Origin of the sequence: Salinispora sp. H7-4, assembly GCF_013416675.1 — a bacterium.
Taxonomy (GTDB): Bacteria; Actinomycetota; Actinomycetes; order Mycobacteriales; family Micromonosporaceae; genus Micromonospora; species Micromonospora vitiensis.
In genome coordinates this window covers 335,367-392,699 of record NZ_JABZED010000002.1, presented here as the reverse complement: position 1 = coordinate 392,699, position 57,333 = coordinate 335,367, and the positions used below count along the sequence as shown (strand labels likewise).

Here is a 57,333-nt window from a genome sequence, read left to right as displayed (position 1 = left end):
GTGCGGTTGCTGTGCTGGCAAAATAGCTGATCGCGGAGGGTGGGGCTCGGCCCCGCCGGGCGATCACGCCCCGGCCGGGAACCCTATTCGCTTCTGGCGTGTAGCCGACCCGGCAGTCATAGCGCGACGATAGCATAGGTGAATATCTGGGTCTCACCCAAAGCTGCCAGCTCTGTCGGGACTGCCGGCTCTACCGGTTCGGTCGGCCATACTGGCTCGGTGGGCCACGCGGCCGCTGCGGCCGCTCGCCGCGGAGGTAGCGGGCCGCGGGCGGTGGCCCGAACGTCAGGCCGCTGATCGAGGTGAGGTGCCCGGGGCACCCGAGTCAGGGACCCATGCAACATTTCCAGGGGGATGCGGGTAGTCATAGTGTGAAGGTGCCTGCACTCCCGCCGGACGGGTCCGGGTTCGAGGCGTTCGTGCGACAGAGCGCCGCCGGGCTGCTGCGCTTGGGCAACATTCTGACGCTGGACCGAGCCGCCGCGGAAGATCTCGCCCAGGAGACCCTGATCCGCGTCGGGCTGGCCTGGTCACGGGTGCGCGCGGACGGAAATCCGATCGGCTACGCCCAGCGCACCATGACCAACCTCTTTCTCAACGAACGGCGACGTCGCCGGCCGGTGCCGACCGGCACCCTCCCGGAAGCCGGGTACGAGGACACCGCACTGGCCGCGGTGGAGTCGACCGCCGTAGTTCGGCGGATCCTCGCGAGCCTGCCACCGAAGCAGCGGGCGGCGATCGCCTTACGTTACGTCGCCGACCTGCCGGACGACGAGATCGGTCGCCTCCTGAACTGCACTCCGGCGACGGTGCGGTCGCAACTCTCCCGAGGTTTGTCCCGCCTCCGTACGACGTTGTCAGCAGAGGGGTGAATTCGGTGTTCGAGAATCGTGCCGACGAGCTAGCCGAACTGGATAAAGGAGACTTCACGCTCCCGGTCACGGACGCTTTCGTCGCCCGGGTGCATCACGGCGTACGCCGACGTCGAATTCTGCGCGCAGGTGTGGTCGGCGGCGCGGTAGCCGCCATCGCCGTCACTGTCGCGGTTTCCCTGACCGGGATCACCCAATCCGTTCCGCTTCCGAACTCGTCCACCGATCGGTCCGGGGCCGCCGCGCCCACCACCGCCGCGGATCCGATTTACCAGCCGCTGGACGGCTTTCGGGTCACCTTCGTTCCGGAAGGGCTGCGGGTCGGTGTTGCGGGGAGTGGACCTGCTAGCTATGCGGTGTCGAAGAACCACCTGCACAACGACGGCGGGGGCCCCACCTCGCCAGGTGGCGGGGCGGTCGCCGGCTCTGACCATCCGACCGCCGCGACAACGCTTCGCACCTATGTGCGGCCCAACGGGGGGAATTGGCTTTGGATTTCGGTGTTGCGCCCGGAACGGACGACGGCGGAAGTTGATCAGGCGCTGATCACCGAGTGGCTGGTCGGCTGGGCCATCAAAGGCACGGAGGTGATTGACAGCTTCCCGGTTCCGGCCGGCCAGGCCCAGCTCACCAGAACTGTCGGCTCCGAGGTGACCGTCCACGCGGTCGTGATCACGACCCCCAGCGGTACGGTGATCAGCGTTGGCGGGAATGGTGGGGTGCCCGTTGCGGACCTGAGGGCGGTGGCCGCCGGAATCCTGCCGCCGTGACGAGTCGTCGCTCGCCGAGAGTGCGACTGACGACGGAGTGGAGGGCGGATGGTCAACGAGGTGGCGGTACGGATCGCGCGCCCGTGCACGGATCTGGCGGCTGCGGAACGGTTCTACGTCCAGGGTCTCGGCCTGGCCCTGCTGCAGCGGATTGCGGCGAACGGGCCCGGTGAGCACGACCTGCTGATCCTCGGGCGACGGGAGGCGAACTGGCACCTGGAGCTGGTCGGCGGCGCCGACCTTACGGTGCGGCCGGCGCCCACCGCCGAGGACCTACTGGTGCTTTACCTGGGCCAGCCGATCGATGAGGCGATTGTCGATGGCCTGAAGCAGGCCGGCGGTCGGGTGGTCTCCCAGGGGCCCTACTGGGATCGTTGGGGCGTCACTGTCGAGGACCCGGATGGCTACCGGGTGGTCCTGTCCAGCCGATCCTGGTCGAACGCGGGCTGACCCAGCGCGCCCAGCGAGACCAGTTCGCCCGTCGCGCTCGGTTGGACCAGTGCGCCCAGTGCACGTCGACAGTTGACCTAAACCTCACTTCAACTCCTATCGTTCCTGAATGGATCAACTCGACGAGGCCCTGCAACGGATCCGGCGCTTCGGACCGGAACGGGATGGGTGGCTCTCCAACCACGCGCCCATGGCTGTTGAGGCGCTGGCCCGGCACGGCCACGCCGCGGTCGTCCACCGATGGCTGGACGGGTACGCGGACCGGCTGGAGGAGCGACCACGGGGAATCGAGCTGATCACCGCCGACGAGTGGCGAGACCCGCTCGGCGACCCCGTACGCACCGGTGATTGGCTCAACTACTTCGATCGGGAACTGGCCGACGAGCCGTGGCGGCAGGTGCTTGCGCGATGGTGGCCCCGCCTACTGCCCGGCATCGCGGCCGGCGCCACCCACGGGGTGATCCGCGTCGGCCACGCCGTTCGCGCCCTGCTGGACGAGGAGACCGTCCCGCGGGTCGGTGAACTCGGGCAGGGGCTGGCCTACTGGGCGGCACGCTGGCAGCCCCTCGCGCCACCCGGAGCCGGGCCGTACCCCGCCATCGATCCCCGTGCTGCGCTCGACGCGGTGCCCCGCGTACCCGACCAGCGGTTCGGTATCCGGGCCCGGCTCGCCCAACTGGCTGACCTGCCCGGCTGGTCGGCGGTGGCCGGTGCGGTGCCGTGCCGAGGAGCAGACAGCGGGAAGGTCACCGACGGGCCGGAGGCCGTGCCAGCCCGACTGGCCGGCATCGTGCACGCGGCGACTACCCGACACGGCACCCACGGCTACGCCAAGCCGGTCATGCTGGTGCACGCCGCGACCGCCCCGAACGCGGTCCTGCGCACCCTGCCCGCCCTGCACCGGGAGATCTGGCCGGCCAGCCTCGCCGCCGGCTGGGCCGCCACCGCAGCCATCACCGCCGCGTACGCCCCGGCGACCGGAGAACCCCGGCCGCTGCCCGTGGCCGAACGGGATGCAGCGGAGGTCATGCTGCTCGCGGTGGAGTCCGCCGGACCGCACGCCATCAAGTTCGCCGATACCGCCCTCGACGCGTACGCCGGCACCGGAGACGCCGCCCTGCTCGCCGCAGCGGTACGCGCGACAGAACAGATCGGGCCGTGGTGAACCGAAGGGCCCCGGTTCCCGGGTTGTTCGGGGTGAAGTTTCACCGCTGATACCCCGAGGTGTCACGAAGCCTTGGCGGGGCGTACGAGTCGGTTGGGCAGGTTGGGGCGGTGGCTGCGCCGGAAGCGGCGCGAGGCCGTTGATCAGTCTGGTCTCTACCGGGAGTTGCTCGTGCGTACGAAGTGGTTGAGCGGGGTGCTGGCCGTGGTGGCGGCGGGCGCGGTGGTTGGTGTGGTGCCGCGGGTGGCGGGGGCGACGGTCTCGGCGGCGCCGACCTCGGTTGTCGAGTCGGGGCCCGCGCACACCATTGCGCAGGTGCGGAAGCAGTTCCTGCGGCACGGTCCGGGTGCGGAGGTACTGGTGGCGGCGCACCGTGGGCACTGGCGTGCCGCGCCGGAGCTCTCCCTGAAGGCGATCAGGTCCGCGGTGAGGGCGGGCGCGCACGTGGTGGAGATCGATGTCCGGCGTACGGCTGACGGGCATCTGGTGTTGATGCATGACAGCACGGTGGACCGGACCACGGACGGTACCGGTGCGGTGTCGGAGTTGACGCTGGCGGAGGTGAAGCGGCTGCGGTTGAAGGTGGGCCTGGGTGGGAGTCAGGCGCCGTTGACCAAGGAGCGGGTGCCGACCCTGGCCGAGGCGATGGCGCAGGTGAAGGGCCGCGCCCTGGTCAACCTGGACAAGGCGTGGGAGATCCGGGACGAGGTGTATGACGTCCTGGTTGAGACGGACACGCTTGATCACGGCATCTTCAAGGGGCCGGCGACGCTGGCGGACGCGCAGGAGTTTCTCGACTCCGACCCCGGGATTCTCTACATGCACAAGATCAATGACGACAATGTGGGCGAGATCGGTGCGTTCACCGGTCGTGCTCCGCAGGCGTACGAGATCGGCTTCGACCGGCTCACCGATCCGCAGGCGCAGCCGGCGGCATTGGCGGCGGCCCGGTCGCACGCCCGGGTGTGGATGAACACCTTGTGGTACGGCCAGGCCGCCGGCTACACCGACGAGTCGTCGTTGCGGGATCCGGCGCAGGGCTGGGGTGCGGTGGTGGATCGGCACCAGGCGGACATGATCCAGACTGACAACCCGGAGCACCTGATCAGCTGGTTGGCCAGTCGGGACCGGGAGCACGGTGGTCAGGGGGAGTGGCCGTCGTTGCCGAAGGGCGCGGTACGGGTGCAGGCCGAGGACTACTCGCCGGCGGGTAAGGGGATCGGCTACCACGACCTGGATGACGAGAACCGGGGTGGCACGGCGGGCCGCCAGTACGAGGGCGTGGACATCTGCGACAGCAACGGCGCGCTGGTGATGTGTTACATCCGCGGCGGCGAGTGGGTCAGGTACACGGTCGAGGTGCCGAAGTCGGGGAACTACCGGGCGAGCGTGCGGTTGTCGTCGCCGTACTTCCCGGCGGGCCGCCTTACCATCACCTTCGATGACAAGACGGTGTTCGGTCCGATGGAGGCGACCGGTACGACCTCACACAGCGCGCTCGAGTCCCAGGCGATCGCGGAGACCCACTTCCTGCGGAAGGGTACGCACGAGTTCGAGGTGCGGATGGACGACGCGGTGGACCAGAACTTCAACATCGACTACTTCCAGTTCGACCGCGTCAAGCACTGACCAGCCGAACCGCTGATTTCGTGGAGCCGTCGCGCGGCTCCGAGCGGCCACCCTTCCGTAAGGGTGGCCGCTCGCCGTCTTGGGCGAGGAGACTCGGCTGCGCTGGTGGGTCCGACTCGTCCGTCGTAAAACTTGATTCATTCCAGAAGACTGGCTATCGTCGTCGCGTGACGCCCGACTTCGAGACGCAGCTGCGGGCGGTCTCGTTGCGCGTGACCCGACCTCGGATGGCGGTGCTCGCCGCGCTGCGGGACCATCCGCATGTCGACACCGATGAGGTTATCGCCCTGGTTCGGGTGGATAACCCAACCGTGTCGCACCAGACGGTGTATGACGTGCTCCGCGCGCTCACCACCGCCGGCCTGGTGCGACGCATTCAACCCACCGGCGCACCCGCTCGGTATGAGTCCCGGGTGGGGGACAACCATCACCACATCGTGTGCCGGTCCTGCGGAGCGATCGCCGATGTCGACTGCGCGGTTGGCCGCGCTCCCTGCCTCACCGCCTCCGACGACCACGGTTTCGTGGTGGATGAGGCGGAGGTTGTCTACCGGGGCACCTGCCCCAACTGCAAGAAATCGGACGCGCCTTCCGCGCTCCACCACGTGAAGGGAAGTAGATGAGCGACACCCAGGACAACGCCCCCGTCAGCGCGCAGGGCGTGGATCAGAAGGCGGCGGCCGGCTGCCCGGTCGCGCACGACTCCGTCACCGCGCACGGCAGCGAGAGCGAGAGCCCGGCGATCGACTCTCCCACCGCGGTCGTTGGTGGCCGTCCGCGTACCAACCTGGACTGGTGGCCCAACCAGCTTGACCTGTCGGTGCTTTCCACCAACTCGGCGAAGGTCAACCCGTTGGGCGAGGACTTCTCCTACGCCAAGGAGTTCGCCAAGCTCGACATCGAGGCCCTGAAGCGGGACGTCACCGAGGTGCTCACCACCTCGCAGGACTGGTGGCCGGCCGACTTCGGCCACTACGGCGGTCTGATGATCCGGCTGAGCTGGCACGCTGCCGGTACCTACCGCACCCATGACGGCCGCGGTGGCGCCGGTGACGGTGGCCAGCGGTTCGCGCCGCTGAACAGCTGGCCGGACAACGTCAACCTGGACAAGGCCCGGCGGCTGCTGTGGCCGGTCAAGCAGAAGTACGGTCAGAAGATCTCCTGGGCCGACCTGCTCGTGCTCGCCGGCAACGTCGCCCTGGAGTCGATGGGCTTCAAGACGTTCGGGTTCGGTTTCGGCCGGGAGGATGTCTGGGAGCCCGAGGAGATCTTCTGGGGTTCGGAGGACACCTGGGTCGGCGACGAGCGCTATCTCTCCGAGAAGGAGTTCGTGGCCGGCGTCGGGGCGACCGAGATGGGTCTCATCTACGTCAACCCGGAGGGGCCCCGCGGTAACGCGGACCCGGCTGCGGCGGCGCACTTCATCCGGGAGACCTTCCGCCGGATGGCGATGGACGACGAGGAGACCGTGGCCCTCATCGCTGGCGGTCACACCTTCGGCAAGACCCACGGTGCCGGGATCGCCGACGACCACGTGGGGCCCGAGCCGGAGGCCGCGCCCCTGGAAGCGCAGGGGCTTGGCTGGATGAGCAGCCACGCCAGCGGCGTGGGCGCCGACACGATCTCCAGCGGCCTCGAGGTGACCTGGACCGACCGGCCGACGCAGTGGAGTAACCGCTTCTTCGAGATTCTGTTCGGCTACGAGTGGGAACTCACCACCAGCCCCGGTGGCGCGAAGCAGTGGGTCGCCAAGGACGCCGAGGCGATCATCCCCGACGCGTACGACTCGTCCAAGAAGCACAAGCCGACGATGCTCACGACCGACCTGTCGCTGCGCGTCGACCCGACGTACGAGCGGATCTCGCGTCGCTTCCTGGAGAACCCGGACGAGTTCGCGCTGGCCTTCGCCAAGGCCTGGTACAAGTTGCTGCACCGCGACATGGGCCCGGTCAGCCGGTTCCTCGGGCCGTGGGTGGCGCAGCCGCAGCTGTGGCAGGACCCGGTACCCGCCGTTGACCACGAGCTCGTCGGCGCGGCCGACATCGCCGCCCTCAAGGCGAAGGTGCTTGAGTCCGGCCTGACGAGCGCCCAGCTGGTCTCCACCGCGTGGGCTTCCGCGGCCAGCTTCCGCCACACCGACAAGCGCGGTGGCGCCAACGGTGCGCGGATCCGCCTCGAGCCGCAGCGCAGCTGGGAGGTCAACCAGCCCGAGCAGCTCGCCACCGTCCTGGCGGCGCTGGAGGAGATCCAGCGGGAGTTCAACGCCGCCGGTGGCGCCAAGATTTCGCTCGCGGACCTGATCGTGCTGGCCGGCTCGGCCGCGGTCGAGAAGGCGGCGCGGGACGCGGGCGTCGAGGTGACCGTGCCGTTCCGGCCGGGTCGTACCGACGCCACCCAGGAGCAGACCGATGTCGAGGCCTTCCAGGTGCTCGAGCCGCGGGCCGACGGGTTCCGCAACTACCTGCGTCCCGGTGAGAAGATCCAGCCGGAGGCGCTGCTCGTTGACCGCGCCTACCTGCTCAACCTGACCGCACCCGAGATGACCGTCCTCATCGGCGGCCTGCGGGCGCTCGAGGCCAACGCCGGCGGCAGCCGGCAGGGCGTTCTCACCGACCGTCCCGGTGTGCTCACCAACGACTTCTTCACCAATCTGCTCGCCTCGGGCGCGCGGTGGAAGGCATCGGAGTCCGCTGAGCACGGGTACGAGATTCGGGACCTCGCCGCCGACAAGGTGAAGTGGACCGCCAGCGCGGTCGACCTCATCTTCGGCTCCAACTCGCAGCTGCGGGCCCTCGCCGAGGTGTACGCCAGCGAGGACGCGCGGGAGAAGTTCGTGCAGGACTTCGTCGCGGCCTGGACCAAGGTCATGGAGCTCGACCGGTTCGACCTCGCCTGATCAAACCCCACGACGAGCCCGGTCGACCCGACGAGGGTCGACCGGGCTCGTCGCTGTCCGGCCCAGCGTCGGCAGCGGTGTCTGACCAGGCGACCGGCGGCTGTGGCAGGTGTCAGCCATCCCGCCTGGCCGGCATGATCCGTGGCCGGTCGAACACCGTGTTGTCGATGATCACGTCAACCAGCCGCAGGGGACTCACCTCGGCTAGATACAGCTGCATAGCCACCAGGTAGCGCTCGCGGTGTATCGCTTCAGCTTCCGCGCCGGCCCAGGTCTGGTCCCGGTGGGTGCCGCGATGCACGGAAGTCTGCTCGTCGACGTCCAGCCAGATCCGATAGTCCCAGTAGTCGTTGATCTCCGGGCGAAACGCGAACACGCCGTCGACGATCAGTACCGCATCCGCCGCCGCTTGGTTGACCACCTCACGGTGGTCACGTTGAGTTAGTGGGTCGATGCTGCACAACACGCATGCACCAGATCCCTCGGGGGCGACCGGCCGCAGCAACAGCCGCGCGACGGCGTCGTAGTCGTACGCGTTGCGGTAGTAACCGGGACCCGATTCCCGGTCATAACGGTGCCGGTCCCGCCACGGCCTCTTGAAGTCGTCCAGAGTGGCCCGTAACACGGGTCGGCCCCGGGCGCTGATCTGCTGCGCCAGTTCGTGGCCGAAGCTGGTCTTACCTGCAGCGGTCAAGCCGTCGATGCCCACCCGCAGCCGTCCGTCGCCGCACGCCAACACCCGCTCGGCGATTTCGGTGACCAACGCCGAGCGCACCGCCGACCCGGCGGCCGGTAGCGGCTGCTGCCACGTCGACACCGACATCTGTACCGCACCACGAACACCCGCCATGACCGGAATCTAACCCAGCGGTCACCCCGGACGACAGGCGCTAGCAGCGGAGCTGACCCACCGCCATATTTTTATTGTCATCGAAGCCACAGTCGTCACTCTCTGGTGGCGGCGATGCCCGTCTGCGTAGGCTCACCGGTGAGAGTGGAACGAGTTCTCCCACGTTTCTGACTCAGGGTGGTCCCGCGCAACGGAGTGTGGAGGTGGCTGATCCGATGGACCAAAACACGTACGATGTCGTGATTGTCGGAGCCGGACCAACCGGGCTGCTGCTCGCCGGTGATCTCGCGGCGGCCGGGGTGCGGGTCGCTGTTCTGGAGAAGCGCCGCGACGAGTCGAACCTGACCCGAGCATTCGGGGTGCACGCCCGGACGCTCGAACAGTTCGACGCCCGTGGGCTCGCCGACCAACTGGTCGGCACCGGCAAGGCGTTGGGCCGGCTCCGGCTGTTCGGCTCGGTGTCGGTGTCCCTCGCGTCGCTGCCGACCCGCTTTCCGTTCCTGCTCGTCACCCCCCAGTACCAGGTGGAGCGACTGTTGCTGGAGCGCGCTCTCGCGGGTGGGGTCGAGCTGATCCGTGGTGCCCGGGTAATCAAGATCGAGTCAGGTCAGGATGAGGTGCAGCTGACCGTTGACCGCGATGGGGACGTCCACACGTTGACGGGCCGGTACGTCGTCGGCACCGACGGACGCCACTCCACGGTGCGGGAACAACTCGGCCTGGACTTCCCGGGCCACGCCGTACTCCGTTCGTTGATCTTGGCTGACGTCCAGCTCACCGAGTCGCCGCCAGAGGTGTTGACGGTCCTGGGAAACCAGCACGGCTTCTGCCTGATCGTCCCGTTCGGTGACGGTTGGTACCGGGTGATGGCGCGGGACCCGAACTGGGAGCCGCCCGACAGCACGCCGGTCACCCTCGACGAGATCGCGACGCTGGTGCGCCGGATCGCCGGAACGGACTACGGCATGCACGGTCCCCGCTGGATGTCCCGGTTCCACAGCGACGAGCGACAGGCCACCGCCTACCGGCAGGGGCGGGTGCTGCTCGCCGGTGACGCCGCCCACGTCCACTCGCCGGCTGGTGGCATGGGCATGAACACCGGTCTGCAGGACGCCGCCAATCTGGGGTGGAAGCTCGCTGCCGTGGTGCAGGGTCGGGCTGGTGACAGTCTGCTCGACACGTACGAGGCGGAGCGCCGGCCGGTCGGTCGGATGGTGCTGCGTACCAGTGGCGGGCTGATCCGGGCGGTGATCCTCCGTTCCTCGCTCGCGCGGGCGGCCCGCAACGGACTCTTCCGCGCCGGCATCGCCGTGCGTCCCCTGGGTGACCAGCTGCGAATGCGGCTCAGCGGGATCGGCGTATGCTATCCGGCCGCCCGTGGCGCGCATCCGCTGGTCGGCCAGCGCGCCCCCGACCTCGCCGCCCAGGACGGGAGTCGGCTGTACACGGCGCTGCGGGGTGGCGGCTTCGTCCTGGTAGATCCGGATCCGAGCGGCCCCGGCTACGACCACCTGGTGACGTTCCGGCCGGCGGAGCCGACGACACCCATGTTGGTGCGGCCCGACGGGTATGTCGCCTGGGCCGGTTCCACCGGGCCCGACCTGGACCGGGCCCTGTCCGCCTGGGGCGCCGCCCGGCCCGCGTCGTGATTTGGTCCGGGTAGTCCCACCCCGCTCAGTCTCCCCAGACCAGGTAGGCCGGGGCCGGCCGACCGGGCAGTAGCCGCAGCGGCGCGTGATCCAGCCCGAGCACCTCCCGTACGGCGACGTTCTCGCCGGGCCACTTCGGGTTGTCCACCTCGTCGAAGGCGACGATGCTGCCCCTGGTCAGGCGCGGCAGAATGGCCTCCAGGACCGCCCTCGTCGGTTCGTACAGATCCAGGTCGAGGTAGGCCAGGGCAATGACGGTCTGCGGGTTCTCCTCCAGGTAGCGCGGCACGGTTTCCCGTACGTCGCCCTGGACCAGCACGCTGCGCTGGGTGACGTGACCGAAGAATTCACTCTGTTCGTGTGCTTCCAGGATTTCCCGCAGGTACGTCGGGTAGCCCTGCGGGGTGGCGAAGCGACCCTCGTACGCGGTCGGGCCCACCCGGTCGACGTCGTTGAGGTCGGGGAAGCCGGTGAAGGTGTCGAAGCCGACGACGCGTCGCAGCGGGTTGTACGGCTCGTAGACGCCGCGAAGGGCGGCGAAGGTGGCGAGGTGGCGGCCGTACCGGACCCCGAACTCCATGATCACCCCGGGGACGTCGAGGACCTGCCGGTACAGCGCGTCCATGGAGAGTAGGTCGGTCAGCTGATGTCGGCGCAGGAAGAGCGGCAGGTTGTTGATCATCTCCTCGGGTGGAATCGGCGCGGTGGCCAGGAGTTTGGTCAGCCGTAGCGCCGTCTCCGTCTCGGTAGGTGAGTCGTGTGCGAATGAGCGCAGATCCTGACTGTCAACCTTGTCCATTATCGACCTCCCGCCATGAGGGGGTGACATGATGGGCGAAAGCGTAGGGGAGGGCTGTCGGTGGCACAACGGCACCGGTGCCAGCATCGATCTGGAAAAGGGATGGGTTGGCGCTGCCCCAGCGGCACTTCCCGAGGTGAGCCCGCATGCGGATGGTGAATTTGCGGGTGCACGGGCTCCCCGCTCTGTTCAACTGCAGCACTTCCGGGTCAGTTGGCCGTTGCCTTCTCGCATGAGGGCAAATCATGCGCTGGCCATCCTGGTGGGCGTGGTGGGCAGTGGGGGCGAGTCCGGCCACTGTGGCAATCCGGAGAGGCAGGCAAACGTCTCGATGATTCGGCCGACCGGGCCGATCGCCAGCACCGGTGGATCGGTGGGCCGTCGCGGTCCGATCAGGATCCGGCCGACTGTCGCGCCGCGCTGGGTCAGCTCCACCTCGGCGGCGCCGACCAGGTAGCTCGCCGGATCTTCGTCGACCAGGGTGCTGATCAGCGTGCGGTGTGCCCGTGCCAGCACGATCTGGGCGTGGTAGGAGCTGGGTCGGGCGACGACCGGAATGGCCGAACCGCCGGCGGCCACCGTCCACGCGGTCGGTACCTCGGCGCTCCGTCCCTTCCCGCGCAGGCCCACCAGCACCAGATCGCCGGGTCCGCTGTCGGGCACGAGCAGGGTCAGTCGGGGGCGGGTGACCACTGCGGTCGTGCGGTGGAGTCGGTCCGCCAGGATGTGGCAGCAGTGACCATCGAGCAGCCGGGCCACCTGCCGGAAGTACCCCGGCGTGGTGCCGGCCAGCCGGGAGAACTGGGTGGTGAAGGTGGCGGTGCTGGTGTAGCCGACGCACCGGCTGATCGCGGTGACGGTCCGATCCGTGTGCAGCAGCAACCGCCGTGCCTCCGCCATGCGTAGGGCGGCGAGGAAACGGGCCGGCGTCATCGTGGTCACGTCTCGGAACAGTCGATGGAAGTAGAAGGGGCTGAACGGCGCTACCCGAGCCAGGTCGGCCAGCTGTAGCGGCTCCGCCAGGTGCCGGCGCATGTAGTCGATCGCCTGTGCCGCGGCTGCCTTTCGGGCCTGGTCCGCCAGGTAGGGCGAGACGCCTGAGGTTGAATTCATGTGCGCCCCCGGTAAGGTTGTTCGGGCACCCACCGAAATTCTGCTGAAACCTCCTTGAACATTTCTTGAAGCCGCTACCAGGCATCGCCGAGTGTGGGCGCAGGTGGCGTCGCTCCGCTCGGGAAAATGGCCGGCAGGGTGGCGGACCCTGGTTCCGGGGGATTTACGTCTGTCCCGGAATCAATCGCCGAGGTGGCAGCGGCAGGTGCACCGCGCCGAGGGCGGTGCCCCCGCGTAGCCACCCTCCTGAAACAGCTGCCGCGCCAATGCGTGCACCGTGCCGAGCATGTGGTAACTCCGGCCGGCGGGACCGTGTCGAACCTCCAGCACCGACTTGTCGACCAATCGATCCAGGAGCACCTGCACGGCGCGGAGTTCGCCGATCAGCGCCGCGCCGGCATCCGTGCCCGCGCCGACACCCGTGCCCGCGCCGACACCCGTGCCCGCGCCGACACCCGTGCCCGTGCCCGCGCCGGCCGCCAGGTTGAAGCCGGCGGGCATCGCCCCGAGCCCGGTGAAGCAGCGCAGCTCCGCCGGGTCGAGCAACTCGACGCTGCGGTGCACCGCAGCGTATAGCGACCGATGATGACTCGGTACCCCTCGCCGCGGCGGCCGGAGCCAATGCAGTGGATCGGCGACGACCTCCACCAGGGCGTCCAGCCGTTGCGTCCGCAGACACGCTGCGGCCAGCTCGATGGCGAGCGGGAGGCCGTCCAGGGCCTGGCACACCGAGGTGACCCCCGGCATGGTGGACCCGTCGAGTCGGAATCTCGGGAGCACCTGCATGGCCCGCCGGGCGAACAACTGTTGCGCGGGTGGGGGTGCCGACGACCCTGGTTCCGGATCGGTGCGCAGCGGCCGGACCGGATACACCGCCTCGTACCGCGTCCCGAGCAACTCGCGCGAGGTCAACAGGACGGTGAGGCCGGGACAACCCCGGAGCAGTTCGTCCGCCAGGTCGGCCGTCGCATCGGTAACCAACTCGGCGTTGTCGATCACGAGCAGCAGCCGTCGGTCGTTCAGCTGACGTACCAGGGGCGCGGGTGGTCCCGTCGACGGCCGTGGTGGAGAGGCGACTACGGCGATCACCGCCCGCGCGAGCGCGGGACCGGTGCGGACATTCGTCAGGTCGACCACCGCCACCCCGTCGGCGTGCCGTGCCCGTTGTTGCTCGGCGACGGCCAGGCCGAGTGCGGATTTGCCCACCCCGGCCGGACCGGTGAGGCTCACCAGGCGATATCCGTCGAGCAGGTCGTTGACTGCCGCAAGATCGGCTGATCGTCCGGTCAGCTCGTCGATCAGGGGCGCCGCCCCGCGCCACGGTGGGGCGTGCGCCGGTCTCGGGTGGTGGGTGGACGACGAGGTCAGCCTGGCGTCCAACACCTCGCGGTACGCCGCGGACAGTTCGGGCCCCGGGTCCACCCCGAGGTCACGCCGAAGCCGCCCGCGGACCTCGGCGTGGCGCTCGATGGCGCGAGCCCGCTGGCCGATGCGGGCCAGCGTCTGCAACAGCCGGGCCTGCACCCGCTCGTTGAGTGGCTCGGTCAGGGCCAGTTGTTCGGCAACGGGCAGGACTGCCTCCGGCCGGTCCAACTCCAGCCCGAGGCCGACATAGTTGAGCGCCGAGGCCAGGAACTCCTGCCGCAGCGGACGGATGTCGTCCTGCTCGATCAGGAGCGCGGCCAGCTCGCTGACCTGGGGATCTCGCCACCAGCCCAGGCTCTCGCCGAAGCGGGCGAAGGCGCCGGTCGGCTGGCCGCGCTCGCGGAGGGACGCCGCCTCCCGGACTTCGGAACGAAACGCGTGTAGGTCGAGTTGCCCGACGCCGACGGCCAGTCGGTATCCGCCGGGTACCGAGGCGATGACGTTGGTTCGTCGACGGCGTGGTGTGTCCGGTTCCAGCACCTGGCGCAGCCGGGCGACGTAGGTGTGTACGAGGTTGGCGGCCCGGGCCGGTGACGGTCTCGGCCAGAGCGTGGCGATGACCTCATCGAGTGGTACGTGTCGTCCGGCCCGGAGCGCCAGCAGGGCGAGAATTGCTCGCTGTTTCGGGGGTCCCAGGTCGATCTCAATACCGCAGCTCGTCGCTTGGATGGGACCGAGGATCTGAATCTGGGGGTCGATCTCGATCCGCCTCATGTTTCCCCCGAAGCTGTGGTGTCGCCGCGCTCGGTTCGTGTCTATTTTAAGTTAGGTTTCGGGGCGCCTGAAGTGGCTGTTCGGTGCCTATCTTCAGTTTTGGCTTCTCTGGACTGATCGATTTTGGATCTGCGCCGGTGGCATAGTTGCGAATTTCGATGTTGTTCACGATGGGGATTCCACGAGGAGGACGATCTTTCCCCGCCCGTGCCGGGTCTCGATCGAGCGGTGTGCCGCAGCGGCCTGCGCGAGCCCGAGCGCCTGTCGGAGGTGCAGCGTGAGCGTGCCCTGTGCGTGGAGCTCGGCCAGCTCGGTGAGCTGAGCCTTGGACCGTTTCGGTGCCACAGTCGGAACGCCGAGCTCTGCGGCGAGTTCGTCGGAGACCATGGTGCGGACGCGGTTCTTGTCCTTGACCAGTTCCACCGAGGCACGCAGCGCGTGGTCGCCGGCGATGTCCAGGGCGGCGTCCACCCCGTCGGGTGCCAGGGCGCGTACCCGCTCGACCAGTCCATCGCCGTAGGTCACCGGAATCGCGCCCATCGACCGTAGGTAAGCATGGTTGGCCTCACTCGCCGTACCGATGACGGTGCTTGCTCCCCAGGCCCGGGCCAGCTGGACCGCGAAGGTGCCCAGGGCACCCGCCGCAGCGTGGATCAGGACCGTGTCGCCGGATCCGACCTTCAACTCGCGCAGGCACATGTGCGCGCCGAGGCCGTTGGCGGAGAAACCGCCCGCGATGTCCCAGGGCATGCTCCCCGGCTTGGCCGTCACCTGCTCGGGGGAGACCACCACGTACTCGGCGTAGGCGCCCAGCGTGCAGTAGCCGAGGACGTTGTCCCCCACCGAGTGTCCGGTGACGCCTTCGCCCACCTGGTCCACGACGCCCGCGTACTCGTTGCCGGGTACGACCGGGAATGAGTTGTCCACCGTCGGCGGTGCCCACCCCTTCCTGATGGCGGTGTCGAAGTGGTTGACCCCGGCCGACCGGATGCGGACGCGCAGTTGGCCGGGGCCGGCCTGCGGGCTGGCGACCTCGGTCAGCGTCAGAACGTCCGGCCCACCGAAGGAGGTCAGGGCGGCAGCTTTCACAAGGGATCACTTCTCTCGTCTCGGTGTCCTGGAAGTATCAAACCTCAAGTCCGCTACAGGTCAAGACTGACCCCGACGCGGTACGCGCTGTCGCCCACTCCACGGCCCTGGCGATTCAGGTGGGCAACGGCGGGATACGTGAATTCTATTAATTTAACCTTATTGCTGCCGGTGTTGGCCCGCTGACATGCTGACATGCTGGCGGGCATGGCTGACATGCGTGATCCGAAGGGCGTGCTGCACCACTACCTGCAGGCAGCTCGTGACGATCTGATCTGGAAGCTCGACGGGCTGGGCGAACGCGAGGCGAGATGGCCGCGTACGTCAACCGGCAACAACCTGCTGGGAATCCTCAAACACTGCCTCAATGTTGAAGCTGGCTACTTTGGTCCTACCTTCGGGCGTGAGTTCCCCACGCCGGAGGAACTGGTTTCAGTGGAGATGCATGAAAAGGATCCACAGGCGGACTGGTATGCGGAGGTAGACGAGACGAAGGATGGGTTGATCGAGCTGTATCGTCGGGTGGCCGCCTTTGCGGATCAGACGATCGAGCAGCTTCCACTCGATGCCCCCGGGCGGGTCAGCTGGTGGCGACCAGACCGGCAGGATGTGACCCTGCAACGAATCATCGTTCACGTCACCGGTGACCTGACCCGTCACGTGGGCCAGGCTGACATCCTGCGTGAGCAGCACGATGGAGCGATCGGTTGGCATGCGGGCAACACCAGCGTTCCCGACTACGACTGGTCGGGCTATGTCGTGCGGCTGACCGATCTCGCCCAGCGGTTCGGATAGCGCACGGTCTGCGCGACCACGTGGGTGGCGCTCACGGGTTGCCTTCCTGAGGACCTGCGCCGCGACCGCAGCCATCTCCCACTCACTGAGCTACGCTCTTCGGGCGAGGCGTTGATGGGGACGAGTACCTCCGTACGCAGCCGTTAGCGACCCGGGGATGGTGGAAGCCCGGGGGGCTGCACGGCGGGGAAGATCACCCCGGAGCCGTCGGAAGAAAGGCCGCGAGGCCGAGTAGAACCGACCGCACCCTGAAGTGAGCGGGCCGTACGCGGCCAAGGAGGGTGGTACCGCGGGACCTCGGGGTCTCGTCCCTCCGCCGGAGCTTGCCATCCGTGTTCCGTCGGAGGAGATGTGCGTGTACCACAGCGTTCCCACCCAGATCGACCTGCCCACCCTGGACCACGAGGTCCTGCGCTTCTGGCGGGAAGGTGACATCTTCGCCCGGAGCCTGAAGCAGTCGCAGGGTCGCCCGGAGTGGGTGTTCTACGAGGGGCCGCCGACCGCCAACGGTATGCCCGGTGCCCACCACATCGAGGCGCGGGTCTTCAAGGACGTCTTCCCCCGCTATCGGACGATGAAGGGCTTCCACGTCAACCGCAAGGCGGGCTGGGACTGCCACGGACTCCCGGTCGAGCTGGCCGTCGAGCGAGAGCTGGGCTTCTCCGGCAAGCAGGACATCGAGGCCTTCGGCATCGCCGAGTTCAACGCCCGTTGTCGGGAGTCGGTCACCCGGCACACCGACGCTTTCGCGGAACTCACCGAGCGGATGGGCTACTGGGTCGACCTGGCCGACGCCTACCGGACGATGGATCCGCCGTACATCGAGTCGGTCTGGTGGTCACTCAAACAGATCTTCGACCGGGGCCTGCTGGTGGAGGATTTCCGGGTCGCGCCGTGGTGCCCACGGGACGAGACCGGGCTGTCCGACCACGAGGTGGGCCAGGGGTACGAAACGGTGGTCGACCCGTCGGTACTCGTCCGCTTCCCGTTGACCACCGGCCCGCTGGCCGGCCGCGCGGCGCTGCTGGTCTGGACCACGACTCCGTGGACGCTGCCGGCGAACGTCGCGGTTGCGGTGCACCCGGACGTCCGGTACGTGGTGGTGACCGATGGTGAGGAGCAGCTCGTCGTCGCCGAGCCGCTCCTCGCCTCCGCACTCGGCGACGGGTGGGACCTCACCGGGGAGTCGTTCCGCGGCAAGGAACTGGAACGATGGACCTACCGGCCGCCGTTCGCGCTGGTTGACGTCGAGGGCGCGCACATCGTGGTGCTGGCGTCGTTCGTGACCACGGACAGTGGTACCGGACTGGTGCACCAGGCGCCGGCTTTCGGCGCCGACGACCTGGCCACCAGCCGCGCGTACGACCTGCCGATGGTCAACCCGGTCCGGTCCGACGGTCGCTTCGAGCTGGACCTGCCGCTCGTCGGCGGGGTCTTCTTCAAGGCAGCGGACCGGCCGCTGATTGAGGATCTCGCGGCCCGAGGTCTGCTGTTCCGTGAGTTCCCGTACGAGCACAGCTACCCACACTGCTGGCGTTGCCACACGGCGTTGATCTACTACGCCCAGCCGTCCTGGTACATCCGCACCACGGCTGTTCGGGACGCCTTGTTGCGGGAGAACGAACGGACCACCTGGCATCCGGCGACCGTGCAGCACGGCCGGTACGGCGACTGGCTGGCCAACAACGTCGACTGGGCGCTGTCCCGGCGGCGCTACTGGGGTACTCCGTTGCCGATCTGGCGGTGCCCCGCGGGGCATCTGACCTGCGTGGGCTCGTTGGCCGAGCTGAGCGAGTTGACCGGAACCGACCACAGCGAGCTTGACCCGCACCGACCTTTCGTGGACGAGGTGACCCTCGCCTGCGGGTGCGGCGCGACGGCTCGGCGAGTCGAAGAGGTTATTGACGCCTGGTACGACTCGGGAGCTATGCCGTTCGCACAGTTCGGGTACCCGAATCGCGGCGCGGACGAGCTCGCCGCACAGTACCCGGCGCAGTTCATCTCGGAGGCCATCGACCAGACCCGCGGTTGGTTCTACACCCTGATGACGGTGGGCACGCTGGTGTTCGACCAGTCGCCGTACGAGACGGTGGTCTGCCTCGGGCACATCCTGGCCGAGGACGGGCGAAAGATGTCCAAGCACCTCGGCAACACCCTGGAGCCGATCCCGCTGCTGGACCGGCACGGTGCCGACGCCGTCCGATGGTTCATGGCCGCGGTCGGTTCTCCCTGGTCAGCTCGTCGGATCGGGCATACTGCGCTCCAGGAGGTGGTCCGCAAGGTCCTGCTGACCTACTGGAACACCGTCGCCTTCCAGGCCCGGTACGGCCGTACCGCGGGTTGGTCGCCGTCGCCCGCCGACCCGTCGCCCGCAGACCGGCCCGTGCTGGACCGGTGGCTTCTCTCCGAGCTGCACCTCCTGGTGGGGCGGGTTGACGCCGCTCTGGCCGACTTCGACACGCACCAGGCGGGTCGGCTGCTGTCGGCGTTCATCGACGAGTTGTCCAACTGGTACGTACGGCGCAGCCGGCGGCGGTTCTGGCAGGGCGAGGGGGCGGCCCTGGCGACCCTGCACGAGACGCTCTCCACTCTCACGCTCCTGCTTGCGCCGATCACCCCGTTCATCGCCGAGCGGGTCTGGCAGGATCTGGTAGCACCGGTCACCCTGGACGCCGCACCCTCGGTGCACCTGGCCGCCTACCCGGTGGCAGACCCAGCGCTGGTGGACCCGGGGCTGTCCGAACAGATGGCCCTTGCCCGGCGCCTGGTGGAGTTGGGGCGCACCGCGCGGGCCGAGTCGGGGATGAAGGTCCGCCAACCGCTGTCCCGAGCTCTCGCCGCCGGTCCCGGCTTCGCGACGCTCCCGCCGGAGCTCCTCGCCGAAGTCGCGGCGGAGCTGAATGTGGGCTCGGTCGCCGCGCTCGGTGCCGCCGGTGGCTCCCTGGTGGACACCACCGCGAAGGCGAACTTCCGTTCTCTGGGACGGCGGCTTGGCAAGGCGGTCCAGCAGGTGGCCGTTGCCATCGCCGCAGCCGACGCGGCAGCACTTCGGGACGCCCTGCGCGAGAGCGGAACGGCCACGATCTCCGTGGCCGGTGAGCCGGTAATGCTCCGGCCGGACGACATCGTGATCACCGAGACTCCCCGGGCAGGCTGGGCGGTGGCCAGCGAGGCGGGAGCGACGCTTGCCCTGGACCTGGATCTCACGCCAGAGCTGCGTCGGGCCGGGCTGGCCCGGGACGCGATCCGACTGATTCAGGAGGCCCGTAAGAACAGCGGCCTTGAGGTCACCGACCGGATCAGGTTGCGCTACCAGCCCCACCGGGAGGAAACCGCCCGGGCTTTTGCGGAGCACTGGACCCTCGTCGCCGACGAGGTACTTGCGACTGACTGTGCTGAGGGCACGCCCACCTGGCCGGACGCGGAGTCGTTCACCGACGAGTCACTCGGCCTGACCTTCTGGCTCCGCCGCGCCTGAGGTGTCGGCACTCGGGCCAGGAAGGCGCTCCCGATGATCCGGGCCCGCCTGCCTGGCCCGGATCATCCGGGGCGACGCCGTAGTGGCGACGCCCCGGATGGCTGCTTCGCCGGCCGCTGACCGTGCGGTTGCCGTGCGGTCAGCCGGCGGTGGGCACCTTGTCGAGGAAGCCGTACACCGCGGAGAGTCGTCCCTCGTCGTCGGCGGTGACCATGTCGAAGCCAACGACCACCGGCTCGGCTGCCCCGGCTGGGGCGAGGTGCCAGGTGAAGCGGGCAATGTCGTGGTGGACGTCAACCGGCCCGGCCAGGGTGAAGGTCATTCCCGTGAACTGCTCCTGGGCGCTCCCGATCAGGGCGTTGATTGCCTCGTGGCCACGGACGTGTGCCATCGGGTCCGTGTACGTCGCATTTTCGGCGCAGATACTGCGAATCTTTTCGACCCGGCGTGTTGGGTCTGCCTCGTTCCACATGTCGATGTAGCGCCCGATGGTATTGGCGAGGTCACTCATGACGGCGGCTCCTCTGGTCTCGGAAGCCACGTGCTGTTCCCGTGGCCCCTGGAGATTCCCACCCCCGGGCGCGGAGTGTCGATTATGTGCCGGGTAACAACCGGCCCTCGCTGACCTGTGGTGATGCTCGTCGCGCGACGGACCCGCCTCATCCCGGGTCTGGACCTCCTATCGGTCGTGGCGGCATCCCGGTAGTCCCACGGTCGGCTACTGCTCGTCGAGGAGGGCGTGCAGCTCACGCAACGCCTCGCGGAGCCGGTCGGTGAACGTGTGCATCATCGCGGCGACCGGGCGTGGAGTGCTGAGATACAGCTGGAAGCGGTCCGGCAGCAGCACGTAGGCGATTCCGATGCAACGGCTGCTGGTGGCCCCGAATCCGAAGTAGCGGATGTTCGTTGACGGCGCCGAGCTGGTGCTCAGGTAGTCGTCGCGCATCGTGCGCCACCCCGGCGTTTCGTAGAGTCGGGGCGACGCCGGCACGCCGAGTTCGGCCCCCCGCCGCTGCTGGATGAGCTGTAGCTCCCAGAGGTGCTGCTCCGGTGCGGCACCGGCCTGGCACTGCTTCGCCCGTTCGACATGTTTGTCGGCCGCGGCACGAAACGCCGCCCGGCGCTCCTCCCGGGCTGCGGCGGGATCGTTCATGACCGCGACGAACCGCAGCACCTCCGGTGTGACGACGCGCATCGCCTCAGTTCGTCCCCGCGAGTACTGGCGGGTGGCGATGGACTCGTACGTGGCACCGGTGAACCCCTTGGCGCGCTTGTGTGCGAGCTGGTACCCCAGCTGCACGAAGGCGTCCGGTGACATCCGGAGCCGCTTGACCTCGTCCACCCCGAACTCGTCGATGGGTAGGGTCACGGTGGCGGTGTCCGCGCCGAATTGGGCGAAGGACTGTGCCGCGGTGCCGATCTCGGCGTGTAGCCCGTCGTCGAGCACGAAGGTGACCGGCTCGATCGCTGGCACGCCCTGTGCCACCGCACCGGACTGCGCGGCGTGCTCCTCCGGCGTTCCGGCGAGGATGGTGTCGACGAAGCTGAGGATGGTGGTGCCGTCCAGCTCGCAGTGTTCGACATTGATGCCGGCCGTGCCGTCCGCGAAGACGATCAGCGACACCGCCTTGTCGAACCACCGGTTGCCGCTGTCGCCGTGCAGCAGTTGGTCGCAGGCCGTCAGGTCGTCGGCGGGGGCCAGGTCCTCCAGGCAGACGCAGAACAGCGCCGTCTCGATGGTCTCCAGCGCCGCGGCGTTGCCGGGGTCGAGCGCGACCAGTCGCTGTCGGGTGGACGCCCACTCGGCACGGGCCATGGTGGTGAGGTGGCCGGTCGCGGTGGTCATCGCCGCCGGCACGAGGCCGGCCTTCTGCAGCTCCCGCAGCCCCGCGGTCAGGTCATCCAGGGAGTATGGGCGCCCGTCCGGACCGAGTACGTCCATCCGGAAGGCGTTGCCGTGGTAGAACACCACGATGTGCCGTGCGGTTGCGGGCCCCGGCATCTCGGCGCTGTACGGTGCGCGGACGCTGTCCTGCACCGGCCCCGGGATGCGAGTGGTGGAGAAGAGAAATTTGTTCTGCTCCATCGACAGCGGCTGCCCGCGGGTCACGGCAGGTGGGATGCGCTCCGCGTCGAGCTGGACCTTGTAGTTGACGGTGGCGGCGATGAGCCGCACCGCGCGCTCCACCTGCGGGTCGGTGAAACCGCGCAGCGGCGTGTCGCGGAACAGGAAGAAGAAGTTGGCGTTCAACGCGATGCGGTCGCGTCGGCCGAGGTAGCGGGCCGGCCAGAAATCGTCCAGCCAGCTGTGGGTAGCGGTGTCCTCGTTGTACCGCACCAGGTCGGCGTGGAGCTTCGGACCCGGACCGTCGGCCCGCGTGAACTCCCGCACCGCGGCCTCGGTGTCGGCGAACTCCGGCGCTGTCAGCAGCGGCCCGGACCATTCGAGGAACCGGGCACCGGTCTCCTCCAGCGTGGGTAGCGGTACCGAGGGCAGCTGGTCCTCGTTTTCGAACGTACTCACTCGGCCTCCTGGAATGTGTTGCTCGTCGGGCCGCCTTCTGGGCCAGTGGTTGAGGTGAAAGGGTATGCCGTCGGAAGTCCTCCGGGCTGGTGGAAACGCATTGGGTTACTTTCGTGAGCCCTAATCCAGCAGCTGGTCGACGCGAATGGCATGACGTTCGGCATCGCGGTGCGTGGGTAGGACCCGGCCGAAGAGCTGCTGCGTACGGGTGACACTGCCCATCACGCCGGGGCGCTGGGAGTAGGCGAAGATCGCTGTGTGCCGGGCGGTGTCCCCGTGCACGGCGCTGACCCGGTGTAGCGCGTACCGCCCCTTGAACAGTTGGAGGTCACCGGGGCGCAGAGTCTGGGCTCGTACCGGTGCTCGATCGGCGCCGGTGAGCACCGCACGGACCGCGTCGAAGTTCTCCGCACCCGCCGAACGGATGTTCGGGCAGTACTCGAACACGCCCCCGTCCTCCGGCTCCTGGGTCAGCAGGCTGACGGTGAACTCGTTGAGGTCAAAGTGCCACGGATGGTCCATGCCGGGCTGCACGACGTTGAGTACCAGGCCGGAGAGTGGGTCGGCGAGCTCGTGGAGCGCGGGGAGCTCGAAGCAGGCGGCGACGAAGCGTACGAATGAGGGGTCGCGGTAGAGCCGGTGGATGACACTGTCGGCGGGGATCAGATCGCGCGGGACGAACGCGTTGCCGCGGCGCATGATGATGCGACCAGGGTGCTCCGCCGGCAGATCGGTATCGAGTTTCGTATTGTAGACGTTGGTTTCCGTAACGTCGTAGTGTGCCGACGGGGCAACGGTGGCGCCTTCCCGTCGTAGCGTCTCCCAGCTGGTCGGCCGAATGAACTCCGGCAGCACACTGCAACCGTGGTCGCGCAGGTCGGCACGGGTTTTTGTGACGACGCGTTCCCATGCGTCGCTTCCTGGAGCGGCCAGTGGATAACGCACGGTGTCCACGTCCTGCATTCAGATGGTTCCCTTCTTCAATGGCGGTGACATGAAGAATTGCGGAATCCTAACAGGATTTACCGGCGTGCAGCGTCATGTAGGTTACCTTTTTCACAGCCGCATGTGCAGACTTCGACTTGGCGGAGGTCGGCCAGGTTTCTGCCGCCTCCCGCGACGGACTTCGTGGTGTGGTGCTGGCTGTCGAGCTGCCCCGCCGGTGACCCCGGTGGCCCGGTGCCGCCCGGGCCTCGGCGGGCTTCACCGGACCCCGGATCCTGGTGCGCCGACGGTCATGAGTTCGTTGCTGGGGCGGGCGAAGGCGCCCGCGCGGGCGGCGATGCTCACCTGGTGGGCCGAGCGTGTGGCGAGGCCGCTGTCGGCGGGAGACCGGAGTAGGACGAGGGTGTGGTAGAGCGGTGCGGTCGCCGCGATGATCACGGCGTGCGGGTCGGTGTCGGCGGGGACCTCACCGCGGTCAATGGCGCGTCGCACGATGGCAGCACAGCGCGCGTAACGGTCGGCCCAGAAGGTCTGCAGCGCCTCCGCTGCCTGGGGGGAGCGAAACGAGGCGGCGATCAGCGCGGTGCTGACCGACGGGTCGGCGGTCAGTGCCGCGTGGACCTCACGGTTGACTGCGGCGAGGTCTGTCTCCAGTGAACCGGTCTGTGGCGGGCGCCAGTCGTCGCCGGTCGCGTCGGCCAGGACATCAGCCAGTAGGCCGCCGACGTCCCGCCAGCGCCGGTAGACCGTGGTCCGGTGTACGCCGGAGCGATCGGCCACGGTGTCCATGGTCAGTAGGTCGAAGCCGCCGTCGACCAGCTGCGCGCGGACGGCGTCGAGCACCTGGCGGCGGACGCGCGCACTGCGTCCGTTGGGGCGGCGGGGGGATTTATCGGTTGTCGGCGGGGGCTGGACCATGTCAGCATTTTATCGCTACATCCATAGCTTTAGGGAGGCGTGATGCTCCGCTGAGTGTTTCCGTGTCCGACCTTCCGCCCCGGCGGGTTCCCGACCATGACACTTCGGAGTATCCACATGCCTACCCAGATCAGCGTCCATGACGTGACCAAAGCCTACGGCGATCGACTTCTGCTCGACGGCGTCACCTTCGCCGTCAGCCCGAACCGGCGTACGGGGATCATCGGCGAGAACGGCTCCGGCAAGTCGACGCTGCTGCGCCTGCTCGCCGGCCGAGAGAAGCCGGACGGTGGGCAGGTGACCGTCACCGCGGACGGCGGTGTCGGGTACCTCGCCCAGGACATGTACCTGCCGGGGGAGTTGACCGTTCAGCAGGCGATCGATGCCGCCCTGGCCGACCTTCGGGCCATGGAGGCGCGGTTACGGGAACTGGAGCCACGGCTCGCCGGCGGCAACCAGAACGACCTGACCGAGTACGGGAACCTGGCGACCACCTTCGAGCTGCGGGGAGGGTACGAGGCCGACGCCCGGGTCGAGCAGGCGTTGCACGGGCTGGGGCTGACCGCGGTGGAGCGGAACCGTCCGCTTGGTGGCCTCTCCGGCGGGGAGCAGGCGCGCGTGCACCTGGCCTCGGTACTGGCCGCCAACAGCGAGGTGCTGCTGCTCGACGAACCGACCAATCACCTCGACGACGCCGCGTTGAGCTGGCTGGAGGGGTACCTCCGCTCCCGGCGTGGTACCACGGTCGTGGTCTCCCATGACCGGGTCTTCCTGGAGCAGGTCGCCACCGGTTTGATCGAGGTGGACGCGGATCGGCGTACCCTGGTCCGCTACGGCACGGGGTACGCCGGCTACCTGGTCGAGCGGGCGGCGGCCCGGCAACGCTGGCAGCAGGCGTACGAACAGTGGCAGGCGGAGTCGGACCGGCTGCGGGAGGTCGTGGCGACCACGGCCCGACGGGTGGCGCCCGGCCGGGCGATGAAGGATCGCAACAAGATCGCCTATGACCGCAACGCTGGCCGGGTGCAGCAGTCGGTCGCGAGTCGGGTCCGCAACGCGGAGCTACGACTGCGCCGCCTCCAGGAGGATCCGGTGCCGCCGCCGCCCGACCCGCTTCGGTTCGATCCGCCCAGGCAAACGGCGGCCACCGCCGGGGTGCTACTGGCCGCCCAGGAGGTGACGTTCGCCGGTCGGCTCAAGCCCACCACGCTGACCGTCGCGACGGGACAACGCCTGCTGATCCGGGGGCCGAACGGCGCCGGGAAGAGCACGCTGCTGCGGATCCTCGCCGGTGACCTCGCCCCGGAAGGTGGTCAGCTGACCCGTTCTGGCCGGATCGGGTACCTCCCGCAGGAGGTTTCCACCGCCGCATCGGAGCGGACCCTGCTGGCCGCCTTCGCGCACGGACGGCCCGGTCCCGCCGAGGAGTACATCTCCAGTCTGCTCTCGCTCGGGCTGTTCACCCCGGAGAGCCTCACCGTGCCGATCGGTCGGCTCTCCACCGGGCAACGCCAGCGGCTGGCGGTGGCCCGGCTGTTCAGCGAGCCCGTCGACCTACTGCTGCTGGACGAGCCCACCAACCATCTCTCGCTGGGCCTGGTCGAGGAGTTGGAGGCCGCTCTCGAGGAATACCAGGGCGCCGTGGTGGTGGTCAGCCACGACCGCCGGCTGTGCCGGCGCTGGTCCGGCGAGACCCGGGAGGTGGCCTGAGGGCATCCCCGGCTGGTAGGGCGAACGCCACGACGGCGACGAGGGCCAAGATGAGGGCGGTGAACGCGAACGCCTGCGCGTAGCCGTTGACGAGCTCGGCTTTGGTGGACGAATGCTGGCTGGTCAGCGCGATCAGTGCGGCCAGGCCGAGGGCGCCGCCAAACTGTTTGGCGGCGTTCGCCAGCCCGGAGACCGCCCCGGCGTCGGGGCCGGAGACACCGGAGGTCACCACGGCGGTCAGTGGCACGATGAGCAGCCCGCCGCCGATCGACATCACGACGGCCGGGCCGAGTACGCCGGACAGGTAGGTGCTGTGGACCGTGATCTGACTCTGCCACCAGAACCCGGCCGCGGCGATGGCGGTGCCGACGACGACCAGACCCCGCGCGGCAACGTGCCGCATCAACCATGGGGTCACCCGCATTCCGACCAGCATCATCAGCAGGGTGTGTGGTAGGAACCCGGCCCCGGCCTGCAGTGGGGTGAGTTCGAGGACCTGCTGCAGGTACAGGGTCAGGAAATACCACAGCGGAATCTGGAAGCCCGCCCCGACCAGCAGCATCAGCAGGTTGCCCAGCCAGACTGCCCTGGTTCGCAGCAGCCGCAGCGGCAGGAGTCGTGGTTCGGCGCCGCGTGCCTCGACCACGACGAAGGCGGCCAGGCAGACCAGGCCGACGACCAGCGCCGCTGCGGCGGTCGGCCCTGGCTGGCTGTGCGGGTAGCTGACCGTGACGGCGTAGGTCACCGCGAGCAGGGCGGTGGTGATCAGGGCAGCACCCTTGACGTCGAGCTGGACCAGCCGGTCACGTGGCCGCCCTCCGGCCAGCGTGACAGCTGCCAGGGCGATGCAGAACGTCCCGATCGGTACGTTGATCAGCAAGGTTGACCGCCAGGTCAGGTACGCGGTGAGGGCGCCGCTGAGGAGGTTGCCGGCCGCGCCGCCAGCCAGGCTGACCGCGGTCCAGACGGCCAGTGCGCGGTTGCGCGCGGAACCAGGTGAAAATGTCGTGGTGAGGATCGTCAGCGTGGCGGGTGCCAGCGTGGCGGCACCCAGACCCTGGAACGCGCGGGCGCCGACCAGCGCACCGGCGGTGGTGGCGAGCCCGCCGACGAGGCTCGCGGCCGTGAACAGCCCCAGCCCAGAGATCAAGACCAGCTTGCGGCCATACACATCGGCCAGCCGGCCACCCAGGAGGAGGAAGCCGCCGAACACCAGCGCGTAGGCGTTGACCACCCAGAGTAGGCCGGACGGGGAAAGGGAGAGGGCCCGTTGGATGGACGGAAGGGCGACGTTGACCACGGATACGTCGAGCACCACCAGGAACTGTGCGGTGCAGGCCAGCAGGAGCACAGCCCGGCCAGAGGGCGCGTCCGAGGTGCGGCGCCGGACGCGCTGCGTGCCCGGCTTGTCCCTGTCCCACCACCTCACGAGTCCCCTCATTAAATCAGTGTAATCACATTGCTATACTGCAGACCGTAGTCACGATGTAGCGTCTGGGCAACCTGGATGGGGAAGGGGAAGGGTTGGCGACCGGTCGAACCCGCGGAGTGGGCTCCGAGCATGAGCAGCGGCGCAACGAGATCGCCGATGCGGTACTGGCAGTTGTCGCCGAACGCGGACTGGCGGCCGTGTCCCTGGTCGCGGTGGCCGCGCAGGCCGGCGTGTCGCCCGGCCGGGTACAGCACTACTTTCCCACCAAGCGAGAACTGGTCGAGGCCGCCTTCGAACGGGGCAACGCCCGGTCCAGCGAGCGGATCGCCGCCAAGACCAGCGCTAATGACCAGGACGTCAGCCGACGGCGCCTCCTTACCGTGGTGCTCACCGAGCTGATTCCGTACGACGCCGTCACCCGTGCCCACCTGCGGGTACGCCAGTCATTCACCGCGGTGGCGTTGGCCGACGAGGTCATCGCCGCCCGCCTCCGTGGCGACTACGCCACCCTCCACGGCCAACTCGCCGATCTGCTCCGCTGCGACCAGGCCGCGGGCCACCTCCGTGCCGGGACCGATCCCGCGGAGGTGGCCGTAACCCTGGTGGCGCTCGCGGAGGGGCTGGCCTACTACGTGCTTATCGGCGTCAGTCCGGCCGCGGCCGCCCGGGACCAGGTGCTCGCTGCGATCTCCGCGGTCTACGCCGTGGGATGAGGCGCGGGCGCCAGGTCAGTCCGACTCGGGGTGAATGGAACGTGCGACGCGGAAACCCACGTCGTCCACGCGAAACGTCGGATGACTCCGGCGCCGTACGGAGGCCCGGCAACTCCAGTGCTCGTCGAACCAGCCGCCGCCACGGAGGACCCGGTAGCTGCCGTAGACCTCCGGGTCGTACTGATCCCAGCACCAGTCCCAGACGTTGCCCAGCATGTCGTGTAGGCCCCAGGCGTTCGGTTGCCGGCCGCCCACCGCGTGGATTCGTTCCCGCGAGTTGCCGCGGTACCAGGCGATCTCGTCCAGCGGTCCGTAGCGGGGGCCGGTCGTACCGGCACGGCACGCGTGCTCCCACTCGGCTTCGGTCGGCAACCGGTACCCGTCGGCGGAGGGGTCCCACTCGATTTCCTCGTCGCTGGAGATCCGATAGGCCGGCAGCAACCCGTCCCGTCGAGACCAGGCATTGCAGCACCGGACGGCATCCCACCAGGACACCCCCTCGACCGGCAGTTGATCTCCGCGAGCCGTGCTCGGGTTGGTGCCGGTGATCGCGGCGTACTGGGTCTGCGTGACCGGTAGACGGGCGAGCTCGTACGGCTTCAGGTCGACTGACCATCGGCGCTGTGTCCGGCGGTCGGAGAGCGTTACCTGCCCCGCCGGGACAGCGATCATCAGTTCCTGCTGGTTCCCGTCCACAAGGCGCCGATCGTACCCGTGGTCGAGGCTTTTGCCGTCGGTGTTTCCGGCGCGGCCGGGGCCGATCCCGCTGACGTCGGGTCCCGTCCCGGTGGCAGGGACGCTAGGCTGGGCGGCGCGTGGGACCCATCCGCGGGTTGCGCGCTTTGGTTGTTGGTGGTTGGTCTTTGTTGGGGGATTGTGGTGGAAAAAGGGACAATTGTTCGGTTCGATGACGTTCGCGGCTACGGGTTTATCGCACCGTTCAGTGGCGGCGATGACGTCTTTGTGCACGCGAATGACTTCGGCGATCAGCGGCACCAGGTCGCCGCCGGCATGCGGGTGAGCTATGAGGTTGTGCAGTCCGAGCGGGGCCTGAAGGTCGCGAGCGTGGTGCTGGAGGCGGCCCCACCGGCGTCGAGCCGTACTGTGCCGAGCCGCCCGCAGCCCCTGTCCGACGAGGACGGTGAGTGTGATGTGTTGGCGGTCGAGCAGTTCGACAGCGCCGTGACCGAGCTACTGCTGGCGAACGTGCCCACGATGACCGGTGGGCAGATCGTCGAGGCGCGTCGGGCGCTGGTCGCCATGGCCCGCCAGTACGGCTGGGTCGAGGACTGACCGCTGCGCGCGCGGCGGCCCGGGGCCCGCACCCTCCGACCTTGAGGGCGGGCCCCGGGAGGTCGCTGCGCTCTCCGGGGATGGGTCGCGGGAGGTCGCCGCGCTCTCCGGGGGCGGGCAACGGCTCGCCGCGCGCGGCGAGGTAGTCGTCTGGTGATCGATCGGCTGCGACAATCCGGGGATGGATGACAGCGATCAGGGCATCGATCGTGCCGTTGCGGGCGCTGACTTCGTAGAGTGGAACTTTTCGATCATGGCGGATGGTTCGCCGTGGCGCATCGAGGAGGGGATGACGCAGCTGCTCGCCCATCAGGGCGCGGAGGGGATCGGGCCAGCCCTGGCTGTCGCCGCGCGCGAGGATGCCCGGGTCATCCAGGAGTTGGGTCGGCGGGAGACGCCGACGGCGGTGGCGGCGCTGCGGGCGTTCCAGGCGATGAGTCCGGTCGACACGCAGCGGGAACTGGCCGGGTTGCACGCCGACCGGCTCATCCGGCAGGGCGTCCCCGACGCCCCCTGGGCGGCCACGATCGGCCGGGTGCGGGTGGAGGGCTGCTGGTGGGCGCACGACCCCTTCGACGAGACTGCCTTCCTGCTGTGCGTCTTCTCCTACGACGGAGACGATGAGCACGGCATCCTGGCCATGATCGACCTTGCCGTCGATGGTGGCCTGTTTCGGGAGCTGACCCTGGGCATGGACGTGGAGGTGCTGCAGGATGTCCTGCGCCGTGCCGACGGACTCGATGGTCTGGTCACCGAGCCGGTCGACCCGGCTTACGCCCGGCGGCTGTTCGAGGACGCGGTCGTCACCTCGGACGAGGTGCTGGAAGACCGGGACTACCAGCCGAATCCGGCGCCGGCTGCGTACCGGAAGATGCGGGCGCTGACCCTGGCCCGGGCCCGGGCCCTGAGTGTCGCCGCCGCACCGCCGGACCCGCTGCCCGACAGCGTGGATGTCGAACTCATGAAGCGGGCGTTCCTCGCCTCCAGCATCGGCTCCAAGCTACCCGGGGGCGGCGCGACGAGCCAGGCGGTGGACCTCTTCGTCGAGCAGCTCACCGAGCGGGCCTGCTGCCATCCGATGCGAATCGGCCCGCGTCGGGTGATGGCTGCCCTGGGGCTGCCAGGTCTGACCCGGGACGCCATCGGTGATCCGGAGGTGAGTGACGTTCTTCCGGACGTTGTCCATGCCTGGGCGTCCTGGACCGCAGCCGAACGTGGTCTGTCCCGCGACGCCACGGAACGACTTGAACGGGCGTGCGCGCAGGCGTGTGCGCGCCTGCGCTCCACCGATGCGGGGGGTCCGCCGCCCACCTGACCTGTGCTGGCCGCAACCGCCGTTCAGCGCTGACGTACGCCGAGGCTACGCGCTGCCGTCGCGAAGATCGCGAGGGCGAGCAGGAGCGACGAGTACAGCAGCACAGTCGGGACGGCACCGAGCCACTGCACCAGTACGCCGGCGAGCGCGGGGCCTATCGGTAGCAGGCTCCCGCCGAGGAGGTGCACGGCGGCACTCACCCGTCCCTGGAGGGCAGGCTCGGCGTGGGTGAGGATGTGGCCGATGATCGCGGCGTTGGCTGCGGGTGCGAGGAAGAAGACCAGCGCGCCGAGGACACCGATGAGATACGCGGAGTGAGCCACCGCCAACAGCGGAGTCACCATCGCCGCAACCCACCCGAACGCCGTGATCAGCGTCCGGGGCGAGAAGCGCGCGACCAGCCGGGGTGCCGCCAACGCGCCCACCAATCCGCCGGTGCTGGTAATCGAGAACAGCAGCCCCGTGGCAACCGGCCCGGCGCCGTGGCGCTCGGCCAGGAGGACGCAGACCAGCCCGATCGACTGAAAGACGAAGGTGACGCCGGCGAACCAGAGCACCGCGCCTCGGGCGAACTGCTCCTGCCACAACCACCGCAGACCCGCGTTGACGAAACCGCGGCCCCGGTGTGGCGGGTGATCCCGAGTGTGGTGTTGCAGGGGGCGTCGGATCAGGGCCAGGCCCATCGCGGAGACGAGGTAGGAGACGGCATCCACCAGGAACGGCACCATCCGGCCGGCGCTGAAGAGTATCCCGCCGAGGGCGGGTCCGACCAGCGTCGCGAGCTGCGTACGGGACTCGTTTCGGGCGGCGGCCCGGGTCACCTGCGCGCGCGCCACGACAAACCGGAGGGCGGCGGTCTCCGCGGGGTGGAAGCAACTGGCCAGGGCTGCCTCCGTGGCCACCACGACAGCAATGTGGACCAAGGTGGTCCGGTCGACGGTGATGGCGATGACCAGGCTGCTCAGTGCCAGTGCGCGTCCCAGGTCTGCCGCGATCATGAGACGTCGTCGGTCGTGCCGATCCGCCAGGGACCCTGCCGGGAGTCGACACACCACAGTGGTGATGGCGGCGATTGACGCGACGGCTCCCGCATGTGCTGCCGATCCGGTGATGGCCAGAGTCAGCAGGACGAAGCCAACCGAGGAGGCGGCGCTGCCCAGCGCGGAAATCGACTGGCTCACCCAGAGGATGACGAAGTCCCGGTTCTGGGAGAGTGGGCGCACCGGCGGCCCAGAGGTCGGCGGTTCTTGATTCTCGATCGACGGATCAACCACGTCCCCCGACGCTAGGCATGGTCCTGATGGGAAGCATGCGTGATCTGCGTCACCGGACCCGCAAGCTTGTCCGATGTGGAGCTGCCATAGACTGCGCGCGATGATCAAGACGAGACGATTGGCGGCAGCCCTCGTCGGGCTGCTGGCGACGAGCGTGATGATTGGTCCGGCACCGGCCCTCGCGGATCGGGATACCCCGGTCGAGCCACCGAAGGTCGAGCTGGTCCTAGATGTCAGCGGGTCGATGCGGGCCACCGATATCGACGGGCGAAGCCGAATCTCGGTCGCCCAACAGGCGTTCAACGAGGTGGTGGACGCGCTCCCGGACGAGACCGAACTGGGCATCCGGGTCCTCGGCGCCACCTATCCCGGTGATGACAAGGAGCAGGGCTGCCAGGACACCCAGCAGATCGTGCCGGTCGGACCGGTCGACCGGGTGCAGGCCAAGGCGGCGGTGGCGACGCTCCGACCGACCGGATACACCCCGGTCGGGCTGGCGTTGCGCTCGGCCGCCGAGGATCTCGGCACCGGTAGCACCGCCCGGCGGATCGTGCTGATCACCGACGGTGAGGACACCTGTGCCCCGCCGGACCCCTGTGAGGTGGCCCGAGAGCTGGCTGCGCAGGGGACGAAGCTGGTCGTGGACACCCTCGGTCTGGCGCCGGACGAGAAGGTACGCCAGCAGCTACTCTGCATCGCCGCGGCGACCGGCGGCACGTACACCGCGGCGCAGAGCGCGGACGAGCTGACTGGGCGGATCAAGCAACTGGTCGACCGGGCGCAGGATACGCACACGGTCACGCCGGCCGTGGTCGCCGGCACCTCGGTCTGCGCCGACGCCCCGCTGCTCGGCGCCGGCGTCTACAGCGACCGGGAGAAGTTCTCGGAGCACCGCTGGTATCGGGTGCCGGTGTATCCCGGGCAGGAGCTGCGTGCCTCTGTCAGCGTGGCGTTGGATCGGCCGGTCAACCCCGACCATGCGGTCCTGTTGCGGGCGGTGGCCACCGACGGTCGGGAACTGGTACGTGGCGTGGACGCCGGTCGTGGTCGGACCGACGTCGTCTCCGCCGGTCTGCGCTGGTCGGCCGGGGAGGAGCCGGAGGATGGGCCCTCCCCAACCCCGTCCACCACGACCGCGGCCGACGCCACCATCGTCTGTCTCGTGGTGAGCAACGCCTTCGCACCCCAGCCGGGGACCCAGGCCTCGCCGGGGATGCCGGTTGAGTTGACCGTCGACATGGTCGCGTCCTCGCCCGCTCCGGCTGCCCCGGATCTCGGTCGGGGCGTGGTGCTGCTCGTCCTGCTGACGGTGACCGGTCTGCTGGCCGGACTGGTGTCCGGGGTGCTCACCCGGTGGTGGGTAGTGACCTGGAGGGAGAAGTGATGCGGGTCCGGTCAATGCGGGGTGGAGCCGTCCTGGCCGCTGTCGGTCTGACCCTGCTGGTCTCACCCGGTGCGGCCCGGGCCGCACCGACACCCTCACCGGGGGCGACCCCGGTCACCCGAGCGGGGACCTCCTTCTTGACCGCCACCGATATCACCGCCGGGCAGCCGGTGCAGGTGGACGCCGCTACCGGCGACTACCTGTACTGGTCGTTCCCGGCGGCGGCCGGCGAGCGCCACGAGATCACCGCGACCGTGTCGTTCCCCAAGCAGCGCAGTGGCGAGTCGACGTGGACCGTGGAGGTCTTCGACGGGCTGCGGCGGCGACAGGCCTGCACCGCCGGTGCCCAGACACCGACGGCCACCGCCGAGGCCGAGAGCGTCTCGCTCGGGTGCACCCTGCGGCAGGTGCGCTCCTGGGCGGAGCCGTGGTCAGCCGACCCGCTGCCGGGGACCTACTACGTCCGGCTCTCCGTGGCCGAACTGCCGGAGGAGGACCTTGGCCTGCCGATCGAGGTTGACCTCCTGGTCGGTGCGCTGGGTGAGGGCTCTCGCGACGACGGCGTGCTGGCGGAGCCGTTGGTGCTACCCACCGAGGCCGGCACCATACTCGACGCCGCACCGACGGAGCCGGCCGAGGGCGACGACGACGGCTTCTTCGGTTGGCTGCCCGAGCTCGGTTCGCGCTGGGCCTGGAGCACGGTCGGCGGCATCCTCGCTGCGGTCGCTGGAGTCATCGGCTTCGGTCTGACCCGGCGCCCCCGTCGTCGGTGACGATGCCGGTGTAGCTCGGGAGGGCGCCCGCATCCGCGGGCGCCCTCCCGACCGGTTGGTCACATCAGTCCCGCGGCAGCAGCTCGTTGATCCGCGCGCGGGGTGGGAAGGCCAGCGCCAGGGTCAGGTCGAGCACGGTGGCGGGGTCGGTGAGCCGCTCCCCGTACAGCTGGCGCAGCTGGCCCATTCGGTAGCGCACGGTCTGCGGGTGCACGAAGAGGTCGGCGGCGACATCGTCGCGGCGGCCGTGGTGCAGCAGCCAGGAGCGCAGCGTCTCGGTCAACCGTTCGGCGGTGGTGGGCGGCAGCGCCGCCAGCGGCGCCAGCACCCGTGCCCGCAGGTCCGCCAGGCCTTCCGGGTCGTGGCTGAGTAGCAACTCGGCCAGGTGCGCCTCGGTGTCCAGGGGCGCGCCGGCATCGTCCGGGCGCAGACCCAGGGTGAGCGCCCGGGTGGTCCGCTGCCAGGAGTAGGTGACCTGGGTCCACGGCCGGGACGGGCCGAGCACCGCCCGCCGGTCGCGCAGCAGCCGGGCAAGCTGCCGTCGCCGGTCGCCGTGGGCATCCGGGACGAGCAGTCCGGCGGTCTCGTCGCCGGGCGCACCGCCGGGCAGGTCGTCGGCGCTCTCCAGCGTCTGTCCGGGTAGCAGCTTGAGCACCGGGCGTAGGTTCGACCGGGGTAGCAGCACAGCGGTGAGGGTCTGCGGCGGTGGCCAGTCGGCCCGCTCCGCGCTGCGCAGCAGTACTTCTTCGTCGGCTCCGGTGACCAGTTGCTGGGTGAGCCGTTCCAGGTTTCGGCGGCGGATGAGGCCAGTGCTGGCCAACTCGTCGGCGTGCCCGGCGACGCTGGCGGCGGAGAGCTCGTCGATGTAGGCGAACATCAGCTCGGCGAACTCGGCCACCGTGGCGGCCGGCAGCTGTCCGCGTACGGCGATGGCGGACATCTCCCGCCAGGAAACCCGGGCGCCCACCCGGTACGCGGCGAGTAGCGCGTCCACGCTGCGGCCGGAGCGGGCCTCTCCGCTGCCGAGCGCGTACGCGGCCTCGACGGCGGGGACGAGTGGGGTGCTGGCCCCGTAGGAGCGTTCGACGAGTTGCAGGAAGGTGCCGAGGGCGATCCGTACGGCATTTTCGATCTTGTCCCGCATCTGCCCGGTGAGGGTGCCGGAGTAGCTGGGTACCTCGGCGGTGATCGCGGTGACGGTGTGCTCCGCGAGCAGGGCGAGCCGGTTGCGGAGCTCCGCGGCGACCCGATCATCAAGGTCCAGCCGGGCCGCCCGCCGGGTTGCCTCGGACCGTTCGGCCACCACTTGTTCCCTTCGTATAAGTTTCCGGGTCGGGTTCACCTTCCCAGGTCAAGATTTTATGCCAGTGTGCCGCCACCATCGGGAGATGGCCACCACCGTCCAGCGCCCGTCCGCGCCGGCGTCCCTGCGTCGCGGGCTGCTGCGGCTCGCCGCGGCGGTCACCACCCCGCTGCTGCCCGACGACTACCTTGACCTGGTCGCCCCGCTGCGTGCCGGCGCCGACCTACGGGGTCGGATCGTCGAGGTGCGTCCGGAGACCCCGGACGCCGCCACCGTCGTGATCCAGCCGGGGCGAGACTGGAAGGGGCACCGCCCCGGGCAGTACGTCCGGCTCGGAGTGGATGTCAACGGCGTGCGACAGTGGCGGGCCTACTCGGTGACCTCTGCTCCCGGCGACCGCCACGACCCGATCACGATCACCGTCAAGGCGATTCCGGACGGCCTGGTCAGTAACCATCTGGTGCGGCACGCTCAACCCGGCACGATTGTGCAGCTTGACCAGGCGCAGGGCGACTTCGTGCCACCGGCCACCCCGCCGGCGCGGGTGCTGCTGGTGACCGCGGGCAGCGGAATCACCCCCGTCATGGGGATGCTGCGCAGCGGGGCCCTCACCGGGGCGGACGTCACGTTGGTGCACTCGGCGCCCACCGCAGCAGACGTGATCTTCGGTGCGGTGCTGCGGGACCTCGCCGCCACCGGCTCGCTCCGGCTGGTGGAGCGGCACACCCGGGATGCCGGCCAGCTCAGCCTCGCCGACCTGGCCGCGCTGGTGCCGGACCATCTCGAGCGGGAGACGTGGGCGTGCGGCCCGGCCGGGCTCCTCGACGCCCTGACCGCGCACTGGACCGCCGCCGGCCTCGGCGAACGACTGCACACCGAGCAGTTCCGCCCGACCATCATCGCGCCGGGCGAGGGCGGCACCGTCACCTTCGGTCGCAGCGGGGTGACCGTCGCCGCCGACGGCCGCACCCCGCTGCTGGAGGCGGGGGAGGCGGCCGGTGTGCTGATGCCGTCCGGCTGCCGCATGGGCATCTGCTACGGCTGCGTCCTGCCGCTGCGCCAGGGCGCCGTCCGTGACCTGCGCAACGGGTCGCTCACCACGGCGGTTCCCGGTGACGGTGTCCTCGTCCAAACCTGCGTGTCGGCCGCCGCCGGCCCCTGCGATCTCGATCACTGATTCCGGAGTACCGACGTGACCGTCATGCAACGCAAGCCCGCCAACCCGATCGCTCACCTCAGCGCGGAGGACATTGAGGTGATCGGAAAGGAACTGGATGCGATCCGGGACCGGGTGCTGGCCGACCTGGGGGAACGGGACGCCCGCTACATCCGCCGGCTGATCCGGACGCAGCGGCGCCTGGAGTTGGGCAGTCGGGCGGTGCTGCTCTTCTCGCTGTTCCCGCCGGCGTGGATCATCGGGACGGCCGGTCTGTCGATCGCCAAGATCCTGGAGAACATGGAAATCGGGCACAACATCCTGCACGGCCAGTGGGACTGGATGCGGGACCCGAAGATCCATTCCACGACCTGGGAGTGGGACCACGTCTCTCCGGCCGAGCAGTGGAAGCACTCCCACAACGAGCTGCACCACCGCTACACCAACGTGATCGGCAAGGACAACGACCTCGGGTACGGCATCATGCGCGTTGACGAGGACCAGCGGTGGCACCCGCTCTACCTGGGGCAGCCGTTGTGGAACCTGATCAACGCCTGCTTCTTCGAGTACGGCATCGCCGCGTACGACCTGGAACTGGGGCGCAACCTGAAGAAGGGCCGGCACCGGGATCCGGCGTTCCGAGCCCGGGCCCGGGCGGTCGGCCGTAAGATCCGCCGTCAGGTCCTGAAGGACTACGTGCTGCACCCGCTGCTGTCCGGGCCATCGTTTCTGAGCACGCTCGCCGCGACCTTCACCGCGAACCTGGTCCGGAACCTGTGGAGCCACTCCGTGATCATGTGCGGGCACTTCCCGGAGGGCGTGGAGACCTTCGAGAAGACCTCGATCGAGGGGGAGACCCGCGGCGAGTGGTACCTGCGGCAGATGCTCGGCTCGGCGAACATCAGCGGTAGCCGGTTGCTGCACATCATGTCCGGCAACCTCTCCCACCAGATCGAGCACCACCTCTTCCCGGACCTGCCGAGCAACCGCTACCGGGAGGTCGTCCCGGAGGTCCGGGCGCTGTTCGACCGGTACGGCCTGAAGTACACCACCGGATCGCTGCCCCGGCAGGTCTTCTCCGCCTGGAAGAAGGTCATCCGGCTGTCGCTGCCCAACCGCCGGCCCCGCGACCGGGCCAACAACCGGTCGGCACCGGCGCTGGGCACCTCTGGTGCCTGAGCTGGCGTAGGTCAGTCCGCACGGGCCGGCTCGGCGGCCCGTGCGGATCCTTTCCCAGCTGGCCCGGGTGTCCCGCTGGCCGACGGTCACGGGGGCCGGACGAACTCCCGTGACCCGGGCGTAGCGCAGCCCGGCCTCCGGTCAGGTGGCGAGCAGTCGGTCGCGGACCTCCCGGCGCAGTACCTTGCCGATCTGGGAGCGGGGCAGGTCGTCAACCACCACCACCCGGCGTGGCACCTTGTACGCGGTCAACTGTTCCCGGCACCTGGCCCGGATGCCCGCCTCGTCGGTGGTGCAGTCGGCGTGCAGCACCACTACGGCGACAACCTCCTCGCCGCCGGCGGCGCCGGGCAGGCCGACCGCCGCGGCGTCGCGGATCCCGGGGATCTGCCGCAGCGCCTCCTCCACCTCGGACGGGTAGACGTTGAACCCACCAGTAATGATCAGTTCTTTGATCCGGTCAACGACCCGTACGAAGCCGTCCGAGTTCATCTCCACGATGTCCCCGGTTCGGAGCCAACCACCGGGCAGCAGCACCGCCGCTGTCTCCTCAGGCCGGCACCAGTAGCCGGCGAAGACCTGCGGCCCGTTGATCAGCAACTCGCCTGCCTCGCCGGGCGCGCGGTCCCGGGTCGGGTCCTCCGGGTCAACGATGCGGATGTTGGTGGCGGGGAACGGAATGCCCACGGTGCCGGGCTGCCGGGCCGTGGACACCGGATTCCCCAACGCCACCGGGGAGGTCTCGGTCATCCCGTACCCCTCGACCAGCAGCCCGCCGGTCACCGACTCCCACAGGCCCACGGTGGCCGGGGGCAGCGACATCGCCCCGGAGATGGCGTACCGGATGGAGGTCAGGTCGACCCCGCGTTCCCGGGCGGCGACGGCGAGCTTCTCGTAGATCGGCGGCACTGCCGGCAGGAACGTCGGCGGGCGGCGACGCATCGCCTGGAGGGTCTCGCCCACGTCGAAGCGGGGCAGCAGGACCAGGGTCGCGCCGATGCTGACCGAGAAGGTCAGGCAGAGCGTCAGCCCGTAGGCGTGGAACAGCGGTAGTACGCCGTACACGGTCTCGGCGCCGTCGCGGAGTCCCGGCACCCATGCGCGGCCCTGCGCCGCGTTGACCCGCAGGTTGCGGTGGGTGAGGATTGCTCCCTTCGGGGTGCCGGTGGTGCCGCCGGTGTACTGCAACAACGCGGTGTCGTCCGGCTTCGGCGCGGGATGGTCGGCGGCCAGCGGCCCGCTGCCGGCCAGCAGGCGTTCCCAGGCCAGGGTGCCCGGTGCGGGGGCGGTGATCGCGGCGCGGGCGGTGCGGGCTCGGGGCACCGGTAGCCGCAGCGCCCAGCGCTTGAGCGGGGGTAGGGCCGCGCTGAGATCGACTGCGATGACCGTTTCGACCTTGGTGGTGCCGGCGGTGCGTTGCACCAGCGGCGCGACCTTGTTCCAGACCACGGCGACCCGGGCGCCGTGGTCGGCGAGTTGGTGGGCGAGTTCCTGCTCGGTGTAGAGCGGGTTGTGCTCGACCACGACGGCACCGAGTCTCAGCACCGCGTAGAAGGCCACCACGTGTTGCGGGCAGTTCGGCAGGACCAGTGCGACCCGGTCGCCTTGGCCGACGCCGAGGCGGCGTAGTGCCTCAGCTGCCCGGTCCACCTGGGCCGCCAGCTCACGGTAGCTGGTGGTGGCGCCGAAGAAGTCCAGTGCGGTCCGGTCGCCGAACCGGTGAACGGCCACCCGCAGCAGGTCGACCAGGGACTCGTCGGTCGGGGTGATGGTTGTCGGCACCCCCGGTGCGTAGCTACGAAGCCACGGCCGCTCGGCGCTCAGGTTCATGGTGCCATCCTCCCCACGTTCGTCTACCGGACCGTAACCTACGGTCTGGTAGAAAACCCGGCGAGGTGCCTGTCGCCGCACCGCCGATCGCGTGCCCCGTGGTCAGTGCCGTCGTTGCGATTGCCGGGTCATCTGGCGCACCTTGACCACCGCCATGATGATCACGACCACCAGCGCGATCGCACCGATAACCATCAGCCATTGGGCCGCCTGCCAGAGCAGTCCCAGCAGGATGAGTGCGGCCGCGACGATGCCGATGACCCACAGTACTACCCGCATCTCGACCTCCGTCCCGCCCCCGTCGGCGGGGGACGCTCTGCCGCCTTCCCGGCCTGGTCGACAACATGCCGGGCCGAAGCCGGCGAGTTCCTGCCCGTACGGTCAGCGCTCCGCCTGGTGATCCGGTGCGGCGCGGTGCGCTGGCCCGGTCGTCCCGGCGGATCTGCGGCGGCGGCCGGCGACCAGCAGTGCCCCCGCCGCGAGGGCGCTGGCGAGGGCGGCAACCAGGATCGTGCCCCGGCCATCTCCGGGCACCTGCTGGACCAGTATGAACACGCCCGCGACCAGCACGAATCCGCCGAAGGTCCGGCGGAGCACCACTTCCGGTACCCGGCCGGCCAGTCGGGCGCCGGCGAGGCTGCCGGCGACCGCGGCGGTGGTGACCGCGGCGGCCAGGCCCCAGTCGATGCTGACGCTGGACAGGAACCCGGCCAGACCCGCGAACGACTTCATCGCTATGACGACCAGTGAGGTGCCGGCGGCGACCGACATCGGCAGGCCACCGAGCAGCGCTAGTGCGGGCACCACCAGGAAGCCGCCACCCGCGCCGACGATGCCGGTGACCAGGCCGACCACGACGCCGTCCAGGAGGACCCGCCGCACCGGGAGCTCTCGTGGCATCCTCGACCCGTTGGTGCCACGGCGACCACGGATCATCGCGGTCGCGGTGGCGAGCATCATCACCCCGAAGCCGGTGAGCAGGACCCCCGCCGGGACGAATGCGGCCAGCCGGCCGCCGACGTAGGCCCCGGCCATGCCGGCGGCCCCGAAGAGCAGGCCGGTACGCCAGCGGATCCGTCCGGCGCGGGCGTGCGGTAGTACGCCGACCGCGCTGGTCACGCCGACCACCAGCAGCGAGGTGGCGATCGCCTCCTTCGCGGGCAGGTCGGCGACGTAGACCAACAGTGGTACGGCGAGGATGGAGCCGCCCCCGCCGAGTAGGCCGAGGCTGAGCCCGATCAGGACGGCCAGCCCGACGGTCAGGATGAGGCTGACGGTCACGACCGCCGACCGGTTGGTGCGGCGTCGTGGGGGGTGCGGGTGGCTTCCGTGCCGTCCAGGGTGATTCCGGCCGCCTCGGCCGCTGCGAAACGGTCGTCGATGACGACCACGTCACGGCCGGCGTTCGCCAACAGCGACCCGGCGGCGGTGGCCCGGTAGCCGGAGCCGCAGTGCACCCAGACCGCACCGGTGGGCAGGTCGGCGAGACGCCGGGGAAGCTCGGGTAGGGGCAGGTGTACGGCGCCGGCGATGTGCCCTGCGGTCCACTCGTTGGCCATTCGCACGTCGAGTACCACGTCGGGGGTGGGCAGCCCGGTGGGGAGCCGCCCGGCACGGGCGGCGGCCAGCGCGGCGAAGTCGGCCAGCGGTAGCTTCCGTAGCTGTTCGCGGTCGGCGGCCCACCGCTCGGCCTCACCGGTGGCCTGGCCGGCCGGTCGGTCGATGCCGATGCGTACCAGTTCGCGCTGTGCCTCGGCGATCTGTGCGGCGGTCTCGGCGAGCAGGGTGACCGGTGTGCCCCAGCTGATGAGCCAGCCGAGCCAGGTGGACATCGCTCCGTCCAGTCCGAGGCTGACCGTACCGACCAGATGGGCGGCGGCATACGCCCTGCGGTGTCGTAGGTCAACCACCCACTCCCCGGCTCTGACCCGCCGACGTAGCTCGGCGGCGTCGATGCGGGCGACCGGGGTGAGGTGCACGGGTGCTGGACCGTTGCGGTTGGTAGCGCCCGTGTGGGCGTAGTAGGCCGGGTAGGCGTCCAACCCGGAGAGGGTTTCCGCGATGAAGTCGTCGGCGGCCAGCCGGAGCACCGGGTTAACCTCCTTCTCCCGGCCGATGGTCGATTCCGGGGCGTCGGTCTGGCTGGCGGAGCAGAAGCTGCCGAACCCGTGGGTCGGCCACACCTCGGCGCCGTCGGGCAGCAGGTCTGCCAGCCGTCGGGCGGAGGTGTGCTGGTGGTGGGCCAGTTCGTGGGTGTGTTGCTGGCCGAGCAGGTCGGTGCGGCCGGTGGTGCCGAAGAGGAGTGAGCCGCCGGTGAAGACTCCCACTGGTTGCCAGTCGCCATCGTTCGCGTGGTCCAGGATGTAGGACAGGTGGTGGAAGGTGTGGCCGGGGGTGGCGGTAGCCCGTAGGCGCATCGTGTCGGAGACCGTCAGGGTGTCGCCGTCGGTGACCGGCAGGCGTTCGAATTCGACCTGCTCGGCCGCGGCGACCAGGTAGTGGGCACCGGTGACCCGAGCCAGATCGAGCCCGCCGGAGACGTAGTCGTTGTGAATGTGCGTCTCGACCACATGGGTGATGCGGACCCCTGCCGCTCCGGCGAGGTACAGGATTCGGTCGATGTCACGCTGTGGGTCAACGACGACCGCCACCTGACCGTCGGTGGCCAGGTAGCTGCGGTCGCCCAGTGATGAGGTCGCGAGGACCGACACGTTGAACGTCACCGTCGTGCTCCTTCCGGGGCAAAACCTATACCCCCCGGGGTATACAGTGGGCAGGTGGGGTGTCTTTCGGTTGGCGTGCGGTTACCCCCTCCGGTCGCCGGGATGCGGTCGGAGGGTTGGTTCTTCGGTTGACTCAGGCCAGGGCGAGGAAGAGCTTCTCCAGCTCCTCCTCGGTCATCTCGGGTTCCTCGCCCTGTTTCCGAGCGGTGGTGCAGTGCCGCATGCCCGAGGCGATGATTTTGTAGCCAGCCCGGTCGACGGCCTTCGACACCGCGGCGAGCTGGGTCAGCACCTCCCGGCAGTCCTGACCGTCCTCCATCATGTCGATCACAGCGTTGAGTTGGCCTCGGGCTCGCTTGAGCCGGGTCAGCGCATCACCGGTCATCTCGGGTCGAAGCTTCACCTGGCACCTCCATCGCCCACAATACCCCGGGGGGTATGTGTGTGCGGTGGTCCCCGTCAAGCTGCCCCACCCGGTACGGAAACCATCCTGATCGCCACCTCCCATCTCTTCAAAGGGCTGTGAGCAAGACAAGATCACGGTCAGATCCCCAGATTTCGGGTGGGATGCTGCTCCTCGTCGCATGATGGCTCCATGGCGACCGTGCCCGGCTGGACCGTGATCACCGCCCTCCTGGCCCCGCTGCTGTTGATCGGCGGCGCGGCGTTCGCGGCCACCCTCCAGCCGTGCGGATTCGACCAGGTCAGCTGCTCGATCAGTCAACTCGCCGCGCACGGTGCCAGCCATCGTTGGGTGATGACCCTGTTTGTTGTCGGCTCCGGCCTCTGTGTCGTGCTGACCGCCGTTGGCCTGCGTACGGTGCGGATGGCGGGCCGCCTGATGCTCGCCTTCTCCGGCGTCGCCACCATTGCGGTGGCCGCCTTTCCCGACCGGTGGGTGGACGGGCGTCCGGCCCCCATGGCGGTGGTCAACGCCCACACGGTCGCCGGCTGGCTGGTGTTTCTCGCGGCGGCGCTGTGGCCGACCTTCGCCGCCAACCGCACCGGACCACTGCGTCTTCGGTGGGGCCTGCTGCTCAGCGCCGTGCAGCTGGCGCCGGCGGGATGGCGGATCATGTACGACATCTCGAGGGGCCAACTCGGTCCGGCCGACTACCTGGGGTTGGCCCAGCGGGTGCTGGTCGGATTCGAGGGGCTCATCTTGTTGGCCGTCGTGTTGCTGGCCCGTCGCCAGGCCACCCGTCGCCAGGCCACCTGACGACCGGTCGCCGGACGACCACCGGGCAGGGTGGCCAGTTGGTCAGCGGTCGCCGCTGCTCGCACTGTCGAGGAGTTGGCGGAGGTGGGGCGAGTCGATGCTCTTCGCGCGGTACATCGCGGCGTCGGCCCGGTCCAACGCCTCGGAGAGCTGGGCGGGGCAGGTGACCGGCGCCAACCCGACGGAGGCGGTCACCCGCACGCTCGCGGAGTGCAGCCGGATTGGTGCGGCGAGGACATCGTGCAGCCGGCGGGTGGCGTGTTCGAGCCACCGCCGCTCGACCTCGGGGGCGGTGAGCAGCCCGGCGAATTCATCCCCGCCGAGTCGGGCGACCGGGTCGTCCCCCGCGAAGTCGGCGAGCCGCTGGGCGACGTTGACCAGTACCTGGTCCCCGGCGGCGTGTCCGTACCGATCGTTGATCTGTTTGAAGTCGTCGAGATCGAGGACGACGGCGATCAGCGGTCGCCCGTCGGCTCGGGTCAGCAGGGCGGCAGCCAGCCGATGAAAGGCTCGTCGGTTGGGCAGGCCGGTGAGCGGGTCGTGGCTGGCCGCGTGGCGCTCGGCGGCGAGCTCGGCCTGGAGGACGGCGATCTCCGTTTCGGCCTGCACCGCCCGGCGGTGCAGCTGCCAGGAGGAGATGAGGGCGCCCGCGGCGCAGACGCCGGACGCGATCGTCAGCGGATCCGGCATGAGTCCTCCCGTCATGCCGGTGCCCCGGCATTGCCGACGGTCACCGACCCCGTGTCTGCCCTGCTAGTCGCCCAGTAAAGGTGACTTACGGTAAGCGGATCGACACCACTCCCATCGGCTATCATGCTCGCTGTCCGATGCAGATGCAATAGCAGATGCACGTGCAGGAGCCTCTCTGTCCACACGCACCCATCTGGGCTGCGGTGTGGACGGATGCATGACGAGAAGGGCGCACATGCAGCCGCTATCGAATGGCGTTCCCGCTCCCGAGCTGCCGCCGCTGCGGTGGCAGAAGAGCCGCCGCAGTAACCCCAGTGGCAACTGCGTCGAGCTGGCCGAACTTCCGGATGGTGCGGGCATCGCGGTGCGCAACTCGCGGCATCCCGACGGCCCCGCTCTGATCTACACCGTGGACGAGATCGCAGCCTTCGTGCTTGGGGTCAGAGATGGTGACTTCGATCACTTAATCCACTGATCCACTGATCCGCGCCGCGCCGGCGGCACCGATTCCCCTCACCGCCGGGCCATGACATGCTGACCCGGCGACCGGGTCAGGTCCGGCCCGGGCGCGTCCAGCAAACGGAGGGGCGACAGTGGCGACGGTACCCGTTGAGGGGGGGTCATCGGCTGGCCCAACCGTCCTACGGATGATGCTCGGCGCGCAGCTGCGCCGACTCCGCGAGTCCTGCGGGGTTACCCGGGAGGGCGCGGGCTGGGAGATTCGGGCCTCCGAGTCGAAGATCAGCAGAATGGAGCTGGGACGGGTCGGTTTCAAGGAACGCGACGTCGCGGATCTGCTGACCCTCTACGGCATCACCGACCCAACGGAGCGGGACGCCCTGCTCCGCCTGGCCCGGGACGCGAACAGCCCCGGTTGGTGGCACCGGTACGGGGACGTACTGCCGTCCTGGTTCCAGGCTTACCTCGGGTTGGAGGCAGCGGCTACCCGGATCCGCACGTACGAGCTCCAGTTCGTGCCCGGCCTGCTCCAGACCCAGGAGTACGCCCGGGCGGTCGTGCTCCTGGGGCACAGCCGTGCCGCTTCGGCGGAGATTGACCGTCGGGTCACGCTGCGGATGCGGCGACAGCAGGTGCTGCACGGCGCGGATCCGCCACAGCTGTGGGCCGTGGTGGACGAGGCGGCGCTGCGCCGGCCGATCGGCGGCGTGGCGGTCATGCGGCAGCAGGTTTCGGCGCTGATCGAGGCGACCCGGTTGCCGAACGTGCGGCTCCAGGTCGTACCGTTCGCCGCCGGCGGGCACGCCGCCGCAGGTGGTGCCTTCACCATCCTGCGCTTCCGTGACCAGGAACTGCCCGACGTGGTCTACATTGAGCAGCTCACCAGCGCCCTCTATCTCGACAAGCGGGAAGATCTGGAGTTCTACGCGTTGGCGATGGAGCGGCTCTGTGTGGAGGCGGAGCCGCCAGAGCGTACGCCGGAACTGCTCGACCGGATCCTGGCCGAACTACCCTCGGGCTGACTCGGCGCGGGCCTGCTCTCGTCGTCTGGTTGGGCGCCGACCGGCTGGGTGCGCTCTCAGGCGGAGTTCGTACCGTATAGCGCATGCCTCGAACCGTGCACGCCCTCCTCGCCGCCAGTACCACCGCCAGCCCGGCCGAACCCCCTCAGGACGGCCTGGTTGGGCACGTGATCGGTCTGGTGGAGCGGCTGGGAGGGCCCGGCGCCGGCCTCGCCGTGGCGCTGGAGAACCTGTTCCCGCCGATTCCCAGCGAGGTGATCCTGCCCCTGGCCGGGTTCGTTGCCGGCCAGGGACGGATGAGCGTCATCAGCGCGATCTTCTGGACCACGTTGGGCTCGCTGGTAGGTGCGCTCGCGCTGTACTACATCGGTGCGGCATTGGGGCGGGACCGGATGCGCGCCATCGCTGCCCGGCTTCCGCTGGTGAAGCTGAGCGACGTCGACAAGACCGAAGAGTGGTTTCTCCGGCACGGTGTCAAAGCGGTGTTCTTCGGCCGGATGATTCCGATCTTCCGAAGCATGATCTCGATCCCGGCCGGGGTGGAGCGGATGCCGGTGTGGACCTTCGTCGTCTACACCACCATGGGCAGTCTGATCTGGAACACCACCTTCGTCATGGCCGGTTACCTGCTCGGTGACAACTGGCATCTGGTCGAGGAGTACGCCGGGGTGCTTCAGAACATCGTCATCGTGGCCTGCGTGGCGGGGCTCGGCTGGTTCGTCGTCACCCGGCTCCGCCGGTCCCGGACGACCGGGGGAGTGCAGCCCAACGGGCCGGAGGACGAGTTCCCCGCGTCGCTGCCGCCCGTCGATGGTGTCCCCGACCCGCAGGGCCGGGGAACTCTCTACCGGAGTAGCTGGTCCGAGGACACCACCGTGCGCTGACACCTCCGATCGAGGCGCCGGCGGGCTAGCCGAGGTCGATGGCGGGATAGAGGGGGAAACCGGTGAGCAGGTCGCTGGCCTGCTTGCCGACCCGGTCGGCGACGTCCGGGTCCAGCACGTACTTCGCCTTCGACGGGGTGCCGTCGGCGTTCGTCCCGGGTGCGGTCCGGCTCAGGACGGTGTGGATCAGCTCGGCAGTGGCGTCCAGCTCGGCGGTGCCGAAGCCGCGGGTGGTCAACGCCGGCGTACCAACCCGGATCCCGGAGGTGTACCAGGCGCCGTTCGGGTCCTGCGGGATCGCGTTGCGGTTGGTGACGATGCCCGAGTCGAGGAGCGCCTGCTCGGCCTGCCGGCCGGTGAGCCCGTACCCGGTCACGTCGATCAGCGCCAGGTGGTTGTCGGTCCCGCCGGTGACCAGCTTCGCGCCCCGACGCTGCAACCCGTCGGCCAGGGCCTGGGCGTTGGCGACGATGCGCCCGGCGTAGTCGACGAAGTCGGGACGCCGCGCCTCGGCGAGCGCGACCGCCTTGGCCGCCATCACCTGCGGCAGCGGGCCGCCGAGCACCATCGGGCAGCCCCGGTCGACCTGCCCGGCGAGTTCCGGACCGCAGAGCACCAGGCCGCCACGGGGCCCGCGCAGCGACTTGTGCGTGGTGGAGGTCACGATGTGCGCATGTGGAACCGGGTCGAAGTCACCGGTGAAGACCTTGCCGGCGACCAGCCCGGCGAAGTGGGCCATGTCCACCATGAAGGTGGCACCGACCGAGTCGGCGATCTCCCGCAGGATCCGGAAGTTGACCTTCCGGGGGTACGCCGAGTAGCCGCCGACGAGGATCAGCGGCTTGAACTCGCGAGCGGCCTCGGCGACCCGGTCGTAGTCGATCAACCCGGTTTCCGGGTCGGTGCCGTAGCTGCGCTGGTCGAACATTTTGCCGGAGATGTTCGGCCGGAAGCCGTGGGTGAGGTGACCTCCCGCGTCCAGCGACATGCCCAGCATCCGCTGGTTGCCCAATTCCCGGCGCAAGGCGAACCAGTCGGCCTCGGTGAGGTCGTTGACATGTCGGGCCTGGGCGCGCTTGAGCGCCGGCGACTCGACCCGGTCGGCGAGGACCGCCCAGAAGGCGACCAGGTTGGCGTCGATCCCCGAGTGCGGCTGTACGTAGGCGTACGGTGCTCCGAACAACTCCCGGGCGTGCTCGGCGGCGAGCGCCTCGACGGTGTCGACGTTCTGGCAGCCGGCGTAGAAGCGACGGCCGACCGTACCTTCGGCGTACTTGTCGCTGAACCAGTTGCCCATGGCCAGCAGCGTCGCGGGGGAGGCGTAGTTCTCGCTGGCGATCAGCTTGAGCGACTCACGCTGGTCGGCCAGCTCGGCGCGGATGGCGGTGGCGACCCGCGGCTCGACGGCACCGATCACCTCGAGGGCGCTGCGATAGGCGGTGGACTCGGCGTTACCCGACATGTGACCTCCTGGTGAACGTTCCCGGTGGACGTGTGGAGGCCCAGGCGCTCGGCGTGCGTCCGCGTGGTGGGTCGTTCCCCGATGGTGCTCCATCCCAAATCGCGCCAGTCCCGACCCGAGGGGATCCTACCGGGTTCGCGGTGCGGCGCCCGGCCGACGTTCCTCCGCCGTGCCCGGCGGGGCAGCCCCGGATCGAAGATCGACGGCGGTGGGCAGCGCGGCTAGGATCGGCACATGGCGGGGCCGGGCGAGCGGGCGGACGGTCGGGGAAGTCTGCTCGCAATCAGTGATCTGCACGTGCGGCACGCGGAGAACCGGACGGTCGTCGAGCAGCTCCGCCCGGAGTCGGCAGCGGACTGGCTGCTGGTCGCCGGCGACGTGGGAGACACGGTTGCGCAGGTCGAATGGGCGCTGCGGCTGCTGGCTGCCCGGTTCGCGAAGGTGCTCTGGTCGCCCGGCAACCACGAGCTGTGGAGCCTGCCAGCCGACCCGGTGCCCCTGCGCGGCGCCGCCCGCTACGCCCACCTGGTCGAGCTCTGCCGGGAGCTCGGTGTCGTCACACCGGAGGACCCGTACCCGGTCTGGGAGGGGCCCGGCGGCCCGGTCACCGTGGCACCGCTGTTCCTGCTCTACGACTACAGCTGGCGCCCCGAGGGCCTCGACACGTCGCAGGCGGCGCTCGCCGAGGCGTACCGGACCGGGATCGTCTGCACCGATGAGTACCTGCTGCACCCCGACCCGTACGAGAGCCGGTCGGCCTGGTGCGCCGCCCGGGTCGCCGGGACGGCCCGGCGGCTGGCGGAGCGGGACCCGGCGCTGCCGACGGTCCTGATGAACCACTGGCCGCTGCGTCGTGAGCCCACCCGCATTCTCCGCTATCCGATCTTCGCGCAGTGGTGCGGCACCGAGGCGACGGCCGACTGGCATCGGCGTTTCGATGCGGCCGCGGTGGTCTATGGCCACCTCCACATCCCGCGCACCACCTGGTACGACGGGGTGCGCTTCGAGGAGGTGTCGGTGGGCTACCCCCGGGAGTGGCGGCGCCGGGGCGGGCCGTCGGGCCAGCCGCGCCGGATCCTGCCGGCGCCGGCCGGGTCGCCACCGACCGCCTGGTAGCCGTTCCTTCGCCGGGCGCTGTCGGATCCGTGCCGCTGGCGATGCGCGTCCGACCCGGTGTGCGCGGCGGATCACGGCTACGGTGTGGGCGTGGCGACGCCGGCCGAGCAGATCCGGGTGGGACGGCGGCTGGTCCGCGTCTCCAACCCGGACAAGCCCTACTTCTCCGAGTTGGGGCTGACCAAACTCGATGTGGTGCGCTATTTCCTGGCGGTCGGCGAGGGCATCCTGCGCGCCCTGCGGGACCGGCCGACGATGCTCGAGCGGTGGCCGCGCGGCGTCTTCACCGGTGCCAAGATCGCGACGCGGGCGGACAACCGCGGGGACGCCTTCTTCCAGAAGCGGCTGCCGGCGGGCGCTCCCGACTGGGTTCGCACCGCGCACCTGACGTTCCCGAGCGGTCGCAGCGCGGACGAGCTCGCGCCGAGTGAGCTGGCCGTGGTGGCCTGGGCGGTCAACCTCGGCACGCTCCGGTTCCACCCGTGGCCGGTGTCCCGACCTGATGTCGAGCGACCAGACCAGCTCCGCATCGACCTGGATCCGCTACCCGGGGTCGGGTTCGACCAGGTGGTCCCGGTGGCGCACGAGGTCCGCGCGTTCCTCGACGAGCTCGGGCTGGTGGGCTACCCGAAGACCACCGGGGGACGAGGGTTGCACGTCTACCTCACCATCGAGCCACGGTGGGGCTTCGGTGACTGCCGCCGGGCGGTGCTGGCGTTGGGTCGGGAGATCCAGCGCCGTCGGCCCGACCTGGTCACCACCACCTGGTGGCGGGAACAGCGGGATCGGCCGGTCTTCGTCGACTACAACCAGATGGCCCGGGACCACACGATGGCCTCGGCGTACTCGATCCGGCCCACCCCGGCGGCGCTGGTCTCCGCCCCGGTGGCCTGGACCGAGCTGGACGATGCCCAGCCGGAGGACTTCGACATCACCACGATGCCGGCCCGCTTCGCCGAGCACGGCGATCCACACGCGGGCCTGGACGAACGGGCGTATTCGCTGGAGCCGTTGCTGGAGCTGGCCGACCGGGAGAAGCTGGCGGCGCCACCGGAGCGTTAGGGCCCCGGGCGCCTGGGGCCGGGAGACGGAGGGGACGCGGCCGGGCCCCAGGGTGACGTCTCGCCGTCGAACTCGTGGAAGACCAGCCAGGTGCGGCTGGAGAGCACCCCGGGGATGCTCTGCACCCGGGTCAGCACCACGTCTCGCAGCGTGGCGTTGTCCGGGGCCCGGACCAGAGCGAGTACGTCGTGCTCGCCGCCAACCAGCGCGGCGTGCTCCAGGTAGCGCACCTGGGCCAGCTCCGCCGAGACCTCCCGCCAGGTGTTCTGTTCGATGGTGATGGCGATGTACGCCGAGGTACCCAGGCCGGCGGCCTCCGGTGTCACCCGGGCCCGAAAGCCGGTGACCACACCGTCGCGCAGCAACCGCTCCATCCGGGCGTAGGCGTTGGTTCGGGAGATGTGCAGGCGTGCGGCGAGCGTCCGCACCGACGTGCGTCCGTCCCGGACCAACTCGGCCAGGATGCGGCGGTCCACATCGTCCAGCGGCCGGGCCGATCGTCCCGGCCCGGTCGCCGCCGCCCCACCTGGGCCGGACTCTTGGCTCATCGCGGTACCTCCCCTAGGCCAACCATCCTGCGTTTTCGCCGGTTCTTGAGTCAATCATCCGACCACAGGAGCATGGGCGCACCAGATGTCCAGGAGGTACCCGCCGTGACGACCACATCCCGGGCGGTTCGCCGAAAGTCTCGACCGGCCGCGCCGCCGGACCCGGCCCGCCCGTTCCTGCCCACCCCTGAGCAGATTCGCCTGCTCGACCCCGCTGGCACTCCGCTACCGGCGCACCCCGACTACCCGGTGCCCCCGGTGGAGACGCTGGTCGAGCTGTATCGCCGGATGGTGCTCGGCCGTCGCTTTGACCTGCAGGCCACCGCCCTGACCAAACAGGGTCGGCTCGCCGTCTACCCGTCGGCTCGGGGCCAGGAGGCATGTCAGGTCGGCGCGGTCCTCGCGCTGCGCGACGAGGACTGGGTGTTCCCGACCTATCGCGAGTCGATGGCGTTGACCGCCCGGGGGATCGATCCCGTCGAGGTGCTGACCCTGCTGCGCGGCGACTGGCACTGCGGTTACGACCCGGCCGTCCGGCGTACCGCCCCGCAGTGCACCCCGTTGGCTACCCAATGTGTGCACGCCGCCGGCCTCGCCTACGGCGAGGCGTACCAGGGCCGGGACACAGTTGCACTGGCCTTTCTCGGCGACGGCGCCACCAGCGAGGGTGACTTCCACGAGGGGGTCAACTTCGCCGCCGTCTTCAAGGCGCCGGTCGTCTACCTCATCCAGAACAACGAGTACGCGATCAGCGTGCCGCTGTCCCGGCAGACCGCCGCACCCAGTCTCGCGTACAAGGGCGTCGGGTACGGGGTGCCCAGCGAGCGGGTCGACGGCAACGACCCGGTCGCCGTCCTCGCGGTGCTCACCCGGGCCGTGGCGCACGCCCGTGCCGGCCACGGCCCTTTCCTGGTCGAGGCGCACACCTACCGGATGGAGCCGCACACCAACGCCGACGACGCTGCCCGCTACCGGGACGCCGATGAGGTGGCGAGCTGGCAGGACCGGGACCCGGTCGTCCGGCTGGAGACCTACCTGCGGGACCGGGGGGCGTTGGACGACACCACCGTGGCGCGGGTGGCCGCGCAGGCCGAGGAGTACGCGGCCGACCTGCGCGAGCGGATGCACGACAAGCCGACCGTTGACCCGTTGACGCTCTTCGACCACGTCTACGCCGAACCAACGCCGCAGCTGGTCGAAGAGCGGGAGCAGGTTCGCGCCGAGTTGGCCGCCGAGCAGGAGGGAGCCGGGTGATGGCAAGCATGACCATGGCGAAGGCGCTCAACGCCGCGCTCGCCGACGCGATGCTCGACGACGATCGGGTGGTCGTCTTCGGCGAGGATGTCGGCCAACTCGGCGGCGTGTTCCGGATCACCGACGGGCTGGCGGCCCGCTTCGGCGACAAGCGCTGCTTCGACACTCCGCTCGCCGAGGCCGGCATCGTCGGCTTCGCGGTCGGCCTCGCCATGTCCGGGCTCCGGCCGGTGGTGGAGCTGCAGTTCGATGCGTTCGGGTACCCGGCCTTCGAGCAGATCGCCTCGCACGTGGCGAAGCTGCGTAACCGTACCCGGAGCGCGCTGACCGCGCCGATCGTGATCCGGATCCCGTACGCCGGTGGCATCGGCGGGGTGGAGCACCACTGCGACTCCTCGGAGGCGTACTACGCCCACACCCCCGGTCTGAAGGTCGTAACCCCGGCCACCGTGGCCGATGCCTACTCGCTGCTGCGTTCGGCGATCGACGACCCGGACCCGGTCATCTTCCTGGAGCCGAAGAAGCTCTACTTCGCCAGCGCCGAGGCGCAGCTGCCGGCCCGGACCGAGCCGTTCGGCCGCGCCGTCGTCCGTCGTCCGGGCACTGACGCCACCCTGGTCGCGTACGGGCCGGCGGTGCCGGTGGCCCTGGCCGCTGCCGAGGCAGCCCAGGCGGAGGGCCGGGACCTTGAGGTCGTTGACGTACGGACGATCGTGCCGTTCGACGACGGCACGATCACGGCGTCGGTGCGGAGAACGGGCCGGTGTGTGGTGGTGCACGAGGCCCAGGGCTTTGCCGGGGTCGGTGCGGAGATCGCCGCGCGGGTGCAGGAGCGTTGCTTCCACTCCCTGCACGCGCCGGTGCTGCGGGTCGCCGGGTTGGACATCCCGTACCCGGCGCCGATGCTGGAGCACACCCACCTGCCGTCGGTGGATCGGGTGCTCGACATGGTGGCCCGCCTCCAGTGGGACGACCAGCCCGACGAGCGGTGGGTGACGGTCGGATGAGTGAGCGAGTCTTCCTCCTGCCGGATCTCGGGGAAGGGCTGAGCGAGGCGGAGATCGTCGAGTGGCGGGTCGCCGTGGGCGACACGGTGACGGTGGACCAGGCCGTCGTGGCGGTGGAGACCGCCAAGGCGGTGGTCGACGTGCCCTGCCCGTACGCCGGACGGGTGGTGGCCCTGCACGGCGCGGCGGGCGAGGTGCGGCCGGTCGGCCAGCCCTTGATCACCATTGCGTCGCTGGCGGCGGTCGAGGCGGATGGTGCTCATGGGGGCTCTGGTGGGCCGGTGGTCAACCGCGAGCCGGCACAGGACGGCTCCGGGAACGTCTTGATCGGGTATGGGACCGGCCACGGCGGAGCGGCTCGCCGACGCCGGCCCCGGGTCGCCCCGACCAGTGTCGTGTCGACTGGCACTGCTCCGACCGGCACTGCCCCGGGTGGCGGCCCTGGGCCAGCCGGCGAGAGCGTTCGGGTCATCTCGCCGATCGTGCGGCGGCTGGCGAAGCAACGCGGCGTTGACCTGGCCGCCCTGCGTGGTACCGGCCGTGGTGGCGTGATTCGCCGGGCTGATGTGGAGGCCGCCACCCTGGCTCCGGTCACCGTGCCCGCCGCGAACGCCGTGCCCGCCGCGAACGCCGTGCCCGCCGCGAACGCCGTGCCCGTGGCGAACGCCGTGCCGGCAGTGGAAGCCGTGCCCGCCGACGGCGATGTGATCGTGCCGTTGACCGGCATCCGCAAGGTCATCGCCGACAAGCTCTCCCGCAGCCGGCGGGAGATTCCCGAGGTGACGATCTGGGTGGATGCCGACGCGACCGCCCTGCTGGAGACCCGCGCGGCGATCAACGCGGCCACCCCGGCCGAACCGGTGAGCATCCTGGCGCTGCTCGCCCGGATCTGCCTCGCTGGGCTGCGGCGATTCCCCCAGCTCAATGCCCGGGTAGACAGTGGGGCGCAGCGGATCGTCCAGTCCGCCGGGGTGCATCTGGGCATCGCGGCCCAGACCGACCGAGGGCTCGTGGTTCCGGTGCTGCGCGAGGCGCAGCGGCTCACCACGGCCGGGCTGGCCGCCGCGCTGGCCGAGACCACGGCGGCGGCGCGGGCTGGCACGCTGCCACCGAGCCGGCTCACCGGCGGGACGTTCACGCTGAACAACTACGGCGTGTTCGGGGTGGACGGGTCCACACCGATCATCAACCATCCGGAGGCGGCGCTGCTCGGCGTCGGGCGGATTGTGGACAAGCCGTGGGTGGTGGACGGGCAGCTTGCGGTACGCAAGGTGACGCAGCTCAGCCTTACTTTCGATCATCGGGTCTGCGACGGCGGGGTGGCCGGTGGCTTCCTGCGGCATGTCGCGGACTGTGTCGAGCGGCCAGCGGTGCTGATCGCGAACCTCTGACCAGGACGCGGGGCCGGTAGGGCCCCGCGTTCCGGGCTCCACCGCACGTTGGAGTGAATTCGGACGAGCGGTCCCAAACGGCTCGGATATGAGCGGTGGACCTGATCGGGCAGGCTCGGAACAGAAAGTACAAAGCCGTAAAATGGGGCGATAATTGCGCCGCCGAATTTGCTGAAAATCCGTTCCCCGGGTGGCGCGGCGGAGAGAATGTGGCGGAGGAGGCGATCAACGGGGGGTGCGCACATGACAATCAGGCGGCGAATGACGCTGCTCACGGTAACTGTCGCGGCCGTGTCGGTGGCGCTCGGCGGATGCACCGTCGGCAAGCGCGAGGAGGCCCGACCGGCTCCGCCGGAACTGACCGTGACGCCGGCCGACCGGGCGACAGACATCCCGATCAGCGCCGAGGTCGGCACCGCGGTCAAGGACGGGACAATTACCGCGATCCGCGTCACCGACGACACGGGGGCCGAGGTCAAGGGAGAGCCCCGGGAGGATGGCTCGACCTGGGTGCCGAGCGCGCCGCTAACGCCAGAACGGACATACACGGCCGAGGTGACTGCTACCGGTAGCTCCGGTAAAACAACTACCACTCGGAAGACCACCTTCACCACCGGGCCGAAGTCCACGAAACCGGCAATTACCAGCACGTTGTATTTCGCGGATGACCGGACGTACGGAACCGCTATGCCGGTGACGGTCGCGTTCGATCCGCCGATTCCGGAGGAGGCCCGGGCGACCGTCCAGCGGCGCTTGTTTGTGCGGACCAATCCGTCCCAGCCCGGGGCGTGGTCCTGGGTATCCGACGGCAGCCAGGTCTACTACCGGGCGCCAGACTTCTGGCAACCGGGTACGACGATCAGTTTCCGCGCCGGTTTGGAGGGCCTGCCGATCGGTGAGGAGTACGTGGGCGACGCCGACCGGCGGGCGACCTCGAAGATCGGTCGCCAGGTCGCCTTGGAGATCGACAACGAGACCAAGCAGATGTCGGTGTTCCAGGACGGAAAGCTGCTGCGGGAGCTACCGGTGAGCCTCGGCAAGCCGAGCACGCCGACCTCCAGCGGGAAGATGGTGATCATGGAGAAGCATGAGTTCACCACCTTCGACACCCGTGGCTCGGCGGACCCGTACGTGGTGGATGTCGAAGATGCGCAGCGGTTGACCTGGCAGGGCGAGTTCCTCCACGGCGCGCCCTGGTCGGAGGGCGTTCAGGGGTACCGCAACGTCTCCCACGGCTGTACCAACCTATCGGCCGGCAGCGCCGACTGGCTGATGGGCGTCACCCAGGTCGGCGACCTGGTGACGATCAAGGGCACCGAGGTGACGTTGGGCGAGGGCAACGGCTGGACCGCCTGGAACGTGAGCTGGGAGGAGTACGTCAAGGGCAGCGCCCTGCCCGTACCGTCCAGCCTGAAACCAAGTCCGGCCGCCCCGAACCCGGGTGCGGTGGCCGGCGGCTCTCCCGCACCGGTGCCGTCCGAGGGTAGCGGTTCCCCTGCTCCGGAGCCCTCCATGAGCGGCGGCTGACCGCCGGCGCTGCGGTGACGAGTAGGTCCCGGGCGTTCCCTCCGATGAGCCGGAGGGAACGCCCGGGCCCGGTTGGTCGGACCGGTCAGCGGAGGCCGACCAGGTCAACGACGAAGACCAGCGTCTCGCCCGGCCGAATGACGCCACCGGCGCCGCGGTCGCCGTAGGCGAGGTGCGGCGGAATGGTCAGTCGCCGTCGGCCGCCGACCCCCATGCCGACCACCCCCTGGTCCCAGCCGGCGATGACCCGCCCGCCACCGAGGGGGAACTCGAGCGGCTCGCCGCGGTTCCATGATGCGTCGAACTCACGGCCCGTGGAGTGGGCGACACCGACGTAGTGGACGCGGGCGACCTGCCCGGCCTGCGCCTCCGCGCCCTCGCCGACGGTGATCTCCTCGACGAGGAGGTCGCTCGGCGGGGCGCCCTCGATCGGTCCCACCTCGGGCTTCGTTGCCTGGTTCACCAGCGTCTCCTGTTCTTCGTCGTCCTGCCTGACCTGCCCGATCCTGCCGGATCGCCGCTGGCCGACCGCCAGGGGGCGGGTAACCACGCTGGGCGGGCGCCACCACCGGTGACGCCCGCCCAGCATGGTTACCGAGATCGTCAACGGAGCCAGGGCATCCGCCGTACGATCGGGAGTCCGGCCCAGGCTCGACCGAGACCCCAGGTGTCACCGGCGTTGAGCAGGGCGATGACCGCCAGCACCGCGGCGTAGATCAGGTGGTCGTCCATGAACGGGTTGTTCGACGGCGGCAGGGCGGCCGTCCACATCAGGACCATGAGTAGTCCGCCGGTCGCGGCGGCGACCCGGATGCCGATCCCGAGCAGTAGGGCGGTGCCGATGGCCGCCAGGCCGATCATGAACAGCCAGTCGGCCCAGGCCGCGCCCGCGATGCTGTTGTAGAAGCCCTTGAACGGGCCGGTCGCGCCGAAGCTCAGGAAACCCTTCGTCGGGCTGCCGCCGTTGATCCAGGCACTGTCGGCTTCGGTCGCCCGCCCCAGCCCGAACAGCTTGTCGAGAAAGGCCCAGAGGAAGATCCAGCCCAGCGCCAGGCGGATGCCGGCCAGTACGTGGCGGGCGGCTCGCCCCGGCCCGGTTTCGACCTGGTTCCGGTTGCTGGTGCTCTCGGCGGCGTTCCGCTTGGTGGTTGCGGTCATCGTCTCCACGCCCCTTCCTGCTGGTGCCTCGAATCGCACTGCCTGTGGCGCTTCAATTGGATCGCAGCGGTAATGGGCGCGAACAGGGTCAGGTGGGGTTCGCCGGCCGGGACCTTGGGCCTGTGGGTCAACCCGCCGGGTGGGTGACCGGTGCCGCCAGCTGGGCGGCCAGGACGGCGGGCGCCTCCACCAGGGACGGGCCGTACCACGTCAGGTGCCGACCAGAGACGAGGGCGCACGCTAGCCCGGGGAATGCCTCCGGTCCATCATCCACAGTGAAACGGTATGGCTCGTCGGGCAACACGACCAGCGCAGGAGCCCGGCCGCGTAGCTCGTCCAGAGACGGCCGAGGATACCGCTCGGCGTGG

52 protein-coding genes and 1 riboswitch (1 of these 53 cut by a window edge) are annotated in these 57,333 nt (G+C 69.6%); of the genes, 28 read left to right on the top strand and 24 right to left on the bottom strand.

Annotated features, from left to right (window positions below; genetic code table 11):
• Positions 1-371 precede the first annotated feature (371 nt).
• The 7 genes from H0524_RS01855 to katG all read left to right on the top strand — a co-directional run bounded on the left by H0524_RS01855 (position 372) and on the right by katG (position 7,782).
• Positions 372-872 carry a SigE family RNA polymerase sigma factor gene (locus tag H0524_RS01855; protein WP_180197091.1) on the top strand — a complete coding sequence of 167 codons (501 nt, stop codon included), beginning with the start codon at positions 372-374 and terminating at the stop codon, positions 870-872.
• Positions 869-1,642: a hypothetical protein gene (locus H0524_RS01850; protein ID WP_180197090.1), complete on the top strand. Its 774-nt coding sequence runs from the start codon at positions 869-871 to the stop codon at positions 1,640-1,642. The genes H0524_RS01855 and H0524_RS01850 overlap by 4 nt, the downstream gene beginning before the upstream one ends.
• A gap of 48 nt (positions 1,643-1,690) precedes the next feature.
• A complete protein-coding gene (locus H0524_RS01845) occupies positions 1,691-2,092 on the top strand; it encodes a VOC family protein (protein WP_180197089.1) in 402 nt (133 codons plus the stop codon).
• 109 nt (positions 2,093-2,201) lie between these two features.
• Positions 2,202-3,257 (top strand): questin oxidase family protein, encoded by a 1,056-nt coding sequence (locus H0524_RS01840; protein ID WP_180197088.1) that lies wholly within the window; start codon positions 2,202-2,204, stop codon positions 3,255-3,257.
• A gap of 171 nt (positions 3,258-3,428) precedes the next feature.
• Positions 3,429-4,886 carry a glycerophosphodiester phosphodiesterase family protein gene (locus H0524_RS01835; protein ID WP_180197134.1) on the top strand — a complete coding sequence of 486 codons (1,458 nt, stop codon included), beginning with the start codon at positions 3,429-3,431 and terminating at the stop codon, positions 4,884-4,886.
• Between the two features lie 167 nt (positions 4,887-5,053).
• A complete protein-coding gene (locus H0524_RS01830; protein ID WP_018736398.1) occupies positions 5,054-5,509 on the top strand; it encodes a Fur family transcriptional regulator in 456 nt (151 codons plus the stop codon).
• Complete coding sequence (gene katG, locus H0524_RS01825) at positions 5,506-7,782, top strand: catalase/peroxidase HPI (RefSeq protein WP_180197087.1); 2,277 nt, start codon at positions 5,506-5,508, stop codon at positions 7,780-7,782. The genes H0524_RS01830 and katG overlap by 4 nt, the downstream gene beginning before the upstream one ends.
• A gap of 112 nt (positions 7,783-7,894) precedes the next feature.
• Here katG and H0524_RS01820 read toward each other — a convergent pair whose 3' ends face one another.
• Positions 7,895-8,632, bottom strand: a complete 738-nt coding sequence (locus H0524_RS01820; RefSeq protein ID WP_218941213.1) for a uridine kinase — start codon at positions 8,630-8,632, stop codon at positions 7,895-7,897.
• 197 nt (positions 8,633-8,829) lie between these two features.
• On the opposite strand from H0524_RS01820, the gene H0524_RS01815 reads away from it, so the two are divergent.
• Positions 8,830-10,281 carry an FAD-dependent monooxygenase gene (locus H0524_RS01815; RefSeq protein WP_180197086.1) on the top strand — a complete coding sequence of 484 codons (1,452 nt, stop codon included), beginning with the start codon at positions 8,830-8,832 and terminating at the stop codon, positions 10,279-10,281.
• 25 nt (positions 10,282-10,306) lie between these two features.
• Here H0524_RS01815 and H0524_RS01810 read toward each other — a convergent pair whose 3' ends face one another.
• The 4 genes from H0524_RS01810 to H0524_RS01795 form a co-directional block, all read right to left on the bottom strand.
• The gene (locus H0524_RS01810) at positions 10,307-11,080 is read right to left on the bottom strand and encodes a class I SAM-dependent methyltransferase (protein WP_180197085.1); all 774 of its coding nucleotides are present in this window, start codon (positions 11,078-11,080) and stop codon (positions 10,307-10,309) included.
• Positions 11,081-11,323: 243 nt separating this feature from the next.
• Positions 11,324-12,193 carry an AraC family transcriptional regulator gene (locus H0524_RS01805; RefSeq protein WP_180197084.1) on the bottom strand — a complete coding sequence of 290 codons (870 nt, stop codon included), beginning with the start codon at positions 12,191-12,193 and terminating at the stop codon, positions 11,324-11,326.
• 180 nt (positions 12,194-12,373) lie between these two features.
• Entirely contained in the window at positions 12,374-14,332 is a 1,959-nt protein-coding gene (locus tag H0524_RS01800; RefSeq protein WP_180197083.1) for a BTAD domain-containing putative transcriptional regulator, read from the bottom strand.
• Between the two features lie 165 nt (positions 14,333-14,497).
• Positions 14,498-15,421 (bottom strand): NADP-dependent oxidoreductase, encoded by a 924-nt coding sequence (locus tag H0524_RS01795; protein ID WP_180197082.1) that lies wholly within the window; start codon positions 15,419-15,421, stop codon positions 14,498-14,500.
• Between the two features lie 207 nt (positions 15,422-15,628).
• Between H0524_RS01795 and H0524_RS01790 the strand changes: the two genes are divergently transcribed.
• Both H0524_RS01790 and ileS read left to right on the top strand, forming a co-directional pair.
• Positions 15,629-16,216, top strand: a complete 588-nt coding sequence (locus H0524_RS01790) for a DinB family protein (RefSeq protein WP_180197081.1) — start codon at positions 15,629-15,631, stop codon at positions 16,214-16,216.
• A gap of 355 nt (positions 16,217-16,571) precedes the next feature.
• Entirely contained in the window at positions 16,572-19,694 is a 3,123-nt protein-coding gene (gene ileS / locus H0524_RS01785) for an isoleucine--tRNA ligase (protein ID WP_180197080.1), read from the top strand.
• A 139-nt stretch (positions 19,695-19,833) separates the two neighbouring features.
• On the opposite strand, the gene H0524_RS01780 is transcribed toward ileS, so the two are convergent.
• The 4 genes from H0524_RS01780 to H0524_RS01765 form a co-directional block, all read right to left on the bottom strand.
• A complete protein-coding gene (locus tag H0524_RS01780) occupies positions 19,834-20,205 on the bottom strand; it encodes a nuclear transport factor 2 family protein (protein WP_180197079.1) in 372 nt (123 codons plus the stop codon).
• Positions 20,206-20,412: 207 nt separating this feature from the next.
• On the bottom strand, positions 20,413-22,218 hold the full coding sequence (locus H0524_RS01775) for a choline/carnitine O-acyltransferase (protein ID WP_180197078.1): 1,806 nt from the start codon (positions 22,216-22,218) through the stop codon (positions 20,413-20,415).
• 120 nt (positions 22,219-22,338) lie between these two features.
• Positions 22,339-23,181 (bottom strand): arpA protein, encoded by an 843-nt coding sequence (locus H0524_RS01770; RefSeq protein ID WP_180197077.1) that lies wholly within the window; start codon positions 23,179-23,181, stop codon positions 22,339-22,341.
• A gap of 240 nt (positions 23,182-23,421) precedes the next feature.
• Positions 23,422-24,006 (bottom strand): TetR/AcrR family transcriptional regulator, encoded by a 585-nt coding sequence (locus H0524_RS01765; protein WP_180197132.1) that lies wholly within the window; start codon positions 24,004-24,006, stop codon positions 23,422-23,424.
• A 192-nt stretch (positions 24,007-24,198) separates the two neighbouring features.
• Between H0524_RS01765 and abc-f the strand changes: the two genes are divergently transcribed.
• Positions 24,199-25,791 carry a ribosomal protection-like ABC-F family protein gene (gene abc-f / locus H0524_RS01760; RefSeq protein WP_180197076.1) on the top strand — a complete coding sequence of 531 codons (1,593 nt, stop codon included), beginning with the start codon at positions 24,199-24,201 and terminating at the stop codon, positions 25,789-25,791.
• Here abc-f and H0524_RS01755 read toward each other — a convergent pair.
• Complete coding sequence (locus tag H0524_RS01755; RefSeq protein WP_180197075.1) at positions 25,733-27,232, bottom strand: MFS transporter; 1,500 nt, start codon at positions 27,230-27,232, stop codon at positions 25,733-25,735. The genes abc-f and H0524_RS01755 overlap by 59 nt on opposite strands.
• A 107-nt stretch (positions 27,233-27,339) precedes the next feature.
• On the opposite strand from H0524_RS01755, the gene H0524_RS01750 reads away from it, so the two are divergent.
• Positions 27,340-27,936, top strand: a complete 597-nt coding sequence (locus tag H0524_RS01750; RefSeq protein WP_180197074.1) for a TetR/AcrR family transcriptional regulator — start codon at positions 27,340-27,342, stop codon at positions 27,934-27,936.
• Between the two features lie 15 nt (positions 27,937-27,951).
• On the opposite strand, the gene H0524_RS01745 is transcribed toward H0524_RS01750, so the two are convergent.
• On the bottom strand, positions 27,952-28,632 hold the full coding sequence (locus H0524_RS01745) for a formylglycine-generating enzyme family protein (RefSeq protein ID WP_180197073.1): 681 nt from the start codon (positions 28,630-28,632) through the stop codon (positions 27,952-27,954).
• A gap of 183 nt (positions 28,633-28,815) precedes the next feature.
• Between H0524_RS01745 and H0524_RS01740 the strand changes: the two genes are divergently transcribed.
• Both H0524_RS01740 and H0524_RS01735 read left to right on the top strand, forming a co-directional pair.
• Entirely contained in the window at positions 28,816-29,229 is a 414-nt protein-coding gene (locus tag H0524_RS01740) for a cold-shock protein (protein WP_033665824.1), read from the top strand.
• Positions 29,230-29,410: 181 nt separating this feature from the next.
• Positions 29,411-30,544 (top strand): hypothetical protein, encoded by a 1,134-nt coding sequence (locus H0524_RS01735; RefSeq protein ID WP_180197072.1) that lies wholly within the window; start codon positions 29,411-29,413, stop codon positions 30,542-30,544.
• Between the two features lie 23 nt (positions 30,545-30,567).
• Here the strand turns inward: H0524_RS01735 and H0524_RS01730 are convergent, their stop codons facing one another.
• On the bottom strand, positions 30,568-31,818 hold the full coding sequence (locus H0524_RS01730; RefSeq protein WP_180197071.1) for an MFS transporter: 1,251 nt from the start codon (positions 31,816-31,818) through the stop codon (positions 30,568-30,570).
• A 100-nt stretch (positions 31,819-31,918) separates the two neighbouring features.
• Here H0524_RS01730 and H0524_RS01725 point away from each other — a divergent pair, with 100 nt between their 5' ends.
• Together H0524_RS01725 and H0524_RS01720 are read left to right on the top strand one after the other, a co-directional pair.
• On the top strand, positions 31,919-33,202 hold the full coding sequence (locus tag H0524_RS01725) for a VWA domain-containing protein (protein WP_180197070.1): 1,284 nt from the start codon (positions 31,919-31,921) through the stop codon (positions 33,200-33,202).
• A complete protein-coding gene (locus H0524_RS01720; protein ID WP_180197069.1) occupies positions 33,202-33,975 on the top strand; it encodes a peptidase in 774 nt (257 codons plus the stop codon). Before H0524_RS01725 ends, H0524_RS01720 begins: the two co-directional genes overlap by 1 nt.
• Positions 33,976-34,039: 64 nt before the next feature.
• Here H0524_RS01720 and H0524_RS01715 read toward each other — a convergent pair whose 3' ends face one another.
• The gene (locus H0524_RS01715) at positions 34,040-35,278 is read right to left on the bottom strand and encodes a CdaR family transcriptional regulator (protein ID WP_180197068.1); all 1,239 of its coding nucleotides are present in this window, start codon (positions 35,276-35,278) and stop codon (positions 34,040-34,042) included.
• Between the two features lie 85 nt (positions 35,279-35,363).
• Here H0524_RS01715 and H0524_RS01710 point away from each other — a divergent pair, with 85 nt between their 5' ends.
• Positions 35,364-36,455, top strand: a complete 1,092-nt coding sequence (locus H0524_RS01710; RefSeq protein WP_180197067.1) for a ferredoxin reductase — start codon at positions 35,364-35,366, stop codon at positions 36,453-36,455.
• A gap of 15 nt (positions 36,456-36,470) precedes the next feature.
• On the top strand, positions 36,471-37,613 hold the full coding sequence (locus tag H0524_RS01705; RefSeq protein WP_180197066.1) for an acyl-CoA desaturase: 1,143 nt from the start codon (positions 36,471-36,473) through the stop codon (positions 37,611-37,613).
• Positions 37,614-37,754: 141 nt separating this feature from the next.
• Here the strand turns inward: H0524_RS01705 and H0524_RS01700 are convergent, their stop codons facing one another.
• The 5 genes from H0524_RS01700 to H0524_RS01680 form a co-directional block, all read right to left on the bottom strand.
• Complete coding sequence (locus H0524_RS01700) at positions 37,755-39,443, bottom strand: long-chain-fatty-acid--CoA ligase (RefSeq protein WP_180197065.1); 1,689 nt, start codon at positions 39,441-39,443, stop codon at positions 37,755-37,757.
• A gap of 102 nt (positions 39,444-39,545) precedes the next feature.
• Positions 39,546-39,722, bottom strand: coding sequence for a hypothetical protein (locus H0524_RS01695; protein ID WP_018219970.1), 177 nt, complete (start codon positions 39,720-39,722; stop codon positions 39,546-39,548).
• Between the two features lie 102 nt (positions 39,723-39,824).
• Positions 39,825-40,724, bottom strand: a complete 900-nt coding sequence (locus H0524_RS01690; protein WP_180197064.1) for a sulfite exporter TauE/SafE family protein — start codon at positions 40,722-40,724, stop codon at positions 39,825-39,827.
• Positions 40,721-42,166: a rhodanese-like domain-containing protein gene (locus tag H0524_RS01685; protein ID WP_180197063.1), complete on the bottom strand. Its 1,446-nt coding sequence runs from the start codon at positions 42,164-42,166 to the stop codon at positions 40,721-40,723. The genes H0524_RS01690 and H0524_RS01685 overlap by 4 nt, the downstream gene beginning before the upstream one ends.
• Before the next feature lie 133 nt (positions 42,167-42,299).
• A complete protein-coding gene (locus H0524_RS01680) occupies positions 42,300-42,569 on the bottom strand; it encodes a metal-sensitive transcriptional regulator (RefSeq protein ID WP_026322279.1) in 270 nt (89 codons plus the stop codon).
• A gap of 192 nt (positions 42,570-42,761) precedes the next feature.
• Between H0524_RS01680 and H0524_RS01675 the strand changes: the two genes are divergently transcribed.
• The gene (locus H0524_RS01675) at positions 42,762-43,385 is read left to right on the top strand and encodes a DUF998 domain-containing protein (protein ID WP_180197062.1); all 624 of its coding nucleotides are present in this window, start codon (positions 42,762-42,764) and stop codon (positions 43,383-43,385) included.
• Between the two features lie 42 nt (positions 43,386-43,427).
• Here H0524_RS01675 and H0524_RS01670 read toward each other — a convergent pair whose 3' ends face one another.
• Positions 43,428-44,075, bottom strand: a complete 648-nt coding sequence (locus tag H0524_RS01670) for a GGDEF domain-containing protein (RefSeq protein ID WP_018725184.1) — start codon at positions 44,073-44,075, stop codon at positions 43,428-43,430.
• Between the two features lie 235 nt (positions 44,076-44,310).
• On the opposite strand from H0524_RS01670, the gene H0524_RS01665 reads away from it, so the two are divergent.
• The 3 genes from H0524_RS01665 to H0524_RS01655 all read left to right on the top strand — a co-directional run bounded on the left by H0524_RS01665 (position 44,311) and on the right by H0524_RS01655 (position 46,440).
• Positions 44,311-44,550: a DUF397 domain-containing protein gene (locus H0524_RS01665; RefSeq protein WP_018725183.1), complete on the top strand. Its 240-nt coding sequence runs from the start codon at positions 44,311-44,313 to the stop codon at positions 44,548-44,550.
• Between the two features lie 172 nt (positions 44,551-44,722).
• Positions 44,723-45,556: a helix-turn-helix transcriptional regulator gene (locus H0524_RS01660; RefSeq protein ID WP_018725182.1), complete on the top strand. Its 834-nt coding sequence runs from the start codon at positions 44,723-44,725 to the stop codon at positions 45,554-45,556.
• Positions 45,557-45,639: 83 nt separating this feature from the next.
• On the top strand, positions 45,640-46,440 hold the full coding sequence (locus H0524_RS01655) for a DedA family protein (RefSeq protein ID WP_180197061.1): 801 nt from the start codon (positions 45,640-45,642) through the stop codon (positions 46,438-46,440).
• A gap of 25 nt (positions 46,441-46,465) precedes the next feature.
• Here the strand turns inward: H0524_RS01655 and H0524_RS01650 are convergent, their stop codons facing one another.
• Positions 46,466-47,902 (bottom strand): glycine hydroxymethyltransferase, encoded by a 1,437-nt coding sequence (locus H0524_RS01650; RefSeq protein WP_180197060.1) that lies wholly within the window; start codon positions 47,900-47,902, stop codon positions 46,466-46,468.
• Positions 47,903-47,933: 31 nt separating this feature from the next.
• A riboswitch (ZMP/ZTP riboswitch) is annotated at positions 47,934-48,024 on the bottom strand.
• Positions 48,025-48,136: 112 nt separating this feature from the next.
• Between H0524_RS01650 and H0524_RS01645 the strand changes: the two genes are divergently transcribed.
• Both H0524_RS01645 and H0524_RS01640 read left to right on the top strand, forming a co-directional pair.
• Positions 48,137-49,018, top strand: coding sequence for a metallophosphoesterase (locus H0524_RS01645; RefSeq protein ID WP_018725179.1), 882 nt, complete (start codon positions 48,137-48,139; stop codon positions 49,016-49,018).
• Between the two features lie 90 nt (positions 49,019-49,108).
• The gene (locus tag H0524_RS01640) at positions 49,109-50,080 is read left to right on the top strand and encodes a DNA polymerase domain-containing protein (protein ID WP_180197059.1); all 972 of its coding nucleotides are present in this window, start codon (positions 49,109-49,111) and stop codon (positions 50,078-50,080) included.
• Here H0524_RS01640 and H0524_RS01635 read toward each other — a convergent pair.
• Positions 50,077-50,628, bottom strand: a complete 552-nt coding sequence (locus H0524_RS01635; RefSeq protein WP_026322275.1) for an Lrp/AsnC family transcriptional regulator — start codon at positions 50,626-50,628, stop codon at positions 50,077-50,079. The genes H0524_RS01640 and H0524_RS01635 overlap by 4 nt on opposite strands.
• Before the next feature lie 72 nt (positions 50,629-50,700).
• Here H0524_RS01635 and pdhA point away from each other — a divergent pair, with 72 nt between their 5' ends.
• From pdhA to H0524_RS01615, 4 genes are all read left to right on the top strand, one after another.
• Positions 50,701-51,882: a pyruvate dehydrogenase (acetyl-transferring) E1 component subunit alpha gene (gene pdhA, locus H0524_RS01630; protein WP_180197058.1), complete on the top strand. Its 1,182-nt coding sequence runs from the start codon at positions 50,701-50,703 to the stop codon at positions 51,880-51,882.
• Positions 51,882-52,889: an alpha-ketoacid dehydrogenase subunit beta gene (locus H0524_RS01625; RefSeq protein ID WP_180197057.1), complete on the top strand. Its 1,008-nt coding sequence runs from the start codon at positions 51,882-51,884 to the stop codon at positions 52,887-52,889. The genes pdhA and H0524_RS01625 overlap by 1 nt, the downstream gene beginning before the upstream one ends.
• Positions 52,871-54,280 (top strand): dihydrolipoamide acetyltransferase family protein, encoded by a 1,410-nt coding sequence (locus tag H0524_RS01620; protein ID WP_180197056.1) that lies wholly within the window; start codon positions 52,871-52,873, stop codon positions 54,278-54,280. Before H0524_RS01625 ends, H0524_RS01620 begins: the two co-directional genes overlap by 19 nt.
• Positions 54,281-54,541: 261 nt before the next feature.
• Positions 54,542-55,807 (top strand): Ig-like domain-containing protein, encoded by a 1,266-nt coding sequence (locus H0524_RS01615; protein WP_180197131.1) that lies wholly within the window; start codon positions 54,542-54,544, stop codon positions 55,805-55,807.
• An 85-nt stretch (positions 55,808-55,892) separates the two neighbouring features.
• Here the strand turns inward: H0524_RS01615 and H0524_RS01610 are convergent, their stop codons facing one another.
• From H0524_RS01610 to H0524_RS01600, 3 genes are all read right to left on the bottom strand, one after another.
• Positions 55,893-56,270, bottom strand: coding sequence for an FKBP-type peptidyl-prolyl cis-trans isomerase (locus tag H0524_RS01610; protein WP_180197130.1), 378 nt, complete (start codon positions 56,268-56,270; stop codon positions 55,893-55,895).
• A gap of 140 nt (positions 56,271-56,410) precedes the next feature.
• Positions 56,411-56,974: a DoxX family membrane protein gene (locus H0524_RS01605; protein WP_180197055.1), complete on the bottom strand. Its 564-nt coding sequence runs from the start codon at positions 56,972-56,974 to the stop codon at positions 56,411-56,413.
• 118 nt (positions 56,975-57,092) lie between these two features.
• Positions 57,093-57,333 carry the 3' end of a helical backbone metal receptor gene (locus tag H0524_RS01600; protein WP_180197054.1) on the bottom strand. It continues 491 nt past the right edge of the window, so 241 of the gene's 732 nt are visible here — the last part of the coding sequence; the start codon falls outside the window, past its right edge; it ends in the stop codon at positions 57,093-57,095.

Coding starts and splice junctions, on each gene's coding strand:
- pdhA (WP_180197058.1), top strand. CDS start 50,701: ATGGGCGCACCAGATGTCCAGGAGGTACCCGCCGTGACGACCACATCC.
- H0524_RS01735 (WP_180197072.1), top strand. CDS start 29,411: ATGGATGACAGCGATCAGGGCATCGATCGTGCCGTTGCGGGCGCTGAC.
- H0524_RS01650 (WP_180197060.1), bottom strand. CDS start 47,902: ATGTCGGGTAACGCCGAGTCCACCGCCTATCGCAGCGCCCTCGAGGTG.
- H0524_RS01810 (WP_180197085.1), bottom strand. CDS start 11,080: ATGGACAAGGTTGACAGTCAGGATCTGCGCTCATTCGCACACGACTCA.
- H0524_RS01675 (WP_180197062.1), top strand. CDS start 42,762: ATGGCGACCGTGCCCGGCTGGACCGTGATCACCGCCCTCCTGGCCCCG.
- H0524_RS01710 (WP_180197067.1), top strand. CDS start 35,364: ATGGCCACCACCGTCCAGCGCCCGTCCGCGCCGGCGTCCCTGCGTCGC.
- H0524_RS01820 (WP_218941213.1), bottom strand. CDS start 8,632: ATGGCGGGTGTTCGTGGTGCGGTACAGATGTCGGTGTCGACGTGGCAG.
- H0524_RS01800 (WP_180197083.1), bottom strand. CDS start 14,332: ATGAGGCGGATCGAGATCGACCCCCAGATTCAGATCCTCGGTCCCATC.
- H0524_RS01700 (WP_180197065.1), bottom strand. CDS start 39,443: ATGAACCTGAGCGCCGAGCGGCCGTGGCTTCGTAGCTACGCACCGGGG.
- abc-f (WP_180197076.1), top strand. CDS start 24,199: ATGCCTACCCAGATCAGCGTCCATGACGTGACCAAAGCCTACGGCGAT.
- H0524_RS01670 (WP_018725184.1), bottom strand. CDS start 44,075: ATGCCGGATCCGCTGACGATCGCGTCCGGCGTCTGCGCCGCGGGCGCC.
- H0524_RS01770 (WP_180197077.1), bottom strand. CDS start 23,181: ATGCAGGACGTGGACACCGTGCGTTATCCACTGGCCGCTCCAGGAAGC.
- H0524_RS01725 (WP_180197070.1), top strand. CDS start 31,919: ATGATCAAGACGAGACGATTGGCGGCAGCCCTCGTCGGGCTGCTGGCG.
- H0524_RS01665 (WP_018725183.1), top strand. CDS start 44,311: ATGCAGCCGCTATCGAATGGCGTTCCCGCTCCCGAGCTGCCGCCGCTG.
- H0524_RS01845 (WP_180197089.1), top strand. CDS start 1,691: ATGGTCAACGAGGTGGCGGTACGGATCGCGCGCCCGTGCACGGATCTG.
- H0524_RS01805 (WP_180197084.1), bottom strand. CDS start 12,193: ATGAATTCAACCTCAGGCGTCTCGCCCTACCTGGCGGACCAGGCCCGA.
- H0524_RS01660 (WP_018725182.1), top strand. CDS start 44,723: ATGATGCTCGGCGCGCAGCTGCGCCGACTCCGCGAGTCCTGCGGGGTT.
- H0524_RS01615 (WP_180197131.1), top strand. CDS start 54,542: ATGACGCTGCTCACGGTAACTGTCGCGGCCGTGTCGGTGGCGCTCGGC.
- H0524_RS01720 (WP_180197069.1), top strand. CDS start 33,202: ATGCGGGTCCGGTCAATGCGGGGTGGAGCCGTCCTGGCCGCTGTCGGT.
- H0524_RS01655 (WP_180197061.1), top strand. CDS start 45,640: ATGCCTCGAACCGTGCACGCCCTCCTCGCCGCCAGTACCACCGCCAGC.
- H0524_RS01625 (WP_180197057.1), top strand. CDS start 51,882: ATGGCAAGCATGACCATGGCGAAGGCGCTCAACGCCGCGCTCGCCGAC.
- H0524_RS01695 (WP_018219970.1), bottom strand. CDS start 39,722: ATGCGGGTAGTACTGTGGGTCATCGGCATCGTCGCGGCCGCACTCATC.
- H0524_RS01635 (WP_026322275.1), bottom strand. CDS start 50,628: ATGAGCCAAGAGTCCGGCCCAGGTGGGGCGGCGGCGACCGGGCCGGGA.
- H0524_RS01790 (WP_180197081.1), top strand. CDS start 15,629: ATGGCTGACATGCGTGATCCGAAGGGCGTGCTGCACCACTACCTGCAG.
- H0524_RS01840 (WP_180197088.1), top strand. CDS start 2,202: ATGGATCAACTCGACGAGGCCCTGCAACGGATCCGGCGCTTCGGACCG.
- H0524_RS01645 (WP_018725179.1), top strand. CDS start 48,137: ATGGCGGGGCCGGGCGAGCGGGCGGACGGTCGGGGAAGTCTGCTCGCA.
- H0524_RS01780 (WP_180197079.1), bottom strand. CDS start 20,205: ATGAGTGACCTCGCCAATACCATCGGGCGCTACATCGACATGTGGAAC.
- H0524_RS01755 (WP_180197075.1), bottom strand. CDS start 27,232: ATGAGGGGACTCGTGAGGTGGTGGGACAGGGACAAGCCGGGCACGCAG.
- katG (WP_180197087.1), top strand. CDS start 5,506: ATGAGCGACACCCAGGACAACGCCCCCGTCAGCGCGCAGGGCGTGGAT.